This window comes from Gemmatimonadota bacterium (assembly GCA_009838845.1).
In the GTDB taxonomy this organism is placed as follows: domain Bacteria; phylum Latescibacterota; class UBA2968; order UBA2968; family UBA2968; genus VXRD01.
In genome coordinates this window covers 19,207-70,993 of the sequence record VXRD01000095.1, presented here as the reverse complement: position 1 = coordinate 70,993, position 51,787 = coordinate 19,207, and the positions used below count along the sequence as shown (strand labels likewise).

The window sequence follows — 51,787 nt, the reverse complement described above, 5'->3', positions numbered from 1 at the left end:
CCACTGTATCAAAATCGGACACTTGCCCACGTAATTAAATTTTGATAAGGCCAGTGATTTTTTTATTTACGCCAGTATCTAAAATTTTTTCAAAAATTAAACGACTCATTTACAACATGTTATTAAAATAAAAGAGGTCCAGCCATAAAAAAAGTGCTCGAGTCATTGATCCCAAAAAAGTTTGGCACGATTTTCGCTAAATAAAATGTCAACAATCTTTCCAATTTTCAGAGGAGGTTCTCATGCTCAAAAATTACCTGACCATTGCCCTGCGAAATCTGGTACGCTACAAAATATACACCGCGATCAATGCCCTCGGCCTGGCAACGGGCATTGCATTTTGCCTGCTCACATTTCTCTATGTGCGGCACGAATGGACTTATGACCAATTTCACGAAAAAGCCGACCGCATTTTCCGACTGGGGGCATCTGGCGGAATGTTTGGCAAAAAAGACAATGCCATGCGTGTCCGATTATCGGGTCAAATTGGACCACTCATGCGAGATAACATCCCGCAATTCGCCCATGTAGTGCGGATACATGAGGGTCCAGGCACTGTATCTCACGGCAATAATACCTTTGAAGTAAAATCCCTGTTCACCGACGAAAACTTTTTTCAACTATTCACGTTTCCGATCACACACGGCGATCCCAAAACCGTGCTCGCAAACCCAAACAGTATAGTCTTGACCCAAAGTGCAGCGCGAAAATATTTCGGACAAAACGATGTTGTAGGACGAGAAATCAGCATCAGCGACAAAATCTGGAACGAGGAAGAGAAAACTTTTGTCGTAGCGGGTATCGCACAAGATCCTCCTGAAAATTCCAGCATTCAATTCGATCTGATTTTTTCTCAGGCAAGCCTTCCTCCCCCTGAAAAGAAAATGAAGGCATTTACCCTGACAGCAGACGGCAAATTCGAAAGTAAAGAAATTACTCCATCCGTTTTCTCGTGGGGAAGAGATGTTACCTATATACAGCTAATTGACAACGTACAATTGGCAGACATATCCCCTGTCCTGAATGCATTTGTTGAAGCAAACAAAAATTCTTCACAGGACGTGGCCTTGCACTTGCAGCCCATTGCAGATATCCATTTTGATCGCGAGATAATAGAGGGGTCTTTAACAGAGGGACTTTCAACACCGAGCAACCCCGCATATTCCTATATCCTCGCGGGCATTGCCCTATCCGTATTGCTGGTGGCGTGCATCAATTTTACGAACCTCGCCATTGCGCGATCTGCGACCCGAGCGCGAGAGGTGGGAATACGCAAAGTAGTGGGTGCGGTACGTTTCCAACTGATGAAACAGTTTTGGGGCGAGTCTTTGCTGCTCACGGGTGTGGGAATGCTGTTGGGACTTGCACTAACAGAGTTTTTTCTCTCGACCTTCAACACATTGACACAGGTGAATTTAACACTGGATTATCGGCCTTCCCTATCCGACGTGCTCTTTGGCGCGTCGTTCTTATTGATTATTAGTCTAGTCTCGGGTATCTATCCGGCACTCGTGCTATCGGGCTTTGATCCCATTGCCGTTTTGAAGAACCGATTCAATATCGGCGGCAGATCCTGGTCTGGTCGCGTCCTGATCGTTGGTCAGTTCGTCGTTGCGATTTTGTTTCTCATTGCCACCCTTGTAATGTCTCGGCAACTGACATTCTTAAAAGAAAAGAATCTGGGCTTGAATGAGTCGCAGGTCGTATTGATAAAAACACAGAATCTTTACACGTCAGCTCTTCCGCAGCAACGCCATCTGATACCTCACCAACTACAAATCTTCAAGAGAGAACTCAAACGGCACACCCAGATCGTAAACGTGACACAATCAGATTTGTTTTCCAACTTGAAAGCAGACTCAGACTACCACCAAGACAATATTACATTTCCTAATGGGGAAGTGGTAAAAAAATCAGATGTTTACGTGGATTATGACTTTTTCGACACACTGGGCATTGTATTGTTGGCAGGACGCAACTTTTCGCCAGATTTTGGTACAGATGCAAAACAGGCTGTTCTGGTCAATAAAACATTTGTCGAACGCTCACAACTGGAACAACCCTTGGACACGACCTTGCCCATTAGCCAGATGATGGCCTATTTTACGCTGGGAGATAGCATACCAAAAGTCCTGGCAATAAAAGACCCCAAAATTATCGGTGTCGTAGATGATTTTCACTTACAGTCGCTACATTATGCCCTGCCTCCTGTAGTGATATTTTTAGATGCAGCCAGCAGGGCCGACGATTTCCTTGTACGCATTCGTCCAGAACGCCTGTCCGAAACGCTCGCCTTTATGGCTGAAAAATGGCAGTCTATTGCGGGCGATGCACCATTTGATTACGTCTTCCTCGACGAAAATTTTGATCGCCTCTACCGCGAGGAAGAACGCTGGGGCACCATTGTCCAATACGCCTCTTTCTTCGCGCTCTTTGTCGCATGCCTCGGGGTTCTGGGTCTCACATCCCTCGCCATTACCCGACGCACCAAAGAAATCGGCATCCGCAAAGTACTCGGCGCATCGAACCATCACATCGTCGCCCTATTGTCCCGAGAGTTTGTGATACTTATTCTCATCGCCAATCTGATCGCCTGGCCCATCGCCCATTACGGCGTCGAGCACTGGTTGCGAGATTTTGCCTACCGCATTGATGCAGGTATGGGCCTCTTTCTGCTCGGCGGATTACTCGTCTTTTTAACAGCCCTGCTCACCATTGGCATTCAAGCCCTCAAAGCCGCACAGCGCAATCCCGTCCACGCCCTGCGATATGAGTGAGATCAAATTATTGGGTTCTCGTTGGGAAATGAGGGTAAATAAGGTGTCGTGAAAGAACTGACCATAAACCATTGATTTTATTTTTTTAAAAAAGTTTAATTGTTTTCCATTAAACTGTAAAATTTCCCTTGACACCTGTTCTTTTGTTTAGTATTTTTGCATAGAACGTTGATACATAATTTTTTGACAGGAGGCAATCATGGCAAGCATTGAGGTTCAGGCCGAACAGGGAATTGAGGAAATTCTATTGGCCGATTTGAGTCGAGATTTGCTCAAAGTTGCCGGTCGCATCCAGGCCGAGATGCCACATGTACCTTTTGATGCCATTCGCCCCGAAGCCATGGCGCGCGTCGAAGCCGCTGAGCAAGCTGTCGATACTCTGGCACGAGATTTGACCCAGGGGAAGGGAGAACTCACTGAGTGGCACGGTGCCCTGACAGATTACGAATCGGCCTGGTTTCAGGTTATTGAGTCTTTAGGCGTTCGCAATAATTAAATCGCAACCCATATATTCACGTTTATTTTCGGCAATAAATAACCCGTTGTGTTGCCGATTTCCACGAAAGCAAAGGAGAGATAGCAATGTCCCAGCGAGATATGAAAACAAATAACTCAAATATGAAGGCGACAGCAGCCCAAACCATCGACCATATCAAGAAGCAGATTGCAGAATCCGAAGGTTTTCCCACCGAGAAAATCGATGAGTTTGTGGTATTCATCCAGAACGATCCCTACATCACGTCTGCGGGGTTGCAGTACAAAATGTTGCAAACCTATAAGGCTGGCAAATTCGCAGTACAGGCTGTAATGCCTTCCAAAGAAGAATACGCTCTGTTGCGGCGGATGATGGGATTAAAAGATGAGGAACCGCTGGTGGTAATGCGCGGTGAGGTGTGGGTCGAGGGACTTGCGCGTCCTTTTGTCGATTACGGCACCACAACGCCTAATAATCTCAAAGGATTTGTGCGATTTTCAGATTACCCACTCGAAATGGCGACGCGACGCGCCACCAATCGGGCGATGCGTCTGGCTACCGCGACAGGGATGTGTTCTGTCGATGAGCTACAGGTAGCCACAGATGCCGCCAGCGATGTTGGAGAGGAGTACAACAGTTCATCTGCCACGCAAAGTCAGATTGATCTGATTAAAAATCTGGGGCGCAGTCCACGGCTAACCGAGCGAGAACGCGAGCGATTGAAAACCCAGATTGAAGGTGGATTGGACAAGCGTCAAGCATCCGAATTGATCCAAAAAATAAAAGCGAGGTTAGACGCTCGGCGCAAAGCCGATGCACAACCTATTGCAGCTTGATTTTGAGCCGGTTGTAGCGCGCATTCTTTCGTCAGGGGAGAGGGGAAGGATTTAGCGTACAACCGGCACTTAATAAAAAAGCGGGAGCTCTATAAGAGCCCCGCTTTTTTGTTTTCTACGGCGAATAGTGCCCTCTTGTGCTTTCGTTTCCTTTTGTGTATCATGGAGCAAATGTGCAAACGATCAAAAATGCGATGAAAGGCGTATGGTTATGAAATCGATAATACTGGGAATTTTGTGCATTGCGCTAACTGCAACAGATGGTCTGGCAAAAGACGCTTCGCCAGAGGCCATTGCCGCGGCAGAGAGAGCATACCGTGAAGGGATGAAACACTTTGAGGCAGAAAATCTGGACGCGGCACTTGTATCGTTTCAATCGGCGATTGCCCAGAACGAAAAGTACGCACCCGCCTATGTGGGCATAGGCCATGTCTATTTGAAACAGGGCGATTTGGCCGAAGCGGAAAAGGCGTTTAAGACCGCAGTTTCAAAAAAGAAAAAATACGCGCCAGCTTACAATGGACTGGGCCTGGTCTATAGCCGCAAAAAGAACGAATTGCGTCGGGCAATTGCGTATTTTCGGGATGCAAATCGGGCAGATAAAACGTACTCAGAAGCGCAATATAACCTGGCGCAAACCCTGGAAAATTACGGCAGCAGTGAGACCCTCAAAGCCTATCGCAATGTCTTAAAAATCGATCCCAAACACCCCAATGCAAACTATCGCATAGGGATATTGCTCGATGAAGATGGAGAACGCGAAAAAGCCGTGCAAGCATATCGCGATCAATTAGAAGCAAAACCGGATCACCGCGGGGCACGCTTGAATCTGGGCATTGATCTGAAATTGCTCGGGCAATTGCGAGAGGCACTTCAGCACCTGCTCAAAGTTGCAACCGTTGCCAGCGATTTTCAACGTCGCGCCGTATTGGAATTGGCGCAGGTATTTCAAAGGGCAAAGGCATTTGACCAGTCTGCGCGATTATTTGAATCATATATCAGACAGTTATCCGAAAAAGAACAAGAAACGTATTGCGATCTAAATCTCCTCGCATCGGGTCCCATTCTCAAAGAATATAACGATGCCGAGACACTTCCAGAAAAAAAACGCGTTTTTAGAACATTCTGGTCGCGCTTAGATCCGGCTCCCGTCACCGAAGCCAATGAACGGTTATTGGAACACTATCGCCGCGTCGCGTATGCGCGTGAATTTTTTGGGACACTTCGATTTCCCTGGGACGCGCGCGGCGAAGCCTATATCCGCTATGGCGGGCCTGACCATGTGAGCAATTCGGGCAATATTCAACTGGAGCGAACAAAAAAATTGGTTGACGTAAAAGAGCGGCTCATTCAAAAAGCCGGACCAGCGGTGGACCGGTTGCTCAGGGCGCGGTCCGATGCGGTCGCATCGAGCATGAGGGGTATGCAAGGGCAATTGCGCCGCGCTGAGCGACGTGACCCCGGCGGACGACAACAAGTAACCAGCGGAACCATTTTGGGATGGCCGGTATATCCGGTGGACGGGATATGGGAATACTGGATCTATGCCGATGTTGGCAATGGTATAGAAGTCGTATTTGAACAGCGCTCAAACCAGGGAGCCTGGGATTATGCCGACATACCCCTCGGCAGAGGGCGGATTGCGCGGATCTGGCAGGACATGCATCCCGAAATTGTCTTGAAACAGGTCGCAGTTCTTACACCGATGACATATCGCCCCGATTTTGCGACGGGCGCATTGGATTTTTATCTCGCCTCATCCGCTTTTCGGGGACAAGAAGGTCTAACTGCACTCGAAATTTATTACGGTATTCCAACCGCGCAGTTACATTTTGCAGCCGGGCAAGATGGCGCGAAAATCGCACAATTAGACCGCGGCATTGTGGTTTACAATCAAGCGGGCGATCCCGTCTATCGCACGAGCCAGGAAATGGTGCTGGGCGCAGCGGGTGAAGCCGATCAGTCACCTGGCGCGTATATGCCGGAGATGGACCGTTTGTTTTTAACACCGGGCAATTATCGCATTTCCGTGCAGGTTTTGGATCGCCGTTCGAGAAAATCACAGGTGTATCACATCAACCGCGTCGTGCCCGAATATGATATAGACGACGAGTTAAAGATCAGCGATGTGGAACTCGCCGCCACCATCAATATGGCCGACAAGAGTCGGTTCCAAAAGGGCGATATTGAAGTGATCCCCATAGCCTCAAAAGCCTATTTGCCCGCGCAACCCGTATTTATATATTTCGAAATTTACAACTTAAAACGCAATGCCTTCGGCCAGACCAAATACCGCGTATCTTATGTGGTGCGATCGCGCGATCAAAAGACCATCGGCGCACGAATTTTGGGTGGCGTGGGCAAAATGCTCGGACAAAAGAGCGAGCAGGGCGTTGTCTCAATCGAATACGAACAAGTGGGAACAGAGACACAAGAACCGGGATATCTCGAATTGGACATGTCGCGCTCTGAACCGGGCGAAAAGACCGTAGAAATCGCGATTGTGGATGAAACAACAGGCCAGACAGCAACCGCGACAGCGACATTTGTCACTCAATAGGACAGGAGCAAATTCAATGCGTATTTTTGATGTTGAAACCATGCGCGCACACGCGCGTGAGATTTTTGATACAGCAGTCAAAGCAGTTGATGCCGAACAGTGCGTGCGGCAATTTGTATCGCTGGATGACAATATTTTGCACATAGGCGATCGAAATTATGATTTAAGTGTTTACCACCGCATCCTGGTCGTGGGCACGGGCAAAGCCTCACCGCAAATGGGCGTAGCTCTGGAAGATATATTGGGTAATCGCATCTCCGGTGGATCAATGAATACAAAATACGACCATGCATTGCCCTTAAAACATATCGACATAGTGGAATGCGGCCATCCTGTACCCGACGAATCGGGAGTTGACGGCGTCGGACGCATGGTTCATTTGCTGGAAGAAGCGGATGAAAACACGCTGGTGATTTGTTTGATCTCCGGTGGTGGCTCGGCACTCGCGCCCGCACCTGCTGATGGATTGACGCTTGCGGACAAACAAGAGACCACGAGCCTATTGTTAGCCTGCGGTGCAAATATTGTGGAACTCAATGCCATCCGCAAACATCTATCGCGCTTAAAAGGAGGCGGCCTGGCGCGGGCGGCGTTTCCCGCGACAGTTGTCGCACTGATGTTGTCAGATGTAATTGGCGATCCCATGGATGTCATCGCATCTGGCCCCACAGTGCCGGATACCGCGACATTTAAAACGTGTATGGATATTCTGGACAAATACGAATTGGTCGATAAAATACCCGAAAGTGTTCGGCTGCGACTAAAAGCCGGTTTGGCTGGAGATATTGAAGATACGCCCAAGCCCGGTGATGCGGCGCTCTCCAAAGTTCAGAATCTCGTGGTCGGCAGCAATGGTTTGGCCGTAGCTGCGGCAAATAACAAAGCGATGGAATTGGGGTATAATGCCCTGGTATTATCTACGCGCATCGAGGGCGAGGCGAGAGAAGTCGCTTATGTATATGCGGGTATTGCCAAAGAAATTGTGACATCTGGACAGCCCCTTACAGCACCGGCCTGCGTGATTGCCGGCGGAGAAACAACCGTGCTGGTGAGCGGAGAGGGCAAGGGCGGGCGCAATCAAGAAATTCCGCTATCGGGCGCAATTCAGTTGGCCGGATGGGACAATGTCGTACTATTTAGCGGAGGTACCGATGGCACCGATGGGCCAACCGATGCCGCGGGCGCCGTAGCCGATGGACAAACCATAGCGCGCGCAGAGGCACTGGGACTATCCGCGATCGCGCATCTAAAAAACAATGACGCCTACCACTTTTTTAAACCACTGGACGACCTGATCATCACCGGAGCAACAGGAACCAATGTGGCAGATGTCGCGCTGGTAATGGTCGGGAATGCATAACTTCGGGAAATATGTCTCATGTCCAATTTAACCGAACCCATCCTCAACGAAGTCGAAGTCGATTATTTCCGGCGTCACGGGTATATCATGCGCACCGATTTACTCACCGTTGATGAACGCGACGAATTTATCGCCCTATTTGACCGCGACCGCGAGCAATTTGTGTTTCGCTGGCATCCCTATGGCTACCATCAGCAAGCTAATTACGACGCACTCGTCACCACGCCCGAATTTGACCGCGTGATCCGTCATCCGAAAATCCTCGCTGCAATCGAACAACTCATGGGGGGACCGGTTTGCTTTGGCGAAATTGGCGCGCGTTACATGCTCCCTTACGACGGCGAACAGCACCGCAGTTGGCACCGCGATCGCCCCCACTGGGACGAGCATCCATTTCGAATGGACTATATCCAGCTCATGCTCTATCTCACGGATGTGGGCGCAGACACCCACTGTTTTTCACTCTCGCCCGAATCGGTTTACGAACCCACGCTCGAAGATAACGAAGCACAACTCAAACGCGGAGGCATCGCCGATATTCACGGTCCCGCAGGCACGGTCTGTCTCTTCAATGTCGCGGCACTACACACGGCTACCACGCGACCTACGAAATGCGACCGCAAAACCCTGCAAATATACTACGGACACCGCGACCACAAATACTTGGCCAACGACTCCATCATCCCTCCCATCTTCTGGCGCGACCACAAAGACCCCGAAGTGCGCGCCTTTTACGGCAACCTCAACGAAGTCTCCAATATTTACAACAAAGCATTTGGAATCCAGCCATGACCTTCCGAACAACACCTCTCACGCCCAACTACGGCGTTGAAGTTCACGACATTGACCTCACCCAAATCAATGGCGAAATGGCCGAAGCCCTTCTCGATGCAGTCAACGAACACGCCCTGCTTCTCTTTCGGAGGCAATCGCTCCACGACGAAGACATCTACACCCTCAGTGCTGCGCTCGGACCCGTCGCAGAACCCGCAGCCAGAGTCAATCACAGTCCCCGTTTCAAAGAAGTCAATTACCTCTCGAATTTGAACAATGATGAAGGAACATTTATCGGTGCTCCCATCACAGACAATGACAGTAGCTGGCATACAGATCAGGCCTTTCGCAAAAATCCCGCCACACTATCCACGCTTTTCTGTATCATCGCCCCGGAACAAGGGGGCGGCACCAGCTTTTGTAGTACACACATGGGCTATGAAGCCCTTCCGAAAACACTCAAGAAGCACATCGAGAACATGCGCGTCAAATATCTGCCCGGCAAAATTCACGAAGTCGAACCCCTTGTAGTCACCCATCCTCTGGTACTCACCAGCCCGAGCACAGGTCGAAAAACTCTCTATCTGGCTCCCCACACGCGTGGAATTGACGGGCTGGACGAAGCCGAAAGCCAGGCACTCAAAAACGAACTGCTCACCTATCAACTCCGCCCACAGCACATATACCAGCACAACTATCGCATGGGCGACATGCTCATTTACGACAACGCACAACTCCTGCACAAACGCGACGCGTATAAAGGTCCCCGCTTCCTGAAAATCACGCGCGTCTTTCTTTCCCACGACCGCTTCGCCATTCCCGACTGACCATGGCTGCAACATCTCCCCAACAAGAATCTCAAGCTATTCCCTCGCGCATCACAGGGCGCTCCGTGCTCTTTGGCGCACTCACCGCCATTGCCCTCAATGTGTACACCGACCACGCCGGGTTGGTGATGGGGTCGTCATCCCTGGTCAAATCGCAATACCCCATGGCCATGTTGCTGCCCTTTGTACTCTGGTTATTTGCCAATATCGGTCTCAAAACCTTCTGGCCCAAAGCGGCTCTTTCGGGCACCGAACTGCTGGTCATCTACAGCATGTCCTGGATCGCGGGCGTTATTCCCCTCGAAGGTTGGGCAGCTTATTGGACGAGCACAATGGCCGTGCCCACCTATTATGCGTCACCTGAAAATCGCTGGACCGAAATTATCTTTGACATCTTGCCCTGGTGGACCCTGCCAGACATATCGCCTGCGGTTATTCGCCCTTTCTACGATGGATTGCCTCCATATAGTTCCATACCCTGGGCGGGCTGGTTGCAACCCCTATTCTGGTGGACCGCCATCTCATTAGCCGTTTTTGCAGCGGGATTGTGCTTGTGTATTCTCTTCCAACGCCAGTGGGAAGACCACGAGCGGCTCGCCTTTCCGCTCGCGCAATTTGCCGTAGAACTCACATCTGGCTTTGATCAACCCGGGCGCATCCCCGATATTTTTCGCAACAAAATTTTCTGGGCGGGTTTTTTCACTGTTTTTGGCGTCTTCGCGTGGAATATCCTCGGTTATTTCGCCACGGGCTTGCCACGCATCACCATCTATGCCGGGTACCTGAGCAAACAAATCGACCTCGCCCGCGACTTTCCACCCATTTACCTTCGCATCTTGCCCCCGGTAGTCGGCCTCACCTACTTCTGCAATCTCGACATCCTCTTCAGTTTTTGGGTTCTGCGCCTCATCGCCATAGTCAAACTCGGCATTATGGACCGCACGGGTTTCACCCTGGGCCTGGCTAACCAGCAGGCAAAATCATCCGAAATCATCAATCTCGAAAGCCACGGCGCCCTTGTTTTGCTGGCGCTCTGGTCTATTTGGGCCGCTCGGGGACACCTGTCTCGCGTCTGGCAAGCTGTTGTAGAAGGCAGACAGTCTGTTCATAACGACAGCATTATATCCTACCGCATGGCATTTATCGGCTTTATTCTGACAACTGCCTTCATCATCGGCTGGATGAGTGCAATGGGCATGTCTATCCCCATTGCACTCTTGCAAACCGCGCTACTCTACACGGCATATTTCACCGTCGCCAAATTCACGGCCGCCAGTGGTTTTCCCCATCTTCTACCCATATATGGTAAAGGCGGTGGCATGGTCTATACCTTTACAGGTACTGCCAACTTGACCCCCTCGGACTTTGTGGGTACTGAATTTGTCAACTCCAGCGCCTTCTTTGGCAACACGCGCATTCCCGCATGGCCCGCGCTACCCCACCACCTGAAATTGCACGGCGCAACGCCAAACGCCCGCATTGCGCGTATCGCCGCGCTCGCCTTCACCGCGGGCTTACTCGCATCCTTCATCTTTATTATCTATCTGGCATACGCCCACGGGGGGCAAAATCTGCACACAGCCCCATTTTCCGGCCGCTCAAACTCGGCCTCGGTCCGCCTCTACAGCAACATGACCAACCACATTCTCAACGAACAAAAAACCGTTTTTGATCCATATAAAATGGCCGTATGGTTCATTGGCATCTTTGAAGCGCTCGTGCTCATTGGCTTGCGAAGCCGCCTGCCCTGGTGGCCCCTGCACCCGATTGGCCTCGCCTTTCAAAATACCTCTGGTCCAAGAATCTACAGCTTCTCCATTTTTCTCACCTGGGCGGCCAAATCACTTTTCCTGCGTATCGGTGGCATTGCCCTGTACCGCCGCGCAGCACCTTATTTTATTGGCCTGCCAGTGGGCTATGTCACAGGCGTCATCGTTTCGTCTATTGTCGATCTCATCTGGTTCCCAACAGGTGGGCACTGGACACATGGATGGTAGGCCTGGGGCTACTACAGAAAGGTTTCTCATGTCCGAACAAAAACACATTCTCATCACAGGTGGTGCAGGCTTTGTCGCCGGCATGTTGCGCCAGCACTGGGGCGCGACCTATCGCCTTCGGCTTGCAGATGTGAACCCGGTTGAAAATCTTGCAGATCACGAAGAATTTGTCCGGATGGATATTACCAATCTCGACGAATTTCACGCTGCTTGTCGAGGCATTCATACCGTAATACACCTCGCAGCCGATCGCAGTCCACGTGCCGACTTTTACGAAACCTTGCTCGACCTCAATATCATTGGCGCATACAACGCCTTTCACGCTGCACACCTGTGCGGTTGCAAGCGCATTGTTTTTGCCAGTTCGGTCAATGCTGTGTTAGGCTACCCGGGCGATTCCTCCATCGAATGGGATGTGCCCATATTTCCCACCAATGTCTATGGCGCCACCAAATGCTGGGGCGAAGCCCTTGCGCGGGTATATTCCGAAACCCACGGACTATCCTGCATCTGTGTGCGCCTGGGCGGCCCGAGATGGAATGCCGATGAAATTTACGATCCAGACAAACCCAGCATACTCATCAGCCCGCGGGATACCGCACAACTTTTTCAAAAATGCGTGGAAGCAGATACCGACTTTGCCATTGTACATGGCGTATCTGATCACAAAAAATCCTATCTCGGAATTGATGCCACCAGGGAAGTATTGGGCTACACCCCGCAAGACGGCACAGCGAAAAGGCCGTAAACAGAAAGGATGCCCATGGGAAAGGGAAAATTTTCATCGACAAAAACCTATCACGATCTGCCCTGTGCACATCGTCAGGGATATCACGACGGTCACTGTCGCTTTATTCACGGATATAACCGCGAGATTACGCTTTATTTTACCTGCAACGAACTCGACGAAAATCACTTTGTCGTCGATTTTAGCAAGCTCAAGAAGCTCAAAGCATGGTTAGAGCACATGTTTGACCACACGATGCTCATCAACGAAAATGATCCCGAACGCGAATTTTTTGAAGAAATGCACCGCCGGGGTATAATCGATCTGCGAATTATGCCCAACGTTGGCATGGAAGCGTCATCAAAATTTGTCTTTGATTACGCCGACAAACTCGTGCGCAACATGACCCACAACCGATGCTGGGTCTATAAAGTTGAAACCCGCGAAAACATGAAAAACTCGGGCATATACGAACTCGTGGATGGCTGATCTATACACCTGAATGGCGTTTTTTGCCCTACTGCACAAAATACTGCACATATTTTTTCTTATAACACAATAAATTACCTATAAACAATTATTTATTGTGTTATTTTTTTCTTGACTTATGAACAAATGTTCACTATATTTTTGCTCAACCATAACTGAGGCCATTTCACAGAAATAGACAGATGTTCCACACACGATATAGGACCTCAGAACACCATAAGGAGGAAACGTGATTTCCGAAATGAAACAGCATCGCCCCCCCGTCCAGCAGGCTCTTCGCAAAGCCCCAGTTTGCGCTTCGCCCTATGTGGGCGATGAACCCTCTCTGGCCTATTACTACAAGGAGATTGAACGACATCCACTGCTCACACCAGACGAAGAAAGAGCACTGACAGAGCAAATTGCTCTGGGCAACCTGCCAAGTGCGAGTGCGAGTGCCCAGCGGGCAGGAGAGCACGCCCGCGAAAAGCTCATCACCAGCAACCTGCGCTTTGTCATCCACGTTGCCAAAAATTTTAAGAATCAAGGGCTTCCCATGGCCGATCTCATCAATGAAGGCAACATGGGCTTGATGACTGCTGCCCGCAAATTCAAACCCGAAAAAGGTTACAAGTTCATTACTTATGCAGTCTGGTGGATACGGCAGAACATCCTCAAAGCCCTCGAAGTTCAAACCCGATCCATCCGGATTCCCGGAAATGTTGTCAACGACCTCAACAAATTGCGCAAAGTCGAAGCTGATCTGACTCAGCACCTCGACCGACAACCCGATGCCGATGAACTCGCCCGAGAAACCGATCTGCCTCTCAAAAAGGTTACGCACACCCTCGAATCGGCTTACAATACCGTATCTCTGGATACCCCAATGTACGATGAGGCCACAAACTCCGCACCACGCGCTGTCACCCTGCAAGAAACTCTACCGGATTCCCAAACATTGTCTCCGGAAGACGCCTATATTCAAGACACTATGCACAATGATATACACAACGCGCTCAGTGCCTTGCCCGACCGCGACCGGCAAATTCTACATCTCTATTACGGTTTCAGCGACCCGGCGGAAAACACCGAAGTCAGCAGTTCAAAACCCGCGACCTATCAACAAATAGGTAACAAACTGGGGGTAAGTAGAGAACGGGTGCGCCAACTCAAAGAGGAGGCACTCAATCGGCTGAGGCATCCCACCCACAGTAAAAGACTTGCCACCTATTGTAGTTAAAGTGAAAAATTGTACACCGCGTGTTCCCTTAAAACACAGCCCTAACAAAACCAGAGCGTCGGCGCGATTTGCCGGCGCTCTTTGTGCTTCTACACCCTTGTATTTCTACTTGCGTTTAAAGCCGAAACCTTGCTATTTACAATATTCAAACGATCTTCTTGGAAAGTTGCACACCGCTTATTAGCTCACAATGAGAATCAACTATGAAAATCCTCATCCTCTCTACACTCGGCGCGCTCATTCTGCTCGGCGTGGGTGTGTACATTGTTTTTTATATTTCAGAGCGCGACAAAATTGAAGGCAAATCCTTCTTCCGCCTTGAAAATCGCTGGCTCTACGGATTTTTGGGCTACGCATCTGTCATAGTTATCACTTTTCTGATCCTGATTTTGCAAACCTCGCTCACGCGCCAAGGGCAAACCCTTGAAAATACCCAGGCGCGGTTTCAGCAAGAACTCACGGCTTTTCGCGAGCGACTCGGCGACCAAACCGACCGCCTCATGTCCCAAATCAATGAAAAAGCGGAACTCACCGGATCTGAAGTCGAGGTGCGCGGCAAGCTATCCAACGAAATCGACCATCACCAACGCACCCGCAAAGAACTTGCCTCTGCACGCGAACAATTGCGCCTCACACAAAGCGACTTAGATCGGGAAACCCGCGCACACCGCGCCTATCTCGACAGCCTCAACACCGAAAGATCACTTCACGCATCAACCCAAAATCGGCTTAAGCGCGAGGAAGCACAACACACCAAAAACCGCGAGACATTGCGAAACACCCAACAAAAACTCGACCGCGCCAACGAGCGACTAAACGTACAAAATCGCCAGATTAAAGCACTGAGAAGCGATCTCAAACGCGCACAGGACAACGCCGACAACGCACGCCAGATAGCCAGTCGCCTCTTACAACAATCCGGTGACCATCAGCGGGCACTCCTGATCCTTCAAGCCACCGTCGATTCTCTCTTTCTAAAAGAATTTAAACGCCCCCGAGTTCCTTCAGAAAAATAGACGAGGAGAAAATACATCGTGAAACTCAAAATCCTCCTTCCCATCATTGTCCTGATTATCGGTATGCTGGGAGCTTTTGCACTTGTCAAAAACCGGGAAGTCGTCCAGCCCAAACCAACAGAAGTACCCCCACCGCTTGTGCGAGTTAAATCCCTTCATCCCACAGACTTCCAACTCATTATTCCAGCGCAAGGCACGGTTGCCCCGCGCACGCAAACCACACTCGTTTCACAAGTGGCAGGCCAGATCATTGATGTATCGCCCGCATTTGCCAACGGGGGATTTTTCGAAAAAGGCGATGTCCTGCTCACCATTGATCCGCGCGATTACGCAGTCGCTGTCGCACAGGCACAGGTTCAGGTTGCACAGGCCAAATTGCGATTGGCACGCGAAGAAGAAGAAGCCGCAATTGCCCGTGACGAATGGAAACGCCTGGGCAATGGAGATCCAACCGATCTCGTCTTGCGCAAGCCACAAATTGACGAAGCCCGTGCGACCATTGCCGCAGCCGAAGGCGCATTGATGCGCGCCAACCTCAACCTCGAACGCACGCAAATCAGAGCACCATATCCCGGACGCGTTCGCACCAAAAATGCCGATGTCGGACAATACGTCAACCCGGGTTCACCGCTCGGCCACATTTACGCGATTGACTATGCCGAAGTGCGCCTGCCCGTGCCCGATGAGCAACTCGCTTACCTAGACCTGCCGTTCTCCTTTCGCAATAATCCCCATCATAATTCAGGCCCCGATGTGCGCTTCCACGCCACATTTGCCGGACAGAAACACACCTATATGGGACGCATTGTGCGCGTTGAAGGCGAAATTGACACGCGCTCTGGCATGATCGCGCTCGTCGGGCGCGTAGATAATCCATACCGCCAGCGCGATAGCAACACGCCGCCATTAGCTGTGGGTCTGTTTGTCACTGCAGAAATCCTGGGCCAGCGCGCGGAAAACGTCGTGGTCATCCCGCGTGCTGCACTGCGCGGCAAAAGTCGCGTCCTCGTGGTCACGGGCAATCGCCTCTATTATCGAACCATCGACATCTTGCGCGCCGACGCAGAAAAAGTCGTTGTTAAAAGCGGTCTAAAATCAGGTGATCAACTCTGCCTATCGCCAATCGATACCGTCGTCGATGGCATGCGCGTACGCACCGTGCGCACTGGAGGCACGCAATGAAAAATGCCATTGAATGGTTTGCCCGAAACAGCGTGGCGGCCAATCTGTTGATGGTGTTGATCCTGGGAGGTGGCATTTTTCTCACATCCAGTATTCGCATGGAAGTCTTCCCAGAATTTTCACAGGACATGATCAATATCTCCATGATCTATCGAGGCGCTGCTCCCGAAGAAGTCGAAGAAGCCGTCTGCATACGCATCGAAGAAGCCGTAGTAGGTCTCGACGGCATCGAGCGCATCACCTCCACGGCATCGGAGAACAGCGGTGTCGTCAACATCGAACTCGAGTCGGGTGCTGATATGCGCAAACTGCTCGACGATGTCAAAGCCCGCGTAGATGCCATCACCACTTTTCCGGTGGAAACGGAAAAACCCGTCATTCGAGAAATCACCAACCGCCGCCAGGTCATCAACGTTGCTATCTCGGGACCGACAGATGAAAAAACCCTCAAAACAATCGGTGAGCAAGTCAGAGACGACATTGCAACCATTCCCGGCATCACACAGGTCGATCTCGTCAGCACACGCCCTTACGAAATCGCTATCGAAGTCTCGGAAAATGACCTGAGGCGTTACGACCTCACCTTTAGCGAAATTGCCATGGCCGTGAGGCTTTTCTCGCTCGATCTGCCCGGCGGCGCCATTCGAACACAGGGCGGCGAAATCCTGTTGCGCACCAAAGGGCAGGCATATCGAGGCAAAGAATTTGAATCGCTCGTCTTGCGCTCTCGGCCCGATGGCACGTACCTTCGCCTGGGCGATGTCGCCACAGTCATCGACGGGTTTGCGGAAACAGATCAATCTGCTCAATTTGATGCAGAACCCACCGTGACGGTCAAGGTTTATCGCGTAGGCGATCAAAATGCTCTGGATATTACCAAAAAAGTCAAAGCCTATATCAATAATACACAACAGCGCATGCCCGATGGCATCAAACTCACCGTCTGGGCAGACTTTTCTCGCATCTTAAATGACCGCCTGGAACTCATGCTGCACAATGGTCAACTGGGTTTTATCCTCGTCTTTATCGCGCTGACGATGTTTCTCCGTTTGCGCCTCGCCTTCTGGGTTGCTCTGGGCATTCCCATTTCATTTCTCGGCGCAATCGGCCTGATGCCCTTCTTCGACATCTCCATCAACATGATCTCCCTTTTTGCATTTATCGTGGTGCTCGGCATTGTCGTAGATGACGCGGTCATCGTAGGAGAAAACATCTATCGCCATTACCAAATGGGCAAACGCGGTTTGCGCGCCGCCATTGATGGCGCGCAAGAAGTATATGTTCCCGTCATTTTTGCTATCCTCACATCTATTGCGGCCTTCTCTCCCTTGCTCACCGTTGAAGGCAGCATGGGAAAAATCATGAGACTCATTCCCATGATTGTTATCCTTACCCTCATATTTTCCCTCATCGAATCGCTCTTTATTTTACCAGCACACCTCGCGCACGCCAAAATAGATTTAAAAAAAGACAGCGATCCCCCGCGCAAACGCGCCATTGTCACTCTGTGGCAACGCGTTCAAAATGGCGTGGCCGATGGTTTGCTCATCGCTGTTGACCGCTATTATCGTCCCTTTCTCGAATGGGCACTCCAATGGCGGTATCTAACCCTCGCAGGGGGTGTTGCCACGCTCTTTCTCACCGTGGGTCTCGTTGGCGGCGGATGGATCAAGTTCGTCTTTTTTCCCAACGTCGAATCCGATAATATCGTAGCTATGCTCACCATGCCCCAGGGCACACCTGCCGAGGTCACTGAAAAAGCAGTGCGCCGCCTGGAGGCGTCAGCGCAGCAACTCCAACGGGAAATCGAAGGCGAGAATTCGGGTTCGGTATTTCGCCATGTTTTCGCATCTGTGGGCGAACAACCCTATCGCGCAGCACAAGGTCCGCCCACCGGGAGTACCGCCTCATTTTCATCGGCACATCTGGGCGAAGTCTATATTGAACTCATGCCTTCGGAAAATCGCGACATCAGCAGTGAGGAAATTGCCAACCGCTGGCGCGAACTCACCGGCGCTATTCCCGACGCGGTCGAACTGACCTACTCATCCTCGCTATTTTCATCTGGAGAAGCTATCAATATCCAGTTCTCAGGCCCCGACTACGGCGAATTGCGCGAAGTCGCCGAAAAATTCAAAAGCGCGTTGAATGACTATCCCGGTGTCTTTGACATCGCGGATTCCTTCCGCCCGGGGAAAGAGGAAGTGAAACTCTCCCTCACCCGACAAGCTGAAACCCTGGGCATCACATTGGCCGACCTCGCGCGCCAGGTCAGACAGGCATTTTACGGTGAAGAAGCGCAACGCATTCAGCGCGGGCGCGACGACATCCGCGTGATGGTGCGTTATCCCGAATCAGAGCGACGCTCCCTGGGTAACCTCGAAGACATGCGCATTCGCACGCCCGGCGGTGGCGAAGTGCCCTTCTCAATTGCCGCCAGAGCAGAACCTGGTCGGGGCTACGCATCCATCCGCCGCGCCGACCGCCAGAGAGTTATCAACGTCACGTCCGATGTCGATATCAGCATCGCAAATGCAAACGAAATCATCGCCGAATGCACCCGCACTGTCTTGCCTCAAATACTGGCAGACCACCCCCGCGTGCGCTACGATTTTGAAGGCCAGCAAAGAGAACAGGATGAAATGCTACAGGGACTGGCCCAAAGCTTTGTTATCGCCTTACTCATCATTTATATTTTGCTCGCCATTCCCTTCAAATCCTATGTCCAACCCCTCATTGTGATGGGGGCCATCCCATTTGGAATCGTCGGCGCAGTCTGGGGGCATGTCGCTCTTGGATTTAATCTCTCGATTCTCTCTGTATTTGGCATCGTTGCACTTACAGGTATCGTCGTCAATGACAGTCTGGTCATGGTCGATTTTATCAACAAACAACGCGAAAAAGGCCACCCACTTTCCGATGCCCTCCGCGAAGCCGGTGCTGTGCGTTTCCGCCCCATACTCTTGACCTCGGTCACGACATTTCTCGGCCTCACCCCCCTGCTATTAGAAAAAAGCCTTCAGGCGCAATTCCTGGTTCCCATGGCTATATCCCTCGGTTTTGGCGTTCTCTTTGCAACCGTCATCACCCTCTTGCTCGTCCCCATCAGCTACAATATTCTCGAAGACATCATCAACGCCTTCTACCACCTCATTGGGCGCGAACGCGGCGCATTCCGATCAGAACTGAATCGCGCAGCAGATTAATCGCACGTGGTTTTCTCGCAATTACAAAGGCCGATTGCTTTTGCAACCGGCCTTTTTTGCTCGCTATTGACAAGCTTTGTCGATGCGTGTACATTGCGCTCACGACTTATAACGCACGCCAGCATGTCTCAAAACTGAAAGGATAACCAATGGCTCCCAACATCATCTTTATCCTCACCGATGATCAAGGACCCTGGGCTGCCGGATGTTATGGCAATCCAGAAATTCGCACCCCCAATCTCGACCGCATTGCCGCCACGGGTATTCGCTTCGACAATTTCTTTGTCACCATCCCCGTGTGTTCGCCCAGCCGCGCCTCTTTTCTCACCGGTCGCATACCATCACAACACGGCGTACACGACTGGATCCGCGAAGGCAACACGGGTCCCGATGCGGCTTCTTATCTCCGGGACGAAATCTGCTATACCGATATCCTATCCGAACACGGCTGGACATGTGGATTATCGGGCAAATGGCACCTGGGCAATAGCACCTTGCCGCAGCACGGCTTCTCGCACTGGTTTGCCCATGAAAAAGGCGGTGGTCCCTACAACGACGCCACACTGGTACGCAACGGCGAACTCATCACCGTACCGGGTTATGTGACCACCGCCATCACAGACGACGCCCTCGCATTCATCGACAACCACGCCAATGACGACAATCCCTTTTATCTCAGCGTTCACTACACAGCGCCCCACAGCCCCTGGACTGGACATCCCCAGGATATTGTCGATTCCTACGACGACTGCCCATTCGAATCCTGCCCACAAGAAGATCCACACCCCTGGGCGGGAGGCTTGAGCAATAATTTGGGCAACCGCGAGAGTCTCAAAGGTTATTTTGCCGCTGTCACCGCAATGGATTATGACGTGGGACGCATCCTCGATAAAATTGAGGACAAAGGGATTCGCGACAACACCCTTGTTGTCTTCACCTCTGACAATGGTTTTTCCTGTGGTCATCACGGTTTTTGGGGCAAAGGCAATGGCACGCGCCCCTTAAATATGTATGAAAACTCCATCAAAGTGCCCTTCTTGGCCAGTCATCCCGGCGTCATCCCCGAAGGCAGTGTACAGCCCGCAATGGCTTCGGGATACGATTTTATGCCCACCCTCCTCGACTATCTCAACTTGCCCTTACCCGAAGATCGCAACTACCCCGGTCGATCCTTCCTCGCCGCCCTCAAAGACGAAGAAGATCCCGGACGCGACAATGTCGTTATCTACGACGAATACGGCACGACGCGCATGATTCGCACGGTCGAGTGGAAATACGTACATCGCTATCCCGATGGCCCCAACGAACTCTACGACCTGCAAAACGATCCCGACGAGCGCGATAACCTCGTTGACGACAATGCACAGGCCAGCCGCATCAGAGCGATGAAAACGCAGATGGAAACGTGGTTTGCAACCTATAGCGTTCCCGACAAGGACGGACGTGATTACAATGTCAGCGGCGCCGGACAACTCCGTCCCGTAGGCCAGAAATGGGAAGACGACCGCAAACCCTTTGCGTAAAGAGCAGTCAGTTTTCTATCAAGGAGGTACTGGTGAAAACGGGTGTGTGCAGTTACTGTTTCAATTCGATGCTGACCGAGGGTAAGATCTCTTTGATGGAGGCGATCGAATTCGTAGGAAAGGAGACAGAGGCCGACTGCATCGAGCCCTACTCCCCATACTGGCGTCCTGATCGAGACGTGCAAGAACAGGCGCGCGAGGCCCGGAAACTGATGGACCGGGTGGGCCTACAGGCCTCGTGCCATGCCCTGGCGACCGATTTCGCCGTCTATGACGAAGGCAAAAATCGCGCCTGCCTGGACTGGTGTGAGAAGATGCTCCAGGTCGCCGTGATCCTCGGAGCCGATACGGTCCGAGTCGATCCCCGCACCGCCCCACCTCCCGGCAGATCCCGCGACGATATCGATCCCGAAGACGCCCTCGCCCGCGTTGCCCAAAGCATGCAAACCGTCGCCGACATCGCTATCGAAAAAGGCTTGAAAGTCGGCGTTGAAAACCACGGGCTGCTGCTCGGACGCACGTCGCAGACCGCGCGCATCGTCGAGCGGGTCGATCGCCCCAACTTCGGCGTGAACCTCGATTTCACCAATTTCCGCACGGTCTTCGGAGAAGACCACGTTGAGGCGACACGGCTTCTCGCCAGACATGTCGTCCACATTCACGCCAAGGACTTCCACATTCGGCAGGATTCCCAACCTGGGGAGGAGTGGCGCGAAATCCCCTCGGGCGAATACGTCAAGCGCGCGGTCGGCGGCGAAGGGAACTCGGGTTGGGCCGAGATCTTTCGCATCCTCAAAGATGTGGGCTACAAGGGCACTATCTGCCTCGAGGTCTCAGATCCAGCGGACATCCGGGGCAGTGTCGCCAAAGGAGCGGCCAATTTGAAGCGTATCATCTCGGAGGTGGAGCAGTTGTAATGCCAGAGCCAGGAAGTGGATGGAAGCCACATTGGATCAGATCAACAGTATTCTCAAGCAATTGAATTTACCCTTACTGGACCCTCAAGAATTGGCCCCCTTACAAGCGGCATAAGACATTGGAGGACGGATATGAATGACAAATTAGCTCTCTACGGCGGGGAAAAAACGCGCACAGATCCCTTTCCCTCGCGCACGCCATTTGGAAAAAAAGAAGAAGAATTGTTATTGGACGCCGTGCGCAGTCAAAATTTGTTTGGCAAGAGCGGCACCTATGTCAAAGATTTTGAAAAGCAATTTGCCGAATTTTACGGAATGGAACATGCACAAAGTTCGACGAGCGGCACGGCGGCCATTCACCTGGCAGTGGGCGTTGTCGATCCCGAACCGGGGGACGAAATCATCACCGCGCCCATTACCGATCCGGGCAGCGTAATGCCCATTTTGATTCAAAATGCCGTGCCCGTATTTGCCGACGTCGATCCCCTGACAATGAACATGACACCCGAATCAATTGAAGCAAATATTACAGACCGAACGCGCGCAATCATCCTCGTACACTTGTTTGGGCGCCCCTGCAATGTCGAAGAAGTGGTAAAAATTGCGGAAAAATACCATATTACGCTAATCGAAGATTGCAGCCAGTGTCACGCCACCAAATACAAAGGTCGCTATGTGGGAACTTTTGGGCACATGGGTTGTTTTAGCTTGCAGCAGTCCAAACACATGACCACGGGCGATGGCGGAATGACTGTCACACATGACCGAGAAACCTATATTCGCCTCAAGCTGTTCTCCGATAAAGGATGGGATTATCAATATATGGCCGATCGCGATCACGCTTTTGTCGCACCCAACTATCGCATGACCGAGATGCAGGGCGCGGTTGGCCTCGCGCAGTTGGAAAAGGTGCGCGGCGTGGTCGAAAGACGCCACGAATTGGGCGCGTTGCTGTGTGAACTCATTGCCGATGCGCCGGGAATAACGCCCGTTCCTCTCGAGGGAGACCGCGAGGTTTCGTGGTGGAATTTTGTTTTTCACGTCACGGGCCACGATCCCGATGAATTTTGCAAAGCCGTGCGTGCCGAAGGCGTATCTATGGGGGCGCATTATATCAAAGACCCGATATTTATGCGCGGGAATTATCTGACCGAAAAACGCACCTATGGAAATAGCGGATTCCCCTTTCACCACGGCGTAACAAGCCGCGAATATAACTACGGTCCGGAACTCGTTCCAGGCGCAGTACAGGCATTGAATACAGTTGTCGTATGGGGTTTGCACGAGCACCTCGACGAAAACGACATCCGCGACACCGCCGCCGCAATCAACAAAGTCGCAAACGGCCTGGGCAGATAGACGATAAAAGGAGCCAAATGCATCAGTCTCGTACACAGTGGTATTACACCAGACGTATTTTTGCAAGTGTGCTCTGTATTTTAGCTCTTTCTGCTTGTGGAAATACACCGCCGGACATCACGGGGCCAGCGCCGGGAGAACCCGGTGCAGAGGCAATACCGGGAGGTCCTGGACAGATCGCATATCTGAAGCAAAACCTGCAAACGGGCAGTTTTCATCTTCATATCGTAGATCCCGATGGTAAAAACCCCATCAATCTCAATCCCATAGACGACCTGGCTGAATATACCGGGCAATCGTGGTCGTCCGATGGCAAACAACTCGCCTTTGCCTCGAACCGCAGTGGCAATGCCAATTTCAACATTTTTGTCATGAATACAGACGGCAGCAATATCCGCAGTGTGGTTGAAGATTCGGGAGGCGATTTTGCATCGTCCTGGTCGCCCGATGGGCAAAAAATTCTCTTTCAAGCATGGCGTAGCGATGAGACAACCTGGGATATTTATGTCGTCAACATCAACGGCTCTGACGAAAGGGTACTGATCAATACGGATATGGAAGAGCAACTGCCCGTCTGGTCGCCCGATGGCACCAAATTTGCCTATCAGGCTGGACATCGCGGTCGGGGAACCGATATCTATATCGCCAATGCCGATGGTACAGGCGCAATGCGTTTGACAGATGGAAATGGCACCTTGCACGCGGCACCTGCCTGGTCGCCCGATGGAACGCAGATTGCGTTCGAATCCAATCGCCATCAACCCCCGTCAACAGACACGAGAACGCCTCTTGCACAGTACGAGATTTACGTGATGAACCGGGACGGTTCAAATATGCGCCGTCTCACGTCTTCCCAACCTCTCGAAGCATTACGCAAGCCAACCTGGTCGCCGGATGGGAAGCAAATTGCATTTGAATTTCACACTTATGCAACAGATCTACTCCCGGGATTTTCGACCATTAAAGTCATGAATATAGATGGGTCCAACACGTACTCCATTCCCGGTCTTCCCCCTGGTGCGATCTTCCCGCGCTGGTCGCCCGTGCCGTAAACACACATCTATGTCGTGAATCAACCACCTGAAAGTCTCAGATTTTATCTGAGACTTTTTTGTTTGACTTCGCCGCTTTTGTCCAATTAATTGTTCGCGGCGGGTATATGGTATTGCGAACCACTTGTCAGGAGATGTGTATGAGACGGCCAACAGATGCTGAACGGCAGGAATGGGAAGATAACGGCGTGTTGTTTTTAGAAAAAGCAATTTTAGGAGAAGACCTCGCGCGGTTACAGACGACATTTGACCGATGTGCCGCCGAGGCCAGGCGCGAATGGTTGGAGGGAATTGCAAAAGGCACGCGTCCCGCGGCCCATTTTGATATTCCAAAGCCATTGGAAAAGGACGACGTATTTATTGACCTGATTGATTATCCGGGCTGGTACGGGTTTTTGATGGATTTTGCCGATGAAGATCTGATCTTGCTCGCGCCGCAAATAAGAACTCTGCCGGTCTCACCCATCAGTTATGTGGGCTGGCATCCGGATGTGCCGCATACGACACCACTCCATATGAAGGTACAGATTTATATTGAAGATGTTCCGGCCGATGGCGGAGCATTTGGGTATGTACCGGGCAGTCATAAACCCGATGTCGGGCCGTGTCCTCTGGTTCGTCCATTGGATTCGATGCCGGGGCACAAAGTGTATCCGGGCAAAGCTGGCGATGCGGTATTATTCAATTCTTATGGATGGCATACCGCAATGGTCAACCGCACGTTAAAGCCGCGCAAGTCGATTATCCTCATCTATGAAAAGTGGAGTAAGGACCGCATATCGACCAAACATTTTGCAGCCATTGCGGATAAATGCACAACGCCAGACCGCAGGCGGTTGTTCAGCCTGGATGAGAGATGATAGCATGCCAATTATTGACTCGCACCTGCATGTATTTGAAAAACTGTCGGACGAATTTCCCCGAGAGGTGGATGATCAGTGTCCCTCAGATAGGGCAGAGACAGCAGAAAAATTATTGGAGGTCATGGCGGCCAATGGGGTCGATCAGGCCGTGCTGACGCAGATTGGCGGTGCGCAATTGGCGCACCATCGGTACTTACAGCATTGTTTAAAGACTTATCCCAATCGCTTCCGAGGAATTGGGTTGATTCCTCGAGACAAATGGGACGCACCGGAAGACCACATGGATCGGTTGGCTGAAAATGGGGATATTATCGGATTCAGGATTAACGAAATTGGCGGACCTGCCGATCCCCTATCCCAAGTGGATGTACGAACATTTACTTCGTATCGCATCTGGAAACACGCGGCTGAAAAAAACTACGTGATGTGGCTGTATATCCGGGCGAAAGACGCACATCAAGTCGCCTTTATGATTCAGGCATTTCCTGAAATTCGCGCCGTGTTTAACCACCTGATGATCTGTCCAGGCGAAGGAATGTTTTCGTGGGATGCCGAAGGCCGCCCGCACATCAATACCCCCATACCGCCGATGACGCGCTACTCGATGCTGGGCTTGCACGAATACCCCAATATCTGCGTACATCTATCGGGACAATATGCATTTAGCCAGGAGACATGGCCCTATCGCGACCTGGAGAGCTGGCACAAAACATTGCTTTCCAAGTTCGGCGCAGACAAATTGATGTGGGCGACGGATTTCCCCTGGATTTTGGAAGATCCGGGGTATGATAAGTTGGTGCAGGTAATCGATGAATTATTGCCGGATTTAAACGCGCAGCAAAAAGCAGAGATTATGGGGGGAACGGCAAAACGGGTTTTGGGTTTTCCCGACGTGGCGGATTGACCCTTTTGAAATTGACCTTGTATTGTTCAAGGGCCTCGAGCGCCTTGTTACCGGGATGGGGATATATGTCGCGGGATTTCGCAAAAGACGCAACAGCTTCTACTCTCTTGCCCTGTTTTTGCAGCAGGCTTCCCTTCAAGTAGTATAGCCGCGCCAGAGTTTGCTTTTTCAATGCCTCGTATTTGAGGGTCTCCGCCCTCTCTAACCACGCCGAGACTTGTTCCCAGTGCGAGTTATTCCCATGCTCTATCAGTGTGCCGGCCATGCCGATGAGGCAGGCATAACTACCCTCTGCGAGGCGGAATAATTCCTGCATTGAATTGAGAAGCCCCGAATCGCCCGAAAAATAAATCAAACCCAAATATCGACCGTACTGGAACAACAATCCATTTCGTCGCACGCGCTCCCAGCGATCAATGGGTTGCAAATGCACCAGATAGATGAAATATTCCTCTCCACGCGGATGGCGTTTTATTTCTATGGTACCCGGCTTGCCATCTTTAACCACCTCCATGAGAAAACCATAGATCCGTCCCCGGCGGTTGGGAAAAATGTCGAAATCCATAGGAAAGAAGAGGGCGCGTTCTGTCGAATCGGTGAATTTTTCCAGAACCTCCTTCTTATTTTCTTTCGGTAAAAATGGATCGTAGAGGCGTTTGCCATATACGAGTCCCTGAAGATTGTACAACGCAACATCCGGACGGCGGTTCTCGATGTATTGATAATAGCCCATCGGCCCGGTTGCATCGCCAAACACGAATAAAACCGCGTCCTCCGGCAAAATATCCAATTGCATGTCTGCATAGTGCTCGGCAAAGTCGCTATCGGATCGATCATTGGGCCGCCAGTGTTCGTGCACCGACCACGCAACCATCGCCGTGCCCACCAGCGCTGCCATACCAATTTTGAGTCTCGGCCTCTGGGTAAATTTGGAAGGCAACCGTTCTGCCAACCAGTCGATCACAACCTGCAATCCAACGCCCAGCCACAGAGCCGCTATGCCGTAACAAAGCAGAGAATATGGCCGAAAAATCGCGCCCCAGAAAAAGTCAAAATCAAAGCCCAGCAAGGCGATCAGCACGATGCTATTGCCCAAAAATACCAGCAATCCCGAACCTGCTTTTGCGATCTGCCGCCGCTGAAAAAGAACGATCAGGCCGAACACAGCGAGTGCAAATCCCGGCAGCGTCAATTGCCAAAAAAATTCGTTGCCAAGCCATTGCATGAACCCGAAGCGGTCACTCCACCCCGCGCTGGGGCTGGCATCTATATGGGCATAGCCCTGCCGGCTGAAATAATGCCAAAATTCTTTCAACGTATCGATAGAGCCGTAAAAATTGATCAGGGGATCTTGATGCGACCGCCAGACCATCCATGCATAGGGCAATGCCGCACACGGCAGGGAAATCCCCAAAAGCAACGGCAGTTTCCGATACACGGTGCGCCAAATGGGAAAGACCAATAACATCAAACCCGGCGTTGAAAGCACCATCAGCGGCCAGTGGTTGGTCAGGCTCAATCCATAAACGCCAGCCGCAGCAATCCAGATCCCGGTGCGGTGCGGCTGGCGGAGGCCGTATAAAAGCAGCGCGTAGAGACCAAAAAAGAACAGCGTATTGAGCGTATAAACCTCGGCAATAATAGCCTGAGACCAGAAATGCTCAGAAGCGGCAAACAGCCAGGCGGCAGTCCTAGCTGGGGTTGGCGATGCGCCCAACAAACGGGCACACACATAAACGCAGCCACAGGTGAGCGCGCCCAATACCGCGCTGGACAAATGACCGAGAAAAGCAACACTACCAAAGGGCAATTGCGTAAACAGATAGACGATAAGGGTATAGAGCGGATAGCCCGGTGGATGGGCCACGCCGAGGTGTGCTCCAGCCATGAGAAACAAGCCGTCATCTTCCAGAACAACAGTGCGCGGCATGGTAAGCACATAAAGCACAAGCGGGCCAATAACCGATGCGGCCAGTGCGATTCCATCGCGCAAGGGATTAAATGTTCCATCCTGGGCATGCACGCGATTCATGGCGTACCGTCCTCCTGTTCTTCCGGGCGTTCGTCTGTCACCTCGCGAAACGTCCAGAGGGAATTGATAAAATAGTTAAACAATGTGGCCGGGGCAATCGCGCACCCCTGCAAAATGACCGATTGCACCGCTGGAAAAAGGAAGGAAAGCAAGACAAATGTGCCATAACTCAGCACGAGAGTCACCAGTGAAACGAGATTGTACTTCAAACCCCGAACGCGCTTTCTCCCCGCCAGTGCGCGATCGCGGAAGGTCCAGTAGTTATTGAGCAGAAAATTTGAGATAATCGACAGCTCAATTGCAACTGGCGATGCGAGCAACTTATGCACACCGAGATTGAGCAAGAATTGAAACGAACCGAGATTGACGAATACCCCCGATAACCCCGTGAGGGCAAATTTGATAAATGTGCGAGACATAAACTTTCCGATAAATTAGATTTTCAACTGATCAAATTAACAACACACCTTCGAGAAATCAAGCGCGAAACTCCCAAAAATCTTCTCTCGCATTTACCAGAATACACAGACAACTTGATACGGTTGACCCGATCGTGAAACGAATCGCTAAAATTTTGCTCATCTCCATATTGTTATTCATTGCGTTGTCTGTTGCGCTATCCATCTGGAGGAAACCGATGCCCGATCATCCTTTTATCAAAAAAAACGCGGGTGTTGAAGTGATCGCACACCGGGGAGGCTGGCGGTTGTGGCCCGAAAATACACTGTATGCTTTTCAACATGCCGTAGATCTCGGCGTAGATATGCTGGAAATGGATATCCGCAGTACAAAAGACGACCATATCGTGGTCTTTCACGATGAGACCGTAACGCGCACGACCAATGGCAACGCGCGTGTAAATGATCTAACACTTGCAGAATTGAAACAGTTAGATGCGGGATACAAATGGACGGCTGACAAGGGCGCGACTTTTCCCTTTCGCGGAAAAGGAATAGTAGCTCCAACGCTGGATGAAGTCTTCGCGTCTTTTCCGCACATGCGAATGACCATTGAAATCAAACAGAAAGAGCCGGATATTGTCGAGGCATTTGGCAACCTGATTCGCCGCCATGGGATGCAGCACCGCGTGCTGGTCGCGTGTTTTGACACCGGAACATTGAAGCGTTTTCGCAAGCAGTTTCCCGAAGTAGCAACATCGCCGGGCATGACGGAAGGAATGATTTTTTACGCCCTGTGCTGGCTGCACCTGAGCGCGGTTTACCAGCCCAATGTCGAAGTATTGCAGTTCCCACTAAAAATGGGACCGATAAATGGTAGCCATCCACGCCTTTTATCAGGGGCACGCAAAAACAATATACAGGTGCAAATATGGACTGTGGATGACGAATCGAAAATGCGAATGCTGATTGAAAAAGGGGTAGATGGCATCATCACTCGCCGGCCGGACCGCCTGTTAAAAATACTCGGGAGAGAATAGGCCTTTCACAAACGGAATAAATACCATGTCTGAACAAATCAACTTGCTTTTTATCTTAACAGACGACCAGGGATATTGGGCGATGGGATGTGCGGGCAATTCGGAAATTCGCACGCTAAATCTGGATCTATTGGCCACAACGGGATTGCGCTTTGAGAATTTCTTTTGCGCGTCGCCAGTCTGCTCGCCGGCTCGGGCTTCCATTTTAACGGGCCGCATTCCATCGCAACACGGCGTACAGGATTTTTTGCGGGCAGGCAATTCAAATATTTACGGCGCAGATGATCGGGCTATCGAATATCTATCGGGACAAACAGCATATACAGATATCTTATCTGAACGGGGTTACACGTGTGGTTTAAGTGGCAAATGGCATCTGGGCTATTCGGAAAAACCGCAGAAAAGTTTTGCGTTTTGGGATGTTCACGCAAGTGGCGCGGGACCGTATTACAATCCCCCGATGATTCGCGACGGCAAAGCGTATCAAACATCGGATTACGTGAGCGATCTGATTACAGATAATGCATTGGAATTTTTGGAAACCCAAAAGGACGCAGATCAACCATTCTGCTTAAATGTCCACTACACAGCGCCTCACGCGCCCTGGGGGCGCGAACACCATCCGCCAGAATTATTCGAAGATTATTACCAAAACTGTCCTTTTGAATCAACCCCCGATGAGCCCATGCACCCCCAGCAGTTGTCAAAGACGGGGTCATCGGGTTCTTTGGGATTTACAAAAGAAGAACGCAGTGAAACGCTTAGCGGATATTTTGCCGCCATGACCGCAATGGACGCCAACGTGGGCAGGTTGCTGGATTGGCTGGAAGCCAATGGACTGCGAGAAAATACACTCATCGCATTTACAAGCGACAATGGAATGAACATGGGACATCACGGAATTTACGGCAAAGGCAATGGAACATTCCCGCCAAACATGTTCGACACCTCGGTGAAAGTCCCCATGCTCTTTTCGCATCCAGGTCGCGTTCCCGAAGGCAAAGTTATTTCCTCACTGCACAGCCATTACGACATCATGCCGACCTTACTGGACTATCTCAACGTAGAAAATCCCGACTCCGATTCCCTTCCCGGACGCAGCTTTTCCGCATTGCTGGAAGGACGTGCTTTAGATAGCAACGACAAGGTGGTTGTATATGACGAATACGGTCCCACGCGAATGATCCGCACTGCGGAATGGAAGTACGTCCATCGCTATCCCTATGGACCTCATGAACTCTACGATCTGGTAAACGACCCGGATGAACGACAAAATCTGATCGCAGAACAAAAACACCAGCCCATTCGGGAATCGCTACAAGCCGATCTGGATACGTGGTTTGTGCGCTATGCCGATCCCGAGCGGGATGGCTCGCGCGAAGCCGTGATGGGCAGAGGACAGTTAGACATTGTTGGACCTGCTGCAAAGGGGCGGAAGCGGTTTGGCGATGATGTCGTTTTTGAACGCGACAACAAACGGAGGTCTTGACAATGGCAGATCTACTTTCCGAACGCATTGTACGCATTGAAAAAGTAATGTTAAAAAGTCGGCGTCCCCGCTTTGTGGGCGTAAATTCCAAAGGCGGACCAGGAGGCAATATAGTTACGGATCACGTCGTTCGCATCCATACAGATAGCGGAGCCGTTGGCGTTGGCTGGTCGCGCATAAACCGCAAACAGGCCGAACAATTCTTGGGAAAACAATTGAATGAACTCTTCGCATTGCCCAACGGCTGTCTGAAAGCGGGAGAAAGTATCGACTTACTACTGTGGGATCTGGTGGCAAAACTCTCGGATATGCCATTGTACAAACTGCTGGGCGCGCGCGGTTCTCGGCAAGTGGAACTCTACGACGGATCGGTCTATATCGACGATCTGGAAGCGACAGATGACGAAGCAGTGGCAATTTTCCAGGAAGAAGTAAAAACCGGCCAGGAACACGGGTTCAAAAATTTTAAAATAAAAATTGGGCGCGGAGCAAAATGGATGCCGATTATGGAAGGACTGGAACGGGATGTAATCGTCATTCAAACAATTCGAGAGGCAGCGGGACCAGACGCCAAAATTCTCGTTGATGCCAACAATGGCACAACGCTAAATATTGCCCAGGAAATTCTCAAACGGTGTGAATCCGCAAGGATCTACTGGTTTGAAGAAGCCTTTCACGAGGAACGGGGTTTCACCGAACCATTCAAGGCATTTATCCAGGCCTCTGGTTATGACACTTATGTCGCAGATGGCGAGTCAAAACCACCGTCGAATTTTTTTGACATGGTAGAACGCGGCTGGATTGACATTGTGCAACACGATTTTCGCGCCAGAGGATTGACCTGGTGGAAAGCGACAGCGGATATGATTGCCCCCTGGGATGCGCAATGTGCCCCGCATTGCTGGGGCAGTATTATCGAGCGATATGCACACGCACATTTTGCCGCTTCGATTCCAAATTTTTGTCTATTAGAAGCAGCGCCAGCAAATACGCAGGGCATAGTACTCGACGGTTGGAAATTTCGAGACGGTCACCTCATCGTGCCAGATACGCCGGGAACGGGATTTGACCTCGCACCGGAAACAATTGCACGGGGAACACGCGAAGAAGGCGGGTTTTGCATTTCTGTATAAAAAGGGATAACTATGGCAAATAACACACTCGTAGTAGCTACCCCCCAGGACGCCGACATGTCTGCCGACCAACTCGAACGAGCTTTTAACCTGCTCACAGCCGCCACAGAAGCCGGACAAATTGGCGCGGCCTCGCTGACGGTTACACGGCACGGCAAGGAAGTCTTCGCCCGGGGATGCGGGCAACAGCACCCTCGCACACGCCAGCCAGTCGATGCGGACTCGATATTTCTCCTCGCCTCAATCACCAAACCCGTTACAGCCTGCGCGCTGATGATCCTCGTAGATCGGGGGCTGATCTCACTCAACGACCCGGCCATTGATTATCTACCCGAATACACCGGCGGCGACCGCCCCACCGTCAAAGTGCGCCATTTGCTCTCGCACATATCCGGCATGCCCGACATGCTACCCGAAAACACCAGCTTGCGACAGGCGCACACACCCGTAGCTGGCTTCGTAGAACTAGCACTCCAGACGCCCTTGCTCTACAAACCGGAAACCGATTTTTGCTACCAGAGCATGGGCATCTTGCTCGCAGCCGAAATTGTCGAACGAGTCAGTGGACAGCGATTGCGCGACTTCGAGCGCGAGGAGATCTTTGCACCGCTGGGAATGGCGCAAAGCGCATTGGGCATGGGTAATTGGACACTTGAAGACCTGGTATGGTGCGGAACGGACGCCGAAGAGGACGAAGAACAACAAAGCTGGGGTTGGAACTCCCCTTACTGGCGCGACTTTGGAGCGCCGTGGGGCGGCATGCACAGCACCGGACGCGATCTGGCGATCCTATTGCAAACCATGCTCAACGGCGGCACTTATGGCGATCAGCGCATCTTCAGCTGCGCCGCAGTCGCAACAATGACACAAGATCAAAACGGTGCACTCAATGCGCCCTGGGGAATCGGTTGGGGCGTATCCGGAGCGCGGGTGTGGGGCTTTTGGGGCGACCTGGTATCGCGGCGAACCTTCGGACATACCGGAGCGACCGGCACAGTAGCGTGGGCAGACGCCGAGCGTCAACTCAGTTGCGTAGTGCTCACCAACCAGATGGTCGCCGACGGAAGCCTCCTGCGACGGGTTTCCAATGCAGTCGCAGCAGCAGTGGAAGAATAGTTTCCACCCATACACTAAGGAGACATTATGAATACCGCAGCAAAAACGCGACAGACCAGACGTGACCGCGAGCGCATTGCATGGTGGGAAGAAGCGCGGTTTGGCATGTTCATTCACTGGGGCGTGTATGCGATTCCCGCGGGCAAATGGAAAGGCAAAGCCATAGAGGGCATCGGAGAATGGATTATGCGCCGCGCTGAAATTCCCGCCGCGGAATACGAACAACTCGCCTCACAATTCAATCCGGTAAAATTCGACGCCGATGCGGTTGCCAAACTCGCGCGGGATGCAGGTATGAAATACCTCGTTATCACGGCAAAACACCACGACGGCTTTGCCATGTATGACTCCCAGTGCAGCGACTACGACATCGTCGATGCCACGCCTTATGGCAAAGATATTATGGCAGACCTATCCAAAGCCTGCCAAAAATACGGCATTCGCCTCTGCTTCTACTATTCTCAAGATCAGGACTGGCACGACCCCAACGCCTCTGGAAACAACTGGGATTTTGATCCCGCGACCAAAGACTTCGCCTATTATCTCGAAAACAAAGCCAAACCCCAGGTGCGCGAGTTGCTCACGCAATATGGGCCTATCGGCCTGATATGGTTCGACACTCCCGTCTCCATTTCCCTGGAACAGAGCCAATCGCTCTCCCGTCTCGTCCACGGTTTGCAACCCGACTGCCTCGTCAGTGGTCGCGTGGGCAATGGCGTAGGGGACTATGGCAGCCTGGGCGACAACCAGATCCCCACCGGTCGCCTCGAAGGCTACTGGGAGACACCCGCCACCCTCAACGATATCTGGGGCTATAAAACCGATGACCACAACTGGAAAAGCGTAAAAACACTGCTCCATCTTCTCGTTGAACTCACCAGCAAAGGCGTCAACTACCTGCTCAACATCGGGCCGCGCGCCGACGGCAGTGTGCCCCAGCCCAGTGTCAATCGCCTTCGCGCCATTGGCGAATGGATGAAAACCAACGGCGAAGCGATCTACGGAACCAAAGCCACGCCATACCCCTATGAATTTCCCTGGGGCGGCATCACGCAAAAAGGCAACCGTCTCTACTTGCTCTTTACCACATGGCCCGGTGAGCATTTCACCCTCCTGGGCCTGCGCAACCGCGTTACAAACGCGACCTTGCTCGCCGATAAAAGCGCGCACATTGACGTCTCTCAAACCCGCGACAGCGATTGCGATATTCTAACATTGCGCCTGCCCGAATGCCCCGACCCAAATGTCTCAGTCATCGCCCTCGAACTCGATGGCGCACCCGATGTCGATCAAACCGCTCTCCAGCAAACCGATGGCTCTATCACCATGATCGCCAGCATGGCAAACTTGCACACGTCCGAGACGGGAACGCAGATCCGCATTGGCGAAACTGGTGTAATTCAAGACTGGTTTGACACATCCAACTGGATCGATTGCGACTTCAAAGTCTTCAAACCCGGCACCTTTGAAATACGCGTTCACACCAGCACGCTCCGCCGCGTCCGCGAATGGACAGGTGGCCATGAAGTACGCGTTGATATTGCGGGCAGTACATTCCGAAAAACCATCACACCCGACGTCTGGAGCGACAGCCCCAAAGCGCAGTATTTCCCCGAAGCCGCAACCATTATCGGCCAGGTCCAACTCGACAACCCCGGCCTTTACACTATCGAAGTCCGCGCCGAATCCATCAACAAAGAATCCCGTGCCGGACTATCCGTCTCAGCCATTTCTCTGACGCGCCAATAAACGAATAGGAGGATACCATGCCACTGGAAGTATGTGCCCTATCACCCGAAAAGATGGAACTGCGGGAATACGAGGTACCAAAAGTAGGAACAGGACAGATGAAAGTGCAGAGCCTGTACGCTGCGGCCAAGCACGGAACCGAGTTATCGGGGATAAAAGGTGACAGCGCGAAACGCGGACCTTATGATCCGGAACTCCAGGTATTCCCAAACACGGGCAAAGGGCGGTCGTCTCGGACGGGCAATATGTTTATAGGCACTGTAATCAGCGAGGGCGTAGATAGGTTCGCAGAAGGCGACGTAGTGCTGAGCTACGGACCATTTAGAGAAGTCCATGTCATCTCGACCGAACGGTGCTGGAAAGTACCAGAAGGATTTTCGTGGAAATCCGCGGTCTGTTTGGACCCGGCGGATTTTGCCATGTGTGCGATCAGAGATGGACAGGTGAGAGTCGGAGACGCTGTGGCCGTATTTGGGATGGGAGCCATTGGCCTGATGGTCGTACAAATCGCCAAATTATCCGGGGCATATCCAATCATCGCGGTCGATCCATTGGAAAACCGCCAAAAAGTGGCTCAAATCTGCGGTGCCGACCTGATCCTCGATCCCACAACCTGTGATGCAGGCGTAGAAATCAAAAAAGCAACCGGGAACCGGGGCGTGGATGTGGCAATTGACTACAGCGCCAATGTACACGCCCTGCAAGCAGCCATACGCGGCGTGGCATTTGGCGGCAATGTGGTAGCTGGCGCTGCGCCAGCACCTTATGGTCCCGGGCTGGATCTTGGCGCAGAAGCGCATTACAACCGCCCCAATCTCATATTTTCGCGGTCCTGCAGCGACCCCAACCGCGAATATCCCCGATGGGACGAAAAACGCGTTTACGCCACTTGCTGGCGACTGCTCACCGAAGGCAAACTGACGGGCGAACCCATTGTAACGCCCATAGTCGCTTTTGCAGACCTCGTCGCAGAATATCCCAAAATCACCAGCAACCCCGAGCAGAATATTAAATTAGGAGCTTATTTCAAATAGATCATCCCAACACCCGCACATCCCCTTGCCGGATGGTTATGCCCTGGGTATCGAAATAATTCAACAGCGGCACGGCAAATTTGCGCGTGGTGCCGATCAGACTGCGAAAAGTCGATACATCGATCTCCCCATTTTCTTTCAGATAATCGACCAGTTGCCGCGCCACCTCTTCCATCACCTCCGGATGAAAGAGCAACGTATCGTCCAGGCGCACCAGATTTCCCATAGCCTGCATCGCCGACACCACATCTCGCACAGAGCTGGCATTGACCTGAATTGCATCGGGCAGCGTCTTCAAGTCCTCAGGCGTCGTCCCCCCATCTTTTAATACCCGCACAATCGCATCGCGAATTTCCTCTTGTTGGGGCGTCAACGCAATTTTGTAATCGCGCAACCCGATCAGCGCGTTATCGCTTCTTAAGATACCTTCGCGAACGAGATATTCAACACCCTGCGCAAACAAATCGTCAGACGGCGTCCCCTTCACCAATGCGCGAAGCTCCTCGCGTCTCGCACCTGGCCGGAGGGGATGCGCCTCGTGAAAAACCCGCATCGCATCGCCAATCCCGTCCAGCAATTCCCGCCAGCACATCGCGTGGACATACATCGCTTTACCCGCCTGAACAAAAGAAACCACATCACCCGAATTGGCGAGCGCAGTTAACTGACCCTCAATCCCACTCGCAGACACCGCCATCTCAGACGCGAGTTGCAGTACAGTTCGCGGTTGCAATCGCGCGGCCTTTAAGCGCGTCAACAAAACCTGTGTGGGATCATCCTGCTCCAATTCCCGCAGTGCATCATTGACATCATCCCGAAACCGCCGATGCTTCACGGGTTGCGGATCCAGCACCACGCCACCGCCCAGCGTTTGCACCGGTGAATACCGCCGAATCACAAAACGGTCTCCCCGCGCGGCAACGCCCGGTTCCTCCAGTCGCAACTGCACCAGTTGCGACTCACCCGGCAACAATGTCTCACCTTCAAGCAACACCACGCGAGCCAAAACCTCTCGCGGTCCCATAAGCAGATGTACGCGCGTGCGATTTGTCACATGCGCGGGTGCATCGGGTAGCATGTGCAAGCGCGCATCGATCATATACGTCGTCTCAAAATACCCCGGTTGTGCCAGAAGATCACCCCGCGACACTTCATCTACTTCGACCCCGCTTATATTAATAGCCGCGCGCGCGCCCACCTGTGCCACATCCACATCCCGCCCATGCGTTTGCACGCCGCGCACTCGAACACCTTTGCCCGCTGGCAACAGCGACAATTCGTCTCGCACGCGCACATCCCCTGAAATCACAGTACCCGTCACCACAGTTCCAAATCCCTGCACGGAAAAAGTGCGATCAACGGGCAAGCGAAAAATACCCTGGTCTGGCCGTACCTCAACCCTTGCAACCTCCGCCTCAACCGCCGCGCGCAACGCATCGATCCCCTCACCCGTGATCGACGATACGGGCACAATCGGTGCATCCTCCAAAAATGTATCTGCAAACACCTCCCGCAATTCCTCTTCCACCAGCTCCAGCCACTCTTCTTCTACCAGATCAACTTTAGTCAACACCACAATACCGCGGGGCACGCCCAAAAGATTCAAAATACCCAGATGCTCGCGCGTCTGCGGCATCACCCCATCATCGGCAGCCACCACAAAAAGTGCCAGATCAACCGTACACACCCCCGTCACCATATTCTTGACAAACCGCTCGTGCCCGGGCACATCGATAATGGTCACATTATCTTTCCAATACGCAAAACCAATATCAATGGTCACGCCGCGATCGCGCTCCTCGGGCAAAGTATCGGTCTCAATACCCGTCAATGCCTTAACCAGTGCCGTCTTGCCGTGATCAATATGCCCGGCCGTTCCAATAATCACATGCGCCATCAACCCCGCGCTCCTTTTTGTACCGCATCGCCCACAATACTCACCTCGTCATCTCTGATCGTGCGCAAATCCAGAAATAACTGGTCACCGCGCACATAGCAAATAACGGGCGGATCATAGCGGCGCAACGCATTGGAAAGGGACAAAATATCGCCACCGGAAATTGCGACTGCAACACTCGGGATATTTTCCAAAGGCAGCGCACCACTGCCAGTTTGAGCCTGAGAATCGACCAATTCACATGAAAAACCCTCAAGTTCACCGATCATCCGCAACAACTTCTGACCACGCCGCTCAAGCATTCCCACAGGCTCCGTCAACATGCGAAGTGTGGGATGTTCGCGCGCTAATGCCTCTGGATTTAAAAACAACTTCAACGTCGCCTCCAGCGCGGCATACGTCAGCTTTCCACAACGCAACGCGCGCATCAAGGGATTTTTGCGAATTTGTTCTACGACATTTTGTTTCCCCACAATAATCCCACACTGAGGCCCGCCGAGAACCTTGTCACCACTAAACATCACCACATCTGCCCCGGCGGAAATACTATCAGATACCAGCGGCTCGTAGGGCAATCCGTAATCCCGCAAATTGACCAGCACACCGCCGCCCAAATCGTGCGCCACAGGCACGCCGCGTTGTCGTCCCAACACCACCATATCTTCCAGTGCAACTTCGGCGGTAAACCCCATCACCTTGTAATTGCTCGGATGCACCGCCAGCATCACCCCAGTATTTTCCGTCAAAGCGTTTTCGTAATCGCTCAAATGAGTGCGATTGGTCGTCCCCACCTCGACGAGTTGCGCCCCACTGCGCGACATAATATCGGGAATGCGGAACGATCCCCCAATTTCGACCAGTTGCCCGCGCGACACAATCGCCTCTTTGCCCCCAGCCAGTGTATTTAACGTCAACAAAACAGCCGCTGCATTGTTATTTGCAATCGCAGCGGCCTCGGCGCCGGTCAACTCACACAACAATTTTTCCACAAGCGTCGTACGCGATCCGCGTTGTCCAGTATCCAGATCCAACTCCAGATTGCTATACGAACCAGCAATATCGGCAATATGTTTCACCGCAACATCGGACAGAGGCGCGCGTCCCAAATTGGTGTGCAAGATAACCCCGGTCGCGTTCACAACACGCCTGAGATTTGGCGCAAGCTGGTCTGCCAATTGGATCTGCACATCCCCAACAATCCATTTAATCAACGCCTCACGAGACTTCCCCACCGATTCGCCATCGCGCATCATCCCCCGCACGCGGTCTATCGCCTGCCGAATCATATCGGTCAAAACAGACGTCCCACAGTGCTTTGAAAGCGTCTGAATCGCCTGTTCATTGAGCACCCTATCCACACCGGGAATAATTGAATAATCTACATTCTTTTTTAAATCACCATTCATAGCCCACCGCCCTACGGCACAATCTTAAACGCAATCTCCTTCTTCACATCGCGATCCGCCAGCAAATCCGTCACTTTGACGCGGACTTCTTGACCGCCCGGCTCGGCGTCTTTCAAATCCAATTCGACATACGCCGTATCTTCTATAGTATCACCCGATTGCTCATAGGAAATCACCACTTCTCGGCGCTTCTCTTGCAAGCGCAACATGCGACCCAACCCGCGCAACGCGCGAATCGGCGCAATCCCTTTTTCCTGAGCGCGAAAAGAATAGTCCACGCGATACCTCGTTCGTCCAAATTCATCGCGTTTCAAATTGTACACTTCAAAATAGACAAATGCATTTTGATCTGGGCGAAACGCCTTTGACGCCATTGGAATAATTTTTAATCCGCGTTTTTGAAACGGACCTTGCTCTTCACTCGGCCCAACAAAAAATGCAAGGGCAATATCGCTCATCAACAAATCATCGCGCTGCGAAAAATCTGATACGGCCAATGATTGCTGATACACCTGCGATTTTCCCGACACTACATCGCGGATCTGGAAAGAGAGATAGTGCAACCCCGCTTCAATCTCAAACGCGAGCACACCCGGAATAAACGCCCCATCCAACACTTGCTGGTCTGACGGCGCCTGAAATGTCAATTGATCCTGCAAGCGATAGACCTCTGTCCACAGGCTATCAAACATCGCAAGACCCCGGTCCAGCATCACCTGATCGGTTTTTTCATCAATGGGCAACCGCGCCATTTCCTCCGCTGGCAATCCATAGTAGATTTCCAGCCGCGTCGCGCCATCTTCGCCGCGAAACCCAGCGGGAAAATAATAAAAATCAACGGGAAGCTCGGCAATATCTGCATCGTAAACAGAGGGCTGATGCGCTGCCACTTGCCGCAAAACCACCTCGCTCTGATACGCCAGCAAATCCGTTGTCAAAGACAGACTCAAGCCCTCGGGCATCGGAGCAAATTCATACCTGTTCCCCTTGCCGCGGCGCACAAAATCGAACTCTGTACCCCCCTCCAAATCCGCATACACCCAGTATTCCCACCACGACATCGCTGGCACGGGAAAAATGGGTTGTCCGGGCCTGATCCTCAGAGCAATGCGTCTGCGATTCACGTAATTTTGCCGCGCATCCTGTATCTCACGATCCATCTCATTTTGAATATCGCCCGACTTGCTCGTGTGATCGGGTTTGCCAAACCGCACATAAACCTCGCCCCGATCATCCCACGGGAACTGTCCCTGACCGTAATATTGCCGCGCATACGCCACGCGCCGGTAATGCTCAATGAGCCGTTCATTTGCCTTTGTCAACGGCGAGGGATCCAGGCGTCGCCAAAAGCGGTCGATCAACTCTGCGCGTTTCTCTGTATCCGCATCCCGGTAAATTTCCAGATCATCGGGAAATGCCACCTGCGCCAAATCGCGATAGAGCGCCTGCTCTTCTTCTGACAGGTCTTTGATATACTCTTCAAACAGCGCCTGCGCCTTCGCATAATCCCGAACGGACTGCGCCTGAACCGCCTGTACCAATAGCGGATCGTCAAAACCGCCCTCCTGCGCCCAAAGCGTTGTACTCAACGCACACAGTGTCAGAAAACCCGTCAATATCGCCTGCATAACAACCACCTTGTAAAATGTAGGTATGCCATATAAATAGAATCTACCCCATAATCCCCCGACCCGCAAAGAAAATTTCCCTCATTTATTGACAAGCACCACACCTGCATGTATCTTTTTGGTCTATTTTTCAAAATACGCAAAAAACGTTTATTCCTCTCCTGTAACCTCGCATTTGTGATACGAGTTCCAATTTAATTTTTCAGAAGGAGTTCTCCATGGCAGTTGCTGTTCAAAGTGGCATTGACAAAATCGCGGACTACCTCGGCAATGAAGCCGACGACTTGCTCGATTATGAAGCACTGGTAAATAAAAACTTTCTCACACTACCCGGTCCCGACTTTATCGACCGGGTCTTTGCAGACTCTGACCGCACCATTCCCGTGCTCAACAACCTGCAACGCCTCTACGGTGCGGGACGGCTCTCGGGCACCGGGTACATTTCCATTCTACCCATCGATCAGGGCATCGAACACTCTGGCGGCGCGTCCTTTGCCCCCAACCCCATCTACTTTGACCCCGAAAACATCGTCAAACTCGCCATAGAAGGGGGTTGTAATGCCGTGGCAACCACACTGGGCGTACTCGGAATGGTCGCCCGCCAATACGCCCATAAAATCCCCTTTATCCTCAAATTTAACCACAATCAATTACTCACGTACCCATCCCAATACGACCAGGTCGTATTTGGCCAGGTCGAACAAGCCAGGGAAATGGGGTGTGCGGGTGTAGGCGCCACAATTTATTTTGGCTCACCCGAATCCAACCGACAAATTGTCGAAATCAGCGAAGCATTTGCCCGCGCACACGAACTGGGGCTATTTACCGTACTGTGGTGCTATTTGCGCAACTCGGCATTTGCGACCGACGACATCGACTACCACGAAGCCGCGGACCTCACAGGACAGGCCAACCACCTCGGTGTCACCATTGGCGCAGACATCATCAAACAAAAATTGCCGACCAACAACAACGGTTACACAGCCCTGAATTTTGGACGCACCCACGACAAAGTCTATACCGAACTCACATCTGATCATCCCATTGACCTGTGCCGCTATCAGGTCGTCAATTGTTACATGGGCAAAGCCGGACTGATCAATTCCGGGGGCGCATCCTCAGGCGCCAGTGATTATGCCGAAGCCGTGCGAACCGCTGTAATCAACAAACGCGCCGGAGGCACCGGCCTCATCTCTGGGCGCAAGGCATTTCAACGCCCCATGCACGAAGGCATCCAACTCCTCAACGACATCCAGGACGTCTATCTCTGCTCCGATGTAACCATCTCCTGATTCACGTATAAAAAAAGCGGAGCTTTCGATCTGCCGAAGGCTCCGCTTTTTGTTTTATCTTCTCGGGCTCTCATTCAACCAACTTCTCACCGTCGAAAATCATTTTATCCTTTTCGTAAATCGCACCCGTTTCTTCATCCAACTCGTACTTCATCAACTGCCCCATAGACATGTGGTTAAACACCTCTTTGGGATCGCCGTATTTTTCCAGCAATTTTTCAATTGGGCCTTCAAACTCATAGGTCCGGCGCTTGGGCCGTTCGCGCGCTCTGCGCTCGGATTCTTCCTTGCTCAAAATGGGCAATCGCTCGGCGGTGGGGCCCAATCGACTCGCGTATTCCTGCCGCCTGCGGTACTGATCGTGCCGCTTTTCAACCTCGTCCTTGTCCTCTTCTCGCTCCTTGTGACTGAGCAAATCTCCTTCCCGCTCTGACCACTTTTCCCGCTCCCGCTCGCGCACATCATCGCGGCCCACTTTTCGCATAATATCTCGCAGTGAATCACTCATCTCTCAAACCCTCCAAAGCCAGACAAATTTAAGACTATCGAGTAACCAAAAAATAACGCACCACATCCCGCTTGTCAAAAGGTAAATCCCACTTTTAAAACATCGGGGTTGACGCGGACCCTCTTTGCATACATATTGCAGCCATACATACCCTGCGAAAGGAAATACATGTCCAACTTGGAGCAACTTATCAATATCATGGCGCAATTGAGAGGGCCTGCGGGCTGCCCGTGGGACAAAGAGCAAACGCACCAAAGTCTGAAACCCTATCTCATTGAAGAAGCCTATGAACTCCTCGAGGCGATTGACTGCAATGACGATGGCGAAATCAAAGAAGAACTGGGCGACCTCTTGCTACAAGTCGTCTTTCACGCGCAAATCGCCAGTGAAGAAAACCGATTTACCATAGACGATGTAGCCGAAGCCATCGCCGACAAACTCATCCGCCGCCATCCGCATGTTTTTGGCGACACACAAGCCGATACACCCGACGAAGTCATCAAAAATTGGGAAGCCATCAAAGCCGAAGAAAAACCCGACAAAAAAGCCTCTCTACTCGACGGCGTACCGCAACACCTGCCAGCACTATTGAAAGCGCGCAGACTTCAGGAAAAAGCTGCACGGGTGGGATTTGAATGGGAACACATTGCAGATGTGGCTCAAAAAGTAAGGGAAGAAACAGAAGAATTAATGCACGCACGAGAAACCGGCGCAATAGAAAAGATCCAGGAAGAATTTGGAGACTTGCTATTTGCCCTGGTCAATCTCGCTCGATTTCTCCAAATATGCCCCGATGAAGCACTCATACAAACCAACAGAAAATTTCAATCGCGCTTCCAGTACATCGAAACCGAACTGTGCAAGCAGGGCAAAACACCTGATGACGCTACACTTGAAGAAATGGACGCGCTTTGGGAAGCCGCAAAAAAAGAGAATCAGCCCCAAAAATCGTAGTGTGCAGACAACTCTAAAACGGGAATAGGAGCCGATTCCCAATCGTCAATCCAGCAAATAATGCTATCACATGCCATATAATCGAGATTTTCGCGCTCGAAATCACTGCTACGCAACACGGCGTGCGCTCGAACCGGCAATTCATTACTCGACAGAATATAATTGGGAAAAGCTTCCTGGGATTTGAGCACCTCAAATCCCAACTTGTCGTAAACCCGAATAAACAACTCGCGGACATTGGTCGCATTTCGCACAGCCGGATACGTCAAAAGTAGTTCTTGCTTAACAGAAGCCAGTTGTTTTTCAATAACATCAAGCGTACTCTGGGGAACCGTAACCGACTTTGCATTTTTGCGTTCCAATTCGGCTTCGACCCGCTTGAGAGCCAACTCGGCGACCTCTTTGGAATCGCTAATTGACTTCCGCACGCGCTTGCCCTCTTCATCGTAATACCCGATCCACCATTTCTTTCCCCGCTGATAAAGCCACGCCATAGTGTGCTCCCACCGCAAAACGTCAGTGTGTCTTATAGATAGCCACAAAAAACGACAAAAACAATTTACTACTGATACTATACAATATATTGTGTATTGTTCTCAAAACAAAGCACAATATATAAAACAAAATGTGGCTAATAGCCACAAAATGTCCATCAAATAATAATCTAAGCCACATTTTTACGCAACAAAAAGAAAACACTCCAGCATCAAAAATGCTGGAGTGTTTTTATAAGCTGACGATATCCCTTGACATTTCTTTAGACAATTGTACAATTGATAGTGTCTTTAGGAGACCATTATGAACATTGTAATTGATACGTCAGCGATTATTGCGGTGATTGTAGCCGAGCCTGAAAGAGACGCGATTATCGCAGCTACATCGGGTCACACACTCATTGGTCCCGGTTCTATTCCCTGGGAAATTGGAAATGCTTTCTCCGCGATGATCAAACAACGTCGTATTGGTGTCGCGGATGCACAACGGGGTCTGGAGATTCTCGATAGTATCCCGCTGCAATACGTGAACGTTGACATGGCAAATGTTCTGTCCATCGCAGCCAAGGTGAATGCATACGCATACGACGCGTACTTATTGGACTGCGCCTTGCGGCATGCAGCGCCCTTATTAACGCTGGATCGAACACTTAGACGGGCTGCAGACGCACTCGGTATCAATCTCGTTAATTTGGAGGGGTAAGATGGAAGTATATACATACTCGGAAGCCAGACAAAAACTCTCCAGCGTACTCGACAAAGCTGAGTCAGCGGGTAAGGTCCTTATACGGAGAAAAGACGGCAGGACTTATGCCCTGATGCCAGAACGTCCCACCGCGTCACCACTGGATGTTCCTTCAATTGACGCAGACATCTCTACGCAGGACGTCGTCACACTTGTCAGGCAACAGAGGGGTAGAATAAGAGGGTGGCGTCAACGCGCCCAATAACGCACATCTCAACCACCGTCCCATCTGTCATCGCGGCATGATGTTAGCCGCGATCCAAAATATATTGAACATCCCTGTTGTTGATCTGGATGATGATCAACTCGACACAGAATTTGGCTATCCCTCATTTTATTTCCCGAATTTTTCCCCAAACAATCGCTGCAGCGTGGACATCTTGAATCGCCAGACCGCTCGAATACGCAATACAGCCCTGTCCGCGCAAATGTTCTAAATGTCCCAGTGCCGCGTGCCCGATATTTAATATCTCATCCTCCTCGCCTTTCACCCAGCGGGGCGCCTCATCTCTCTGGCACAACGCGAGAAACTCACCCGACTTCAGCACCTGCTCACCGTGATCGGGCACAACAAATCGCCGCGTCAACAATCCCGGATCCAATTGCGTGGAACGTCCATCCCCCCCAATCACAGAAATATGCACATAGCTTTTCACATCGAATAAAATCGGCTCAGGCGTTGGCACAGAAGTAAAAATGGCATCTGCCCCATCAATACAGGTCTCAATATCCGCGACCACCTCCAGATCACAGGAAATATCCCCTCTAACTTCTGCTTGATATGCCGCGCGTCTCTCGGCCGTCCTGCTCGTTACGCGTATAGTCTCTGGCGCCAGAGCCACATCAATACACCTGCCCAGAGCCTGTGCAATGCGCCCCGTCCCCAGAATCGCCGCCGTGCGTACCGGCGACTTCGCCAAATATTTCGCGCCCAACGCACCCGCCGCACCCGTACGCATATTGGTAATACGCTCTGCATCAAACGAAATGCGGTCACCCCTCCGCATATCCTCTAACTCAATCACAGCGGTTCTCGAACCCAACCGCCCCACCTTGACATCCGAACGCTCTTCGATAACCTTTTGTCCCGTAAACCTCCCCTTCCACCAGCCCGGCATCACCAGACGAAAAAGATCCATCTCACCCTCGCGCGAAACCTCTTCTTTGCGCAGCGGACTGACCATTTTTCCAAGACCATAAAGCCGAAACGCCTCGTCGCAACTCTCGACAAAATCCCGCGTCGTCATAACCGAAGCGATTTGTTCATCTGAAATATACTGTCTCATGTATTATCTCCTGATTCGTCTATCCATTGACATTTGTTTTGGGGCGATCTATTTTAGGACTACAGGGATACAATATAATCAACTAAACTGGATGAGGTAACGAGTGAGATTACTTGCACTCAAAACAGCCTCTCTAATTTTACTTCTTGGGGAGATTTTCATGGCACAACCAACTCATGCCGATCGCCCAATGTACACTATTTATCGCGCAGGCACACCAATTGTAATTGACGGGCGCCTGAATGAACCCGCATGGGTGGCAGCCCCAGACGTGGGAGCCTTTGTATTTCCGTGGTACGAATCGGGAAAAAAAGAACAAACAGTAGCCAAAATACTATGGGACGACAATAATTTATACGTTTCATACATCTGTGAAGATGCACATATTTGGGCAGAACACACCGCACGCGATTCCGACGTGTGGAAAGACGACACCGTCGAAGTATTCACCGTACCCAATCCCAATCAGCCCCAGGCTTATTTTAATATCGAAATGAACGTACTCGGCATCTTTCTCGACCAGTTTCATCCACAAGGTCCCGACGCACCCGTGCCCGGCGAGTGGAACGGCGAAAGTATTCAGGTCAAGACACAAATCGTCGGCACATTGAACGATGACAGCGACGAAGATAAATACTGGATATTGGAAGCAGCCATACCCTTTGCAAATTTTGCACACGTCGCCGTACATACCCCCCCAAAAACCGGTGACATCTGGCACCTAAATCTAAATCGCCTGGGCGGAAAAACCAATGAGCAATTCAGCCAGTGGTCGGGCAGCCGCACGCCGGAACCGCAATTTCATTCACCAGATGATTTTGGGCGGGTAGTATTCTCGGATAAGGCGAGTCCATTCTGGAGATAATCGCAAAAGGAGAAAAACATGTCACAGACATTGCCATTGCTCGAAGTCAGTGGTTCGCCAACTGAGCGAGGTCAGGCGCAGGGTGAGACATTTAAGGAACTAATCCGGGACCTTGTCACCGTCAATTTTGAGGATATGGTTCACGGAACACAGGGCTATCTGACAAAAGAGCGCGTGTATGAAATTGTATCAACTTACGCGGGACCCAACCGCGACTATGCACCCCATCTGTTTGAAGAGATGGAAGGAATCGCCGAGGCAGCGGACGTACCCGTAGAAGACCTACTCGCATTAAACGGCTTTTTGGAATTACACGATTATTATTCCGATGCATTTATGGTATCGGGTTGCACATCATTCATGGTTCCGGGAGACACATCGGGCGAAGGTGCGTTAATCGCGCAAAATTACGACCTCTCGTCAATCTATGCAGCAGCAGCAATTTTGATCAAAGTCAAAAACGAACACGCACCCGACGCGCTCTTTTACACATCTGCCGGGATGCTGGGCTGTGCCGGAGTAAACAATGCGGGCATTGGCGTCGTCATCAACAACCTCGTGCCATCAGATGCATCGGGCGGCGTGCTTTATCCCTTCATCATTCGGCGTATCCTGGAATCCGTGCGAATCGGAGATGCCATCGATGCAGTGATAGCAAAACCGAGAGCATCGGGTATGAATTACGTAATATGCGATGAAAATGGTGAAATATACGACCTTGAAACCACAGCGCAAGAATACGAAGTCATCTGTCCCTTTGATGGTCCCATGGCCCATTCAAATCACTACCTGACCGACCGGCTCAAACCCTTTGAGCGGCGTCAATGGGATCAACGCGGTCAGAGCATCTTGCGCTGGGGACGTGCGACCAGGTTGTTAAAATCCTGCGACAAACGCAATGCAGACGCCCTGAAAAATATGCTATCAGACCGCGTAAATACCCCCGTGGGAATATGCCGCCACAACGAAATTCACAATGGCGAAGCCTGCGGTCAGACCATTGCCGGCATCGTGCTCGATCCCCCGGGACGAAAAGCTTGGTTCACCAGAGGACCGACCGGTGAAAACGAGTGGGGTGAATATAGTCTAAACTAAAAAAAATCCGCATTCCTGTTGAGACCGTTGCGAGAGGTGATCCTTCTGTAACGGTCTTTTTTCTTGAATAATATACAAATGTGCAGTATATTTTTTAGAATATTGAAGCGAACGAGAGGCTGAAGACATGCCATCATTGCACATTGACGAGACCAGTGTAAGGTCGGTACTCGTGCCTCAAAATCCACCCGGCGAACCCATAACTGAATACACACTCAACCCCTATTCCGGCTGTGGCATGGGATGTGCCTATTGCTATGTGATGAAATTTCCATTCGCCTACGAATATCCCAAAGCATGGGGTGAGTGGGTACAGCCAAAAATGAACGCGCCTTTTTTGTTAGGCAAGGCGCGTGCCAAAATTTATGGGCGCAAAATTTTCATGGGATCAGCAACCGATCCCTATCAATACATCGAGCGGAAATATCGATTGAGCCGACGCTGTTTAAAAGTGCTGGTGGATTGCAATCTGAAGGCTCTAACCGTGCATACGCGCAGTCATCTGATTTTGGACGACCTGGATTTATTGACGCAATTTGGTAGTCGATTGCGAGTGGGATTTTCCGTGCCGACGAATGACGACCGGGTTCGCAAACGCACAGAGCCAAAAGCACCGAAAATCGGCGTGCGTCTCAAAGCGATGAAACAATTGCGTGAGGCTGGCATTCACGTCACCGCATCTCTTGCCCCCGTACTGTATTGTCAACCGCGCCAATTCGCCGAACAAATAGCCGAAGCAGCCGACGGGGTGTATTTTGGCAAGATGGATTATACAGATAGGACTGGAATAGCATCCATGCCAAAAGCGCGACGCTATTTTAACAGTCTTACATATCGAGAATTGATTGCAGAACTCAAAGCGGAATTGATCAATGTAGGGATGTTGAAAAGCGAAAAATGACCTACTCTCATCTCCCCCCACTCGCCGCCGTAATAAACCGCCTCTCCCTTTGACTTTTGAGCACCTGTTGTTCAATACCTTCTGGATCGCCCCAAATTTCCAATAGCCGGTCGCGCATGGCATCGCGTATTTCTTGGTGTTGTGCCGACTCTGACAGATCGTTAAACTCATTCGGATCTTCTGCAATATTGAACAACTCAAGCGGATCTCCCGGGCTCATATTGAGTTTGTAATCGCCCTTCTTGAGCATGCCCACGGGGTGGATAACACCGTGCGCGAGGTATTCACAAAAGGCTTCGTCCTTCCAGGTCTCAGTCTCGCCATTGATCAACGGCAAAAGGCTATCGCCGTCAAGGGGCGCAATATCCAGCGAAGCACCAGCAGCTTCGATTATGGTAGCGACGAGATCGACGAGTGAAACATTTTGCGCGACGCGCAAACCACCCGGAATATGCCCGGGCCAGACAATCTGAAGAGGCACGCGGGAGGACGCCTCATACATATTTGATTTGCGCCACATGCCGTGTTCACCATTCATTTCCCCGTGATCTGAGGTATGCACAATAATCGTATTCTCAAGCTGGCCGGTTTCTTCGAGCGCATCGATAAGCCGGCCTATTTTTTCGTCCAAATACGTGATAAGTCCGTAATAACCCGAGCGTCCCCTCCGCACAAGTTCTTCAGGAAAATCGGTCATACCAAACATCAGGCGCAGGCGTTTGTAAACCGGGTGCATATTTTCCAGATGGCCCTCGGGAATTTCGGGCATATCAATTTGATCGCGCGGATACATGTCCCAGAACCGCCGCGGAACCACAAGCGGAAAATGGGGTGCAATAAACCCCACATTGATACACCAGGGCTGTTCTTTGCGAGCGGGATCTTTGATATACGCGAGAGCAGCCTCTTCAACCTGATCATCAACCTGTATCTCAGTCGTTGTACCTGGCCCCGCTTGGGCAATACCGCCCCAGGGCCTCTGAGCTTCAACAACCCCCGCATCCCAATTGCCCTCGCCGCGCGGAACACCATTCTTTGTCCACAATTCCGCATGCAAATCGCGCGCGAGTTGCGTGCGAAAACCGTGCAATTGATCAAGACCACAAAAGTGCTGTTTACCCGATATCACAACATCGTAACCGACATTTCGCAAGCGATGCGCCCACGTAACCGTATCCGACGACATGGGAAAACCATTGTCATAAGTACCAATGCGATTGATATAACGCCCCGTCATAAATGACATTCGCGACGGACCGCAAATCGGCGAATTGCAATACGCATTATCAAACGTGACCCCCATATCGGCCAGACGCTCCATATTGGGCGATTGCACCAGTAAATGCCCGTGAATACTGCTGTATTGAGGGGCGTGCTCATCAGACATAATAATCAGAATATTGGGCTTATCAGACATAAATACTCCTGTTCTTCACGCCGAAATCATATCCGTGGGTTCACCGGCTTGATCGGCGAGCGCGGTATCAAAGATATTTTCAAGCGTACACTGCGGTTCGTATCCAATGAGTGTGCGCGCCTTGCTATTGTCAGACCAATAGACCCACTGCATGGGAACCTCAACCTCAAAAAGAGGAACACCCGTTATCTCCGCGAGATAAGCTGCAACCTCGGGAAAAGCGAGCGGCCGATAAATCGGCGCATTAAACGCTTCACCCACTGCAGCGGGATGGTCTAGCGAGCAAATACACGCCCGTGCAGTATCGCGGGCATCAGAAGGCGACCACATCCACGGACGCCCCTCGCGATCGGTGACAGCACATGGTTGATCGGGACGCTCGGCGTGGTCGAGCATATCCCGTGCAATAGCCGCGCCATCCGGATGATAAATACCACTTTGCGGATTATTCGCGGCATCGCGGATGCGTCCTGCCACAAACTGAACATTCCAACGCCCCAGCACTTCTTTGCCCGCAAACATGCCAGAAGGACGAATAATGGACAATTGGAGACCGTGTCCATTCATATAGCCTTCGGCCATCGCTTCGTTGATATATTTCAGCGTGCCATAAAGTCCACTCGGGCGTTTGGGATGGATTTCATTCACCGGCTGATAACAGGGCGGAATATGCTGATTGCCCATGGGATAAACCGCGTCGGTGCTGACATGGACAAACCTGTGGAGTTTATCGGCAAATGGTGCTGCCGCTTCAAAAAGATTGTACGTACCCGTAACATTAATCTCGTAAAACGTCTGATTGTCCATACCGCGCGGTGGACCCAGAATATTTGCCGTATGAACAACCGCATCTACACCATCCACAATACTGCGACACAACGCCGCATCTCTGAGATCGCCTTCGATCTTTTCAATATCAAACGGATCGAGCTTGAATTTCTTGGGATCATCGGGAAGAATCAGCGCGCGAACATCATCCCCACGCTCAACCAACTGCTTGACCACATTCGCGCCCAAACGCCCCGTAGCACCCGTAACGAGGATTTTACTCATAGTTACCTCTGATAAATTTTCTTATACTCTGGACAAGCGATGTACAACTTCAAACCGCTCGGACTCAGTCGGCTGCGACCAGAGATCACTTGCGCCACTCATAACGGTCTCCCGCTCGGGGGGGGGGGCGCCGGCCCGCGGGGCTTTTTTGATCGACCCCAAAAAAGGCGGGCGGGATGGGGGGGAGGAGGG

Annotated in this window: 43 protein-coding genes; 33 read left to right on the top strand and 10 right to left on the bottom strand. The window is 51.5% G+C overall.

Features of this window, described 5'->3' with window-relative positions; all coding sequences use genetic code 11:
• Nucleotides 1-242: 242 nt before the first annotated feature.
• The 20 genes from F4Y39_12265 (at nucleotide 243) to F4Y39_12170 (ending at nucleotide 26,063) form a co-directional block, all read left to right on the top strand.
• Nucleotides 243-2,777 carry an FtsX-like permease family protein gene (locus F4Y39_12265; GenBank protein MYC14493.1) on the top strand — a complete coding sequence of 845 codons (2,535 nt, stop codon included), beginning with the start codon at nucleotides 243-245 and terminating at the stop codon, nucleotides 2,775-2,777.
• A gap of 199 nt (nucleotides 2,778-2,976) precedes the next feature.
• A complete protein-coding gene (locus F4Y39_12260) occupies nucleotides 2,977-3,273 on the top strand; it encodes a hypothetical protein (protein ID MYC14492.1) in 297 nt (98 codons plus the stop codon).
• An 86-nt stretch (nucleotides 3,274-3,359) separates the two neighbouring features.
• Nucleotides 3,360-4,088 (top strand): hypothetical protein, encoded by a 729-nt coding sequence (locus F4Y39_12255; GenBank protein MYC14491.1) that lies wholly within the window; start codon nucleotides 3,360-3,362, stop codon nucleotides 4,086-4,088.
• Nucleotides 4,089-4,293: 205 nt separating this feature from the next.
• Complete coding sequence (locus F4Y39_12250) at nucleotides 4,294-6,648, top strand: GWxTD domain-containing protein (GenBank protein ID MYC14490.1); 2,355 nt, start codon at nucleotides 4,294-4,296, stop codon at nucleotides 6,646-6,648.
• A gap of 40 nt (nucleotides 6,649-6,688) precedes the next feature.
• Nucleotides 6,689-8,008, top strand: coding sequence for a glycerate kinase (locus F4Y39_12245; GenBank protein ID MYC14489.1), 1,320 nt, complete (start codon nucleotides 6,689-6,691; stop codon nucleotides 8,006-8,008).
• Between the two features lie 18 nt (nucleotides 8,009-8,026).
• On the top strand, nucleotides 8,027-8,800 hold the full coding sequence (locus F4Y39_12240) for a phytanoyl-CoA dioxygenase family protein (protein ID MYC14488.1): 774 nt from the start codon (nucleotides 8,027-8,029) through the stop codon (nucleotides 8,798-8,800).
• Nucleotides 8,620-9,609, top strand: coding sequence for a TauD/TfdA family dioxygenase (locus tag F4Y39_12235; protein ID MYC14487.1), 990 nt, complete (start codon nucleotides 8,620-8,622; stop codon nucleotides 9,607-9,609). The genes F4Y39_12240 and F4Y39_12235 overlap by 181 nt, the downstream gene beginning before the upstream one ends.
• Before the next feature lie 2 nt (nucleotides 9,610-9,611).
• Nucleotides 9,612-11,606 (top strand): hypothetical protein, encoded by a 1,995-nt coding sequence (locus F4Y39_12230; GenBank protein MYC14486.1) that lies wholly within the window; start codon nucleotides 9,612-9,614, stop codon nucleotides 11,604-11,606.
• The gene (locus tag F4Y39_12225) at nucleotides 11,527-12,354 is read left to right on the top strand and encodes an NAD(P)-dependent oxidoreductase (GenBank protein MYC14485.1); all 828 of its coding nucleotides are present in this window, start codon (nucleotides 11,527-11,529) and stop codon (nucleotides 12,352-12,354) included. The genes F4Y39_12230 and F4Y39_12225 overlap by 80 nt, the downstream gene beginning before the upstream one ends.
• A gap of 15 nt (nucleotides 12,355-12,369) precedes the next feature.
• A complete protein-coding gene (locus F4Y39_12220; protein ID MYC14484.1) occupies nucleotides 12,370-12,822 on the top strand; it encodes a 6-carboxytetrahydropterin synthase in 453 nt (150 codons plus the stop codon).
• Between the two features lie 229 nt (nucleotides 12,823-13,051).
• Entirely contained in the window at nucleotides 13,052-14,041 is a 990-nt protein-coding gene (locus tag F4Y39_12215; GenBank protein MYC14483.1) for an RNA polymerase sigma factor RpoD/SigA, read from the top strand.
• 203 nt (nucleotides 14,042-14,244) lie between these two features.
• On the top strand, nucleotides 14,245-15,057 hold the full coding sequence (locus tag F4Y39_12210) for a hypothetical protein (GenBank protein MYC14482.1): 813 nt from the start codon (nucleotides 14,245-14,247) through the stop codon (nucleotides 15,055-15,057).
• Nucleotides 15,058-15,075: 18 nt separating this feature from the next.
• A complete protein-coding gene (locus tag F4Y39_12205) occupies nucleotides 15,076-16,239 on the top strand; it encodes an efflux RND transporter periplasmic adaptor subunit (GenBank protein ID MYC14481.1) in 1,164 nt (387 codons plus the stop codon).
• On the top strand, nucleotides 16,236-19,445 hold the full coding sequence (locus tag F4Y39_12200) for an efflux RND transporter permease subunit (GenBank protein ID MYC14480.1): 3,210 nt from the start codon (nucleotides 16,236-16,238) through the stop codon (nucleotides 19,443-19,445). Before F4Y39_12205 ends, F4Y39_12200 begins: the two co-directional genes overlap by 4 nt.
• Before the next feature lie 149 nt (nucleotides 19,446-19,594).
• Nucleotides 19,595-20,968 (top strand): sulfatase-like hydrolase/transferase, encoded by a 1,374-nt coding sequence (locus F4Y39_12195; GenBank protein MYC14479.1) that lies wholly within the window; start codon nucleotides 19,595-19,597, stop codon nucleotides 20,966-20,968.
• Nucleotides 20,938-21,885 carry a TIM barrel protein gene (locus F4Y39_12190; GenBank protein ID MYC14478.1) on the top strand — a complete coding sequence of 316 codons (948 nt, stop codon included), beginning with the start codon at nucleotides 20,938-20,940 and terminating at the stop codon, nucleotides 21,883-21,885. The genes F4Y39_12195 and F4Y39_12190 overlap by 31 nt, the downstream gene beginning before the upstream one ends.
• A gap of 132 nt (nucleotides 21,886-22,017) precedes the next feature.
• Nucleotides 22,018-23,244 carry a DegT/DnrJ/EryC1/StrS family aminotransferase gene (locus tag F4Y39_12185; protein ID MYC14477.1) on the top strand — a complete coding sequence of 409 codons (1,227 nt, stop codon included), beginning with the start codon at nucleotides 22,018-22,020 and terminating at the stop codon, nucleotides 23,242-23,244.
• Nucleotides 23,157-24,296 carry a hypothetical protein gene (locus F4Y39_12180; protein MYC14476.1) on the top strand — a complete coding sequence of 380 codons (1,140 nt, stop codon included), beginning with the start codon at nucleotides 23,157-23,159 and terminating at the stop codon, nucleotides 24,294-24,296. Before F4Y39_12185 ends, F4Y39_12180 begins: the two co-directional genes overlap by 88 nt.
• A 59-nt stretch (nucleotides 24,297-24,355) precedes the next feature.
• Nucleotides 24,356-25,156, top strand: coding sequence for a phytanoyl-CoA dioxygenase family protein (locus F4Y39_12175; GenBank protein ID MYC14475.1), 801 nt, complete (start codon nucleotides 24,356-24,358; stop codon nucleotides 25,154-25,156).
• Nucleotides 25,050-26,063 carry an amidohydrolase gene (locus F4Y39_12170; protein MYC14474.1) on the top strand — a complete coding sequence of 338 codons (1,014 nt, stop codon included), beginning with the start codon at nucleotides 25,050-25,052 and terminating at the stop codon, nucleotides 26,061-26,063. Before F4Y39_12175 ends, F4Y39_12170 begins: the two co-directional genes overlap by 107 nt.
• Here F4Y39_12170 and F4Y39_12165 read toward each other — a convergent pair.
• Together F4Y39_12165 and F4Y39_12160 are read right to left on the bottom strand one after the other, a co-directional pair.
• Nucleotides 26,011-28,095 (bottom strand): DUF2723 domain-containing protein, encoded by a 2,085-nt coding sequence (locus F4Y39_12165; protein MYC14473.1) that lies wholly within the window; start codon nucleotides 28,093-28,095, stop codon nucleotides 26,011-26,013. The two genes, F4Y39_12170 and F4Y39_12165, sit on opposite strands and share 53 nt — an antisense overlap.
• On the bottom strand, nucleotides 28,092-28,514 hold the full coding sequence (locus tag F4Y39_12160) for a GtrA family protein (protein ID MYC14472.1): 423 nt from the start codon (nucleotides 28,512-28,514) through the stop codon (nucleotides 28,092-28,094). Before F4Y39_12160 ends, F4Y39_12165 begins: the two co-directional genes overlap by 4 nt.
• Nucleotides 28,515-28,732: 218 nt before the next feature.
• On the opposite strand from F4Y39_12160, the gene F4Y39_12155 reads away from it, so the two are divergent.
• Genes F4Y39_12155 through F4Y39_12130 form a run of 6 tightly spaced genes read left to right on the top strand, consistent with a single transcriptional unit; the run spans nucleotide 28,733 to nucleotide 36,054 of the window.
• Complete coding sequence (locus F4Y39_12155; protein ID MYC14471.1) at nucleotides 28,733-29,533, top strand: glycerophosphodiester phosphodiesterase; 801 nt, start codon at nucleotides 28,733-28,735, stop codon at nucleotides 29,531-29,533.
• Between the two features lie 25 nt (nucleotides 29,534-29,558).
• Nucleotides 29,559-31,022 (top strand): sulfatase-like hydrolase/transferase, encoded by a 1,464-nt coding sequence (locus F4Y39_12150; protein MYC14470.1) that lies wholly within the window; start codon nucleotides 29,559-29,561, stop codon nucleotides 31,020-31,022.
• Nucleotides 31,023-31,024: 2 nt separating this feature from the next.
• A complete protein-coding gene (locus tag F4Y39_12145; protein ID MYC14469.1) occupies nucleotides 31,025-32,155 on the top strand; it encodes a hypothetical protein in 1,131 nt (376 codons plus the stop codon).
• A gap of 12 nt (nucleotides 32,156-32,167) precedes the next feature.
• Nucleotides 32,168-33,271 carry a beta-lactamase family protein gene (locus F4Y39_12140; GenBank protein ID MYC14468.1) on the top strand — a complete coding sequence of 368 codons (1,104 nt, stop codon included), beginning with the start codon at nucleotides 32,168-32,170 and terminating at the stop codon, nucleotides 33,269-33,271.
• 27 nt (nucleotides 33,272-33,298) lie between these two features.
• Complete coding sequence (locus F4Y39_12135; protein ID MYC14467.1) at nucleotides 33,299-35,020, top strand: alpha-L-fucosidase; 1,722 nt, start codon at nucleotides 33,299-33,301, stop codon at nucleotides 35,018-35,020.
• Between the two features lie 17 nt (nucleotides 35,021-35,037).
• On the top strand, nucleotides 35,038-36,054 hold the full coding sequence (locus tag F4Y39_12130; protein ID MYC14466.1) for a zinc-binding dehydrogenase: 1,017 nt from the start codon (nucleotides 35,038-35,040) through the stop codon (nucleotides 36,052-36,054).
• A 1-nt stretch (nucleotide 36,055) separates the two neighbouring features.
• Here the strand turns inward: F4Y39_12130 and selB are convergent, their stop codons facing one another.
• Genes selB through F4Y39_12115 form a run of 3 tightly spaced genes read right to left on the bottom strand, consistent with a single transcriptional unit; the run spans nucleotide 36,056 to nucleotide 40,985 of the window.
• On the bottom strand, nucleotides 36,056-37,951 hold the full coding sequence (selB, locus tag F4Y39_12125) for a selenocysteine-specific translation elongation factor (GenBank protein ID MYC14465.1): 1,896 nt from the start codon (nucleotides 37,949-37,951) through the stop codon (nucleotides 36,056-36,058).
• Nucleotides 37,951-39,357, bottom strand: a complete 1,407-nt coding sequence (locus F4Y39_12120) for an L-seryl-tRNA(Sec) selenium transferase (GenBank protein ID MYC14464.1) — start codon at nucleotides 39,355-39,357, stop codon at nucleotides 37,951-37,953. The genes selB and F4Y39_12120 overlap by 1 nt, the downstream gene beginning before the upstream one ends.
• Nucleotides 39,358-39,368: 11 nt before the next feature.
• Complete coding sequence (locus F4Y39_12115) at nucleotides 39,369-40,985, bottom strand: GWxTD domain-containing protein (GenBank protein MYC14463.1); 1,617 nt, start codon at nucleotides 40,983-40,985, stop codon at nucleotides 39,369-39,371.
• A 218-nt stretch (nucleotides 40,986-41,203) separates the two neighbouring features.
• On the opposite strand from F4Y39_12115, the gene F4Y39_12110 reads away from it, so the two are divergent.
• On the top strand, nucleotides 41,204-42,277 hold the full coding sequence (locus F4Y39_12110; GenBank protein ID MYC14462.1) for a class I fructose-bisphosphate aldolase: 1,074 nt from the start codon (nucleotides 41,204-41,206) through the stop codon (nucleotides 42,275-42,277).
• 70 nt (nucleotides 42,278-42,347) lie between these two features.
• On the opposite strand, the gene F4Y39_12105 is transcribed toward F4Y39_12110, so the two are convergent.
• Nucleotides 42,348-42,785, bottom strand: a complete 438-nt coding sequence (locus F4Y39_12105; GenBank protein MYC14461.1) for a hypothetical protein — start codon at nucleotides 42,783-42,785, stop codon at nucleotides 42,348-42,350.
• A 168-nt stretch (nucleotides 42,786-42,953) separates the two neighbouring features.
• Here F4Y39_12105 and mazG point away from each other — a divergent pair, with 168 nt between their 5' ends.
• A complete protein-coding gene (mazG, locus tag F4Y39_12100; protein ID MYC14460.1) occupies nucleotides 42,954-43,739 on the top strand; it encodes a nucleoside triphosphate pyrophosphohydrolase in 786 nt (261 codons plus the stop codon).
• Here the strand turns inward: mazG and F4Y39_12095 are convergent.
• The gene (locus F4Y39_12095; protein MYC14459.1) at nucleotides 43,721-44,233 is read right to left on the bottom strand and encodes a hypothetical protein; all 513 of its coding nucleotides are present in this window, start codon (nucleotides 44,231-44,233) and stop codon (nucleotides 43,721-43,723) included. The two genes, mazG and F4Y39_12095, sit on opposite strands and share 19 nt — an antisense overlap.
• Nucleotides 44,234-44,537: 304 nt before the next feature.
• Here F4Y39_12095 and F4Y39_12090 point away from each other — a divergent pair, with 304 nt between their 5' ends.
• Complete coding sequence (locus tag F4Y39_12090) at nucleotides 44,538-44,936, top strand: type II toxin-antitoxin system VapC family toxin (GenBank protein MYC14458.1); 399 nt, start codon at nucleotides 44,538-44,540, stop codon at nucleotides 44,934-44,936.
• Nucleotide 44,937: 1 nt separating this feature from the next.
• Complete coding sequence (locus F4Y39_12085) at nucleotides 44,938-45,183, top strand: type II toxin-antitoxin system Phd/YefM family antitoxin (protein ID MYC14457.1); 246 nt, start codon at nucleotides 44,938-44,940, stop codon at nucleotides 45,181-45,183.
• Nucleotides 45,184-45,307: 124 nt separating this feature from the next.
• Here F4Y39_12085 and F4Y39_12080 read toward each other — a convergent pair whose 3' ends face one another.
• Nucleotides 45,308-46,264 carry a hypothetical protein gene (locus F4Y39_12080; GenBank protein ID MYC14456.1) on the bottom strand — a complete coding sequence of 319 codons (957 nt, stop codon included), beginning with the start codon at nucleotides 46,262-46,264 and terminating at the stop codon, nucleotides 45,308-45,310.
• Nucleotides 46,265-46,424: 160 nt separating this feature from the next.
• Between F4Y39_12080 and F4Y39_12075 the strand changes: the two genes are divergently transcribed.
• The 3 genes from F4Y39_12075 to F4Y39_12065 all read left to right on the top strand — a co-directional run bounded on the left by F4Y39_12075 (nucleotide 46,425) and on the right by F4Y39_12065 (nucleotide 49,125).
• Nucleotides 46,425-47,129, top strand: coding sequence for a hypothetical protein (locus F4Y39_12075; protein ID MYC14455.1), 705 nt, complete (start codon nucleotides 46,425-46,427; stop codon nucleotides 47,127-47,129).
• 18 nt (nucleotides 47,130-47,147) lie between these two features.
• On the top strand, nucleotides 47,148-48,224 hold the full coding sequence (locus F4Y39_12070; GenBank protein ID MYC14454.1) for a hypothetical protein: 1,077 nt from the start codon (nucleotides 47,148-47,150) through the stop codon (nucleotides 48,222-48,224).
• Between the two features lie 127 nt (nucleotides 48,225-48,351).
• Nucleotides 48,352-49,125, top strand: a complete 774-nt coding sequence (locus F4Y39_12065; protein ID MYC14453.1) for a radical SAM protein — start codon at nucleotides 48,352-48,354, stop codon at nucleotides 49,123-49,125.
• A 7-nt stretch (nucleotides 49,126-49,132) separates the two neighbouring features.
• Here F4Y39_12065 and F4Y39_12060 read toward each other — a convergent pair whose 3' ends face one another.
• Nucleotides 49,133-50,542, bottom strand: a complete 1,410-nt coding sequence (locus F4Y39_12060; protein ID MYC14452.1) for a sulfatase-like hydrolase/transferase — start codon at nucleotides 50,540-50,542, stop codon at nucleotides 49,133-49,135.
• Nucleotides 50,543-50,557: 15 nt separating this feature from the next.
• Nucleotides 50,558-51,595 (bottom strand): NAD(P)-dependent oxidoreductase, encoded by a 1,038-nt coding sequence (locus F4Y39_12055; GenBank protein MYC14451.1) that lies wholly within the window; start codon nucleotides 51,593-51,595, stop codon nucleotides 50,558-50,560.
• Between the last annotated feature and the right edge of the window lie 192 nt (nucleotides 51,596-51,787).

Coding starts and splice junctions, on each gene's coding strand:
- F4Y39_12265 (MYC14493.1), top strand. CDS start 243: ATGCTCAAAAATTACCTGACCATTGCCCTGCGAAATCTGGTACGCTAC.
- F4Y39_12260 (MYC14492.1), top strand. CDS start 2,977: ATGGCAAGCATTGAGGTTCAGGCCGAACAGGGAATTGAGGAAATTCTA.
- F4Y39_12255 (MYC14491.1), top strand. CDS start 3,360: ATGTCCCAGCGAGATATGAAAACAAATAACTCAAATATGAAGGCGACA.
- F4Y39_12250 (MYC14490.1), top strand. CDS start 4,294: ATGGTTATGAAATCGATAATACTGGGAATTTTGTGCATTGCGCTAACT.
- F4Y39_12245 (MYC14489.1), top strand. CDS start 6,689: ATGCGCGCACACGCGCGTGAGATTTTTGATACAGCAGTCAAAGCAGTT.
- F4Y39_12240 (MYC14488.1), top strand. CDS start 8,027: ATGTCCAATTTAACCGAACCCATCCTCAACGAAGTCGAAGTCGATTAT.
- F4Y39_12235 (MYC14487.1), top strand. CDS start 8,620: ATGCGACCGCAAAACCCTGCAAATATACTACGGACACCGCGACCACAA.
- F4Y39_12230 (MYC14486.1), top strand. CDS start 9,612: ATGGCTGCAACATCTCCCCAACAAGAATCTCAAGCTATTCCCTCGCGC.
- F4Y39_12225 (MYC14485.1), top strand. CDS start 11,527: ATGTCACAGGCGTCATCGTTTCGTCTATTGTCGATCTCATCTGGTTCC.
- F4Y39_12220 (MYC14484.1), top strand. CDS start 12,370: ATGGGAAAGGGAAAATTTTCATCGACAAAAACCTATCACGATCTGCCC.
- F4Y39_12210 (MYC14482.1), top strand. CDS start 14,245: ATGAAAATCCTCATCCTCTCTACACTCGGCGCGCTCATTCTGCTCGGC.
- F4Y39_12200 (MYC14480.1), top strand. CDS start 16,236: ATGAAAAATGCCATTGAATGGTTTGCCCGAAACAGCGTGGCGGCCAAT.
- F4Y39_12195 (MYC14479.1), top strand. CDS start 19,595: ATGGCTCCCAACATCATCTTTATCCTCACCGATGATCAAGGACCCTGG.
- F4Y39_12190 (MYC14478.1), top strand. CDS start 20,938: ATGGGAAGACGACCGCAAACCCTTTGCGTAAAGAGCAGTCAGTTTTCT.
- F4Y39_12185 (MYC14477.1), top strand. CDS start 22,018: ATGAATGACAAATTAGCTCTCTACGGCGGGGAAAAAACGCGCACAGAT.
- F4Y39_12180 (MYC14476.1), top strand. CDS start 23,157: ATGGGGTTTGCACGAGCACCTCGACGAAAACGACATCCGCGACACCGC.
- F4Y39_12170 (MYC14474.1), top strand. CDS start 25,050: ATGAAAAGTGGAGTAAGGACCGCATATCGACCAAACATTTTGCAGCCA.
- F4Y39_12165 (MYC14473.1), bottom strand. CDS start 28,095: ATGAATCGCGTGCATGCCCAGGATGGAACATTTAATCCCTTGCGCGAT.
- F4Y39_12160 (MYC14472.1), bottom strand. CDS start 28,514: ATGTCTCGCACATTTATCAAATTTGCCCTCACGGGGTTATCGGGGGTA.
- F4Y39_12155 (MYC14471.1), top strand. CDS start 28,733: ATGCCCGATCATCCTTTTATCAAAAAAAACGCGGGTGTTGAAGTGATC.
- F4Y39_12150 (MYC14470.1), top strand. CDS start 29,559: ATGTCTGAACAAATCAACTTGCTTTTTATCTTAACAGACGACCAGGGA.
- F4Y39_12145 (MYC14469.1), top strand. CDS start 31,025: ATGGCAGATCTACTTTCCGAACGCATTGTACGCATTGAAAAAGTAATG.
- F4Y39_12140 (MYC14468.1), top strand. CDS start 32,168: ATGGCAAATAACACACTCGTAGTAGCTACCCCCCAGGACGCCGACATG.
- F4Y39_12135 (MYC14467.1), top strand. CDS start 33,299: ATGAATACCGCAGCAAAAACGCGACAGACCAGACGTGACCGCGAGCGC.
- F4Y39_12130 (MYC14466.1), top strand. CDS start 35,038: ATGCCACTGGAAGTATGTGCCCTATCACCCGAAAAGATGGAACTGCGG.
- selB (MYC14465.1), bottom strand. CDS start 37,951: ATGGCGCATGTGATTATTGGAACGGCCGGGCATATTGATCACGGCAAG.
- F4Y39_12120 (MYC14464.1), bottom strand. CDS start 39,357: ATGAATGGTGATTTAAAAAAGAATGTAGATTATTCAATTATTCCCGGT.
- F4Y39_12115 (MYC14463.1), bottom strand. CDS start 40,985: ATGCAGGCGATATTGACGGGTTTTCTGACACTGTGTGCGTTGAGTACA.
- F4Y39_12110 (MYC14462.1), top strand. CDS start 41,204: ATGGCAGTTGCTGTTCAAAGTGGCATTGACAAAATCGCGGACTACCTC.
- F4Y39_12105 (MYC14461.1), bottom strand. CDS start 42,785: ATGAGTGATTCACTGCGAGATATTATGCGAAAAGTGGGCCGCGATGAT.
- mazG (MYC14460.1), top strand. CDS start 42,954: ATGTCCAACTTGGAGCAACTTATCAATATCATGGCGCAATTGAGAGGG.
- F4Y39_12095 (MYC14459.1), bottom strand. CDS start 44,233: ATGGCGTGGCTTTATCAGCGGGGAAAGAAATGGTGGATCGGGTATTAC.
- F4Y39_12090 (MYC14458.1), top strand. CDS start 44,538: ATGAACATTGTAATTGATACGTCAGCGATTATTGCGGTGATTGTAGCC.
- F4Y39_12085 (MYC14457.1), top strand. CDS start 44,938: ATGGAAGTATATACATACTCGGAAGCCAGACAAAAACTCTCCAGCGTA.
- F4Y39_12080 (MYC14456.1), bottom strand. CDS start 46,264: ATGAGACAGTATATTTCAGATGAACAAATCGCTTCGGTTATGACGACG.
- F4Y39_12075 (MYC14455.1), top strand. CDS start 46,425: ATGGCACAACCAACTCATGCCGATCGCCCAATGTACACTATTTATCGC.
- F4Y39_12070 (MYC14454.1), top strand. CDS start 47,148: ATGTCACAGACATTGCCATTGCTCGAAGTCAGTGGTTCGCCAACTGAG.
- F4Y39_12065 (MYC14453.1), top strand. CDS start 48,352: ATGCCATCATTGCACATTGACGAGACCAGTGTAAGGTCGGTACTCGTG.
- F4Y39_12060 (MYC14452.1), bottom strand. CDS start 50,542: ATGTCTGATAAGCCCAATATTCTGATTATTATGTCTGATGAGCACGCC.
- F4Y39_12055 (MYC14451.1), bottom strand. CDS start 51,595: ATGAGTAAAATCCTCGTTACGGGTGCTACGGGGCGTTTGGGCGCGAAT.